The organism is Sporichthya brevicatena, assembly GCF_039525035.1.
In the GTDB taxonomy this organism is placed as follows: Bacteria; Actinomycetota; Actinomycetes; order Sporichthyales; family Sporichthyaceae; genus Sporichthya; species Sporichthya brevicatena.
In genome coordinates this window covers 84,643-136,531 of sequence record NZ_BAAAHE010000008.1, presented here as the reverse complement: position 1 = coordinate 136,531, position 51,889 = coordinate 84,643, and the positions used below count along the sequence as shown (strand labels likewise).

Sequence of the window (51,889 nt, the reverse complement as noted above, 5' to 3'; positions counted from 1 at the left end):
TGAGGGATGACGTCCCGCCGGGGGTGCCTGTCAGCCCCGGTACGGGCTGACACGGCCCCGTGCGGGACGTCATCCCGCAGCTCAGGCGAGGGCCTCCCAGCCGACCAGGCCCTCGGAGAGGTCCCGGACGCCGGCGAGCAGACCCAGGCGGTTGGCCTTGACCGCGGGGTCCGGGGCCATGACGAGCACCGCGTCGAAGAACGCGTGGATCGGGGCGACCAGGCCGGTCCCGACGGCCACGAAGGCCGGCAGATCTGACGGGTTCTCACCCAGCTCGGCCTGCGCCTTCGCGAGAGCGTCGGCGAGGGCGTTCTCCGCCGGGTCCTCGAACTTCGCGGCGTCGTGGCCGGCGGTCACGTCGGCCGGGACGAGGCGCCGGATCCGGAGCACGGCCTCGACCAGCGCGGCGAAGTTCTCGTCGGCCACCAGCGCCGGGAGCGTCGCCAGCGTGGCGTCCGCGCGCGCCGGGGAGTCGGCCAGCGGCAGCACGGCCTGGACGAGCTTGTGCGGGTGCCCGGCGTCGAGCAGGGCCTGCTCGTAGCGGCCGGTGGTGAAGGCCGCGGCCTTCTCCATCGCGTCGGCCGGGACCTCGACCGGCTGCTGCGCCGCGGCGAGCGCGAGCCCGGCCGGGATCGTGATCGACGCCAGGCGCGGGTGCGCCCGCAGGACCGCGAGGGCGCCGAGGGCGGCCCGGCGCAGACCGAACGGGTCCGAGGAACCCTTCGGCTCGGCACCGGTGGCGAACAGACCGGCGAGCAGGTCGAGCCGGTCCGCGAGCGAGAGCAGCGCACCCGGGACGGTCATCGGCAGCGCCGCGCCGGCCGAGCGCGGCATCTCCATCTCGTGCAGCGCCGTCGCGACCTCGGGGGTCTCACCGGCGCGCACCGCGTACTCGCGCGCCATGATCCCGGCGAGCTTCGAGAGCTCGACGACCATCTCGGTCGCGAGGTCGAACTTGGCGAGCTCGCCGGCGCGGGTCAGCGTGGTGAGTTCCTCCGCGGTGAGGTCGACCGACTTCGCGAGCTCCAGCGCGAGCTTCTGGATGCGCGTCGCGCGGTCGTCCATCGAACCGAGCTTGTCCGCGAACGTCAGCTTGTCCAGGCGCGTGCGGAACTCGGCCGGCGGCACCTGCAGGTCCGCGCGCCAGAAGAACGACGCGTCCTCGTAGCGGGCGCGGAGCACGGCCTCGTTGCCCGCGCGCACGACGTCGCGGTCGCACTCGCCGTTCGCGACGGCGACGAAGTGGTTGCGCAGCGCCCCGTCCGCGTTCCGCACCGGCAGGTAGCGCTGGTGCTTGCGCATGACGGTGACGAGGATGTCCGGCGGCAGCTCGAGGTAGCGCTCCTCGAACGAACCGAGGATCGGGTTCGGCGACTCGACCAGGTTCGTCACCTCGTCGACGACGTCGGCCTCACCCTCGATGTCGACGACACCACCCACCGACGCGGCGAGCTCCTGAGCCCCCGTCACGATCTGAGAGCGGCGGGCCGCGGTGTCGAGGACGATGTCGTTGTCGGCGAGCACCTGCGCGAAGTCGGCGGCCGCGCGCACGGCGACGACCGGGGCGTCCGCGTTGCGGTGCACCCACGTCTCGCGGCCGCTCGCCATGTTCGAGACCTGGAACGGCACGACGGCCTCGCCGAGCAGCGCGAGGATCCACCGGATCGGCCGGGTGAACGACAGACCCGGCGCGTTCCAGCGCATGTTCTTCTCGGACCGCAGACCGGTCACGATCTTCGGCAGGATCTCGGCGAGCACCTCGACCGCCGGGCGGCCCGTCACCTCGCTGCTGACGCCGACGTACTCGACGCCGTCGATCGTGAGGCGCTCGAGCTGGTCGGCCTCGACACCCTGGCCCTTGGCGAAGCCCTGCGCGGCCTTGGTGAGGTTGCCGTCGGCGTCGTACGCGGCGGCGACCTTCGGGCCCTTCACGGTCCTGCGCGAGTCCTCCTCGCGCGCGGCGACGTCGGCGACGGTCGCGACCACGCGACGCGGCGTCGCGTCGACGGTGATCTCGCCGTGCGCGAGGCCGGTCCCGGCGAGCGCGGTGGTCAGCGCCTCGCGGACGGCGGCGACGGTGTTGCCGCACTCGTGCGGCGGCATCTCCTCGACGCCGATCTCGAACACCAGCGGGGCGGGGCCGGTCGGCACGGTGCCGGTCTCGGGCAGCGGCGGCGGGGTCGACTCGGTGGGCAGACCCAGGGGGTGCCCGAGCTCGGCCCGCTTCTCGATCCAGAGCTCGGAGACCTCGCGCGCGAGGCGCTGCATCGTGCGGAACGCGGCGGCCCGGTCGGTCGTCGATACCGCCCCGCGGGCGTCCATCACGTTGAAGGCGTGCGAGCACTTGAGGACGTAGATCTGCGCCGGCACCGGCAGCTTCGCCTCGACCATGCGCTTGGCCTCGGCGGCGTAGTCCTCGAACAGGCGACGGTTGGTCGCGACGTCCGCGTCGTCGAGGTAGTACCGGCTCATCTCGTACTCGGCCTGGCCGAAGGCCTCGCCGTAGGAGATGCCCGGCGCGTAGGCGATCTCCTTGAAGTGCCCCACGCCCTGCAGCGCCATGAGGATGCGCTCCATGCCGTAGGTCAGCTCGACGCAGACCGGGTCGAGCGTCTGACCGCCGACGGCCTGGAAGTAGGTGAACTGCGTGATCTCCATGCCGTTCAGCCAGACTTCCCAGCCCAACCCCCAGGCGCCGATGGCCGGCTGCGCCCAGTTGTCCTCGACGAACCGGATGTCGTTGGCCCGGGTGTCGACGCCGAGGGCCTCGAGGCTGCCCAGGTAGAGCTGCTGCGGGTCGCCGGGCTCCGGCTTGAGGATGACCTGGTACTGCGTGTGCATCTGGATGCGGTTCGGGTTCTCCCCGTACCGCGCGTCGTCCGGACGGACCGACGGCTCGACGTAGGCGACCTTCCACGGCTCCGGGCCGAGGACGCGCAGCATCGTCGCGGGGTTCGCGGTACCGGCGCCGACCTCGGTGTTCATCGGCTGCACGATCATCGCGCCGCGCTCGGTCCAGTAGCGGGTGAGCGCCAGCAGCGCGTCCTGCATTGTCAACATGCGAACAGTCCCGTCCCCATAAGCTCTGACCAGCGAGTCCTGGTCAGCCTTGATCGGCTTGGCGAGTCTAGTGAGCCGATGTGCTCCGCTCCGGCGCCCCGAGATGGCAGGCTTCGCCCCGGTATCAGTGATCTTGTCCGCCGACGGAGGCCGCTCGTGACTCTCAAGACCGTTTCCCGTTTCGGCGTGGTCCTGACGACCATGGCCTGCGTGGGTGTCTTCGCGGCCCCCGGCGCCCAGGCCGCCGACGTCGCCTTCACGACCGCCGACGGCGTCGTCGGCGGGAAGATCGCCGTCACCGTGAAGCTCACCTCCGACATCGCGGAGCCCGCGACGGTGCAGATCCACCTGTTCCAGAACGGCACCTGCGCCGGCAGCCCGATGCAGAACAACGGGACCCCGCTCTCCAGCAAGGTCTTCGAGGGCGCGAAGAAGAACTCCGAGTACACGTTCACCGTGAACAACATGAGCCCCGCCGGGACCTACTCCTGGGGCGCGGACGTCGACGAGGCCGGCAAGGACCCGGAGCGCAAGTGCTCGGCGCCCTTCGCGGTGAAGGAGGGCAACACCCCGCCCCCGCCGGTCGCGAAGTACACCTGCGGCGGCAAGCCCGCAACGTTCGTCGGCTCCAGCAAGGCCGAGCGGATCATCGGCTCCCCCGGTGACGACGTGATCGTCGCCCGCGGCGGCAACGACATCATCGAGGGCCGCGGCGGCAACGACATCATCTGCGGCGGCGCGGGCAACGACATCATCGTCGGCGGCGCCGGCAACGACCGCCTCTTCGGCGACAAGGGGGCCGACACCATCGCCGGCGGTTCGGGCAACGACGAGCTCCGCGGCGGCGCCGGCAACGACGACCTCCGGGGCAGCACCGGCAACGACCGTCTCTACGGCGGCGGCGGGAACGACCTCCTCAACGGCGGTGCCGGCACCGACCGCGGCAACGGCGGCGCCGGCCGCAACACCCTGCGGAACATCGAGCTCAAGGCCAGCTGACCCGCGCCTCTCCGACGCGCCGCGACCGCTCCGGTCGCGGCGCGTCGTGCGTTCGGGGTCCGAGAATCGCTCGCGAACCGACCGATTTGCGCCGTCACCGGTGTGACCGTTGGGGAGATATCGAACGGAGTACGCCACTTGGCACTGATGTGCCGTTGGTGAATTCATGGTGGCGCCTTTACTGAATGCGCCCCATGTGGCCTTTGGGACGGACTGGGCGTCGTCCGGCGCGCCAGTTCTCTGCGGCTGCTGCGAGCGCCTTGCTGCCTGGAGATCTCATGCACGTCAAGCGCATCGCCGCACTCGCGGCTCCTCTCCTCGCCGTCCCCGGCGCGGCCCTGCTCTTCTCCCCCGGGGCGGGGGCGGCGCCTGTTCCGCCCGGTTGCAGCGCCGCGGGCACCGCGGTCACCTGTACCTACAACACGGATCAGGACTTCACCGTCCCCACGGGCATCACCTCACTGACGATCGCAGCGCGCGGTCAGGCCGGGGAGTCCACCACCGGCGCGGTGGGCGGCGCACCTGCAGTCGTGACCGCGACCTTCACCGTTGCGGGCGGCGACATCCTCGCCCTCGACATCGGCGGCAACGGCACCGACGCCGCGCCCGGCGGCGATGCCGATGTTCAGGGCACCGGCGGGGACGGCGGCGGCGGCACCGTTGTCACGCGGGCCGGCACAAGGTTGATGGCCGCCGGCGGTGGCGGCGGCGCCGGTGACCCCAACGCGAACGGCGGCAGCGGTGGCACACCGACCGGCGGCGACGGCACGAACAATGCGTACGGGGGTGGGGCTGCCCAAGGAGCAGCGACCAATGCCGGCGAGAACGCGGATCAGCCCAACTCTGGCGGCGGCGGTGGTGGCGCGGTCGACGGCACCAACGTGCGCGGGGGCGGCGACAACGGACGACAGCCCGGAGGAAGCGGGGGCGGTGGCGCGAGCTTCGGCCCGATGGACGCCACCTTCGACCTGGGGCCGGTTGGCGCGGGCGGTCGAGTGGTCATCACCTACACCGACCCCAGCTTGAAGCCCGGCACCCCGACCCCCAGCCCCTGCGACGTGCCCGGTGCGATCCAAGGCGGGTCCGGCGGCGGAGTCATCACCGGCTCCCCCGGCCCCGACGTCATCAACGCCGGCAGCGGGAACAACATCATCTACGGCGGTGGTGGTGACGACATCATCTGCGCGGGGTCCGGGAACGACGTCGTCTACGGCGGCGACGGGGACGACATCATCTACGGCGGGTCCGGCAGCGACACCCTCCACGGTGAGGCCGGGGACGACACCCTCTACGGCGAGTCCGGGAACGACACCCTGAACGGCGGGGCCGGGACCGACACCCTGATCGGCGGATCGGGGAACGACACGGAGAACCAGGACTAGACCCCTCCGACAGCGGCTCCCCCCAGCAGTCGGACTCCACTCCTCCACCCGACTGCACGCCGCGCGACGAGCGCCGCCACCCCCCCGAGGGTGACGGCGCTCCGTCGTTGACCGTTGCGGCCGGCGACGTGAGGGCCGTCGGCCACCGGTCGCCGGACGCAACGAGAGGTCAGTGCTGGGCGCGGCAGCGGCGGGCGCGGCGGGCCGCCTCGGCGAGGAGGGCGCCGAGTCCGCGCTGGGCGGAGACGGCGTCGACCGCGCGATGAGGGAACGGGAGCCGGACGTCGCGGTGACCGGAGAGGCGCTCGACGCGCAGGACGATCCCGTAGCGGTCGAGGGCGAGCGGCAGAACCCGCGTCGCGGACTGCAGGACGTCGGGGTGGACGAGCCGGGTCAACTGGTCGATCGCCTCGGGGTGCGCGTCGGCCAGATGCAGGAGGAGGTCGGCCTCCTGCACCGCCAGCGGGTCGACGTCGGCGCGCACGAGCTCGTCCGGCGTGAGCACCGTCACCCGGCCCCGCTCGGTCAACTGGACGTGATCAAGCTCGAGGAGGAGCTCGGGGGTGCCGTAGCACTCGTCGCGGTGCATTAGGCTTAGCCAGCCGTGTGCCGTCAAACGCGCACGGACCCGGTCTCGGACTGCCGCAGCGGCGACGTCCGTGATCTCGATGCAGGCCTTGGCGTCACCTCCGGTGGCGTCGAGAACCTGCGTCACGCAGGAATGCGCAGGCGCCCAGAGGAGAAGTCGTCCGACGGCGTCGAGGGAGTGCAGCCCGGCGAACTCTTCGCGAGCTTCGCCGGTGGTCACCGTCAGGGAATCGGCGGCGGCGAGTAGGGTCACAACCCGCTCGGCGCTGGTGGGCCCCGGCGGGCCGCCGCTGCACTTGTTCGTCTGCGTCACGACAGGCTCCATTAGGTTAGGCTCACCTAAGTTACTACGCACGGAGTGGTTCTGTGAACTCATCTCGACCGAAGGCCAAGCGTTCGCGGGCGCTGGGCATCCCGCTGACGCCGAAGTGCGTCAAGTACTTCGAGGCACGCCCCTACCCGCCGGGCGTCCACGGCCGCGGCCGCAAGCAGAACTCGGACTACAAGGTCCGTCTGCTGGAGAAGCAGCGCCTGCGCGCGCAGTACGACATCTCCGAGACCCAGCTGCGTCGCGCCTACGAGCAGGCGAACGCGCACCCCGGCAAGACCGGTGAGGTCCTGCTGGCCGACCTGGAGACCCGCCTGGACGCCCTCGTCCTGCGCTCCGGCCTGGCCCGCACGATCTACCAGGCGCGTCAGATGGTCACCCACCAGCACATGCAGGTGAACGGTCAGCGCGTCGACCGTCCGTCGTACCGCGTGCAGCCCGGTGACGTCGTCTCGGTCTCCGACCGCAGCCGCAACAAGAAGAACTTCCAGGTCGCGGCCGCCGGCGCCAACGCGCCCGAGGCGATCCCGCCGTACCTGCAGGTCAACCACGGCGACCTGAAGTTCCGCCTCGAGCGGCCCCCGGTCCGCAGCGAGATCCCCGTCATCTGCGACGAGCAGCTCGTCGTCGAGTACTACTCCCGCTGATCTGCGGCGCCCGGGCGGCCCGCCGCCCGGCTGATCAACGTCCGACCAATGTGGCATGGGTCACGCTTGGTCGGACGTTGTGCGTTAAGCGGGTGAAGTGCGGCCCGGCTCCGTATCAAGATCATCGCGACAAGATCCACTTCGCGGCGGCCTTCGCGGTCGACGTGACAGGAGCCGCGGATGACGCCCAACCCGGACCTCCCCGCAACCCGCGCCGCTGCGGTGCGGGCTCCCCACCTCGTCCTGCCGGGGCTCGCGGTGGACGACCTGTGGCTGGCCGCGGACGGCGCGGTGGTCGCGGTCCTCACGGGGTCCGACTCGACCGGGACGGGGTCGGTGCTGTTCCTCGACACCGCCACCGGCGCGGAGCGCGGAGCGATCCCCGTCGGCCCCGGTGAGGTGGCCGTCGTGTCGGCGGAGTGGACCGCGGTCGCCGGGCAGGAGAACCACGCCGGCGAGGTCGTGGTGCGGCGGACTCTCACCGGCGAGTTCGTCGCGCAGCTGAACCCGCACGGCCCGGGTGGGGTGCACGCCCTCGCGCTCGCCGACCGGGGCGACCTCGGCGCGAGCATCGGCGAGGACGGCGAGGTCGCGCTCTGGCAGCCGGCCAACGGCGCGGTGTTCGCGACGCTGCGGCCCACCGACGAGGTGGACCTGGAGTGCTGCACCCTGACGTTCTCGCCCAACGGGCGGGTGCTGGCGGTCCGCACCGGCCCGGACGCCCTCGAGCTCTGGACCACCTCGCCGCGGCGCTTCCTCGAGGTCCTCCCCGAAACCGGGCTCCCCGTCTTCAGCCCCGACGGCCGTTGGGTGGCGGCCGCCGGGGCGGCGATCCGCCTCTACGACCTCCACGGCCTGCTCGAACCCGAGGCCCTGCTCGGCCGCGGGCCGCTGGCCTTCACGCCCGACGGCGCGCTCATGGTCGCCGTCACCCCGGACGGCAGCACCGAGATCTGGCGGACCGACCCGCCACAGCCGGCCACCCACCTGCGCGGCCGGCACCCGCGGCTGAGCCCGGACGGGCGGGCGATCGCGGTCGTCGCGACCGAGTCCGAGATCCTGCTCGCCGAGCCGGCGACCGGGCGCACCACGGCCCGGCTGACCGGGATCCGCGGCGAGGTGCAGTCGTTGACGGTGGGCCCGGCGGGGTCCGTGGTGGTCGCGGCCTGCTCGGACGCGGCGATTCGGGTCTGGCGCACCGACACCGCCTAAGGTCGGGCCGTGCGGATTCTGCGAATCTCCGAGGTGCTGCGCGGGGATGCCGCGCTCGGTTCGACCGTGACCGTCCAGGGCTGGGTGCGCACCCGCCGGGACTCGAAGGCCGGCATGTCCTTCGTCGCGGTCCACGACGGGTCGTGCTTCGCGACGCTGCAGGTCGTCGCCAAACCCGACCTGGCCAACTACGCCGACGAGGTGGCCCACCTGACCACCGGGTGCTCGGTGTCGGTGACCGGCACCGTGGTCGAGTCCAAGGGCAAGGGCCAGGCGGTCGAACTGCAGGCCACCGAGGTCTCGGTGCTCGGCTGGGTCGAGGACCCGGACACCTACCCGGCCGCGGCCAAGCAGCACACGTTCGAGTACCTGCGCGAGATCGCGCACCTGCGGCCGCGGACCAACACCTTCGGCGCCGTCACGCGCGTACGGCACTGCCTCGCGATGGCGGTGCACCGGTTCTTCGACTCACGTGGCTTCTTCTGGATCCACACGCCGATCATCACCGCCAACGACGCCGAGGGCGCCGGTGCGATGTTCCGCGTCTCGACGCTCGACCTCGCGAACCTGCCCCGCACCCCGGACGGCGCCGTCGACCACAGCCAGGACTTCTTCGGCCGGGAGGCGCACCTGACGGTCTCGGGCCAGCTGAACGTCGAGACCTACTGCATGGCGATGAGCAAGGTCTACACGTTCGGCCCCACCTTCCGCGCCGAGAACTCCAACACCGCACGCCACCTCGCCGAGTTCTGGATGGTCGAGCCCGAGATCGCCTTCGCGGACCTCGCCGCCGACGCCGACCTCGCCGAGGACTTCCTCAAGTACCTGTTCCGCGCCGTCCTCGACGAGCGGGCGGACGACCTCGCGTTCTTCGCCGAGCGCATCGACCCCGGCTGCATCGAGCGCCTGGAGACCTTCGTCGAGTCCAGCTTCGAGCGGATGGACTACACCGACGCGATCGAGGCCCTGCAGCGCTCGGGCAAGTCGTTCGAGTTCCCGGTGAGCTGGGGTGCGGACCTGCAGTCCGAGCACGAGCGCTACCTGACCGAGGAGCTCGTCGGCCGGCCCGTCGTCGTCATGAACTACCCGCGCGAGATCAAGGCGTTCTACATGCGGGCCAACGACGACGGCCGCACGGTCGCCGCGATGGACGTCCTCGCCCCGGGCATCGGCGAGATCATCGGCGGCTCCCAGCGCGAGGAGCGCCTCGACGTCCTCGACGCGCGGCTCGACGAGATGGGCCTGAACAAGGACGACTACTGGTGGTACCGGGACCTGCGCCGCTACGGCACGGTCCCGCACGCCGGGTTCGGCCTGGGCTTCGAGCGGACGATCGTGTACGCGACGGGGATGGCGAACATCCGCGACGTCATCCCGTTCCCCCGCACCCCGCGGAACGCGGATTTCTGAGCAGGCGTCATGCCGCTTCTGCTGGCGATCTTCCCGCTGATCGGCCGGTTGCTGCACAAACTGCTGCGCTCGGTCTTCAACAAGTCGGTCCGCAAGGCGCTGACGAAGGTCTTCGGCCCGATCTGGCGCAAGGTCGGCCAACCGGTCTGGACGCGGACCGGGGAACCGTTATGGCGGCGGCTCTGGCGTGAGGCGCCGCAGAAGCAGAAGATCCGCAAGCAGTTCGACGCGGTCAGCCACTGCCCGAACTGCAACCACTTCGCGGTGACCCACGTGGAGCGACTGAGTTCCCACCGGGTCATCCTCAAGGTCGTGCCCGGCCCCACCGTCGGCGAGAAGCGCCTGCGGGCGGTGTGCTCGGCCTGCGCGCACGTCCGCCCGGTCCGGGACGCCCCCGAGATCGCCCCACTGCTGAACTGACGCTGCTGAACTGACGCTGCTGAACTGACGCTCTGAGCTGATGCGTCGTCAGACCCGTTCGAGCTCGTGGTCGGGGACGTACTCCAGCAGATCGCCGGGCTGGCACTCCAGCACCCGGCACATCGCCTCGAGCGTGGAGAACCGCACCGCCTTCGCCCGGCCGTTCTTCAGGACCGCGACGTTCGCCGGCGTCAGCCCGACGGCCTCGGCGAACTCGCCGACACTCATCTTCCGCTTCGCGAGCTCGACGTCGATGCGGACGACGATCGCCACTCAGATCACCGCCTCGAGGTCGGTCCGCAGCGCGGTGGCCTGCCGCAGCAGCGCGCGCATCACGATCATCAGCAGGCCGACGACGGTGACCCCGACCGTCAGCAGGAACAGCGCCACGGGGGCGCCCGGGTCGTCGGCATGGAAGGCGACGGTGACGTCGATGCCGACCAGTACCACCCAGCCGGCCGCGATCGCGTAGATGATCGCGTCCACCCAGGCGAAGGACTCGGGGCTGAAGATCCGGTCGTGCACGACCCGCGTGAGCAGCTTCCAGATCGCGACGATCACGACCTGGACGCAGGCGATCAGCACGAACACCGCGGCCGTCGCCGGCCACCGCCAGTCCGCGTGCTCGGGGTGCTCGGACGCCATGTGCCGGAACTGACCCGGGAACGAGAGGGTCTGGAGCATCACCAGGAGCGCGAACATCACCACGAGGAACACGCGCAGACCCGTCACCGCACGTCGCTCCATCAACATGCATTGAGAATCGCTCGGTATCTATCGAAAGTCAATCGGTATCGCGGATGTCACGTGCCCGCGCCCGCAATGTCCCCTCCCCCGCGGAACTCGCGGCCCCGCTCACTAGTTTTGTCGCCCGTGGATGCCGACGTTCCTCCCCCGACCCCGCCGCAGATCCCGCCGCCCCCGGTTCGCCCCGCGCGGCCGCGGGCCCTGCACCAGGCCGAACGGGCGATCGAGTTCAGCCTGCTCGCCAGCCGCTGGCTGCTGCTGCCGCTGTACGTGATCCTCATGGCGGTGCTGGCGATCTTCGCCCTCAACGCCGCCGAGGAGCTCTGGCACCTCGCCCAGAACATCGGGCACATCTCCGAGGCCGAGCTCATCCTGTCGGCCCTGTCGCTGATCGACCTCGCGCTGGTGGCGAGTCTGATCGTGATGGTCGCGCTGTCCGGCTACGAGACGTTCGTGTCCCGGTTCGACACCACCGGCGACATGGAACAGCCCGAGTGGCTCGGCAAGCTCGACCTCGGCACGGTGAAGCTCAAGCTCGCCGCGTCCATCGTCGCGATCTCCGGCATCCACCTGCTCAAGAAGTACATGGCCACCGAGCCGCTCCCGAACGAGCGGCTGCTGACCCTCGCGGCGGTGCACCTCGCGTTCGTGGCCTCCGCGCTCCTGCTCGCCTGGGTCGACCGGATGTCCTTCGCCGACCACCGGCACTGACCCACCGGGGGCCGGCTCAGAGATCCTCGGCCCGCGGGACCGGGCCGCCGCCCTCCGGGATCGGACGGCCCGAGTCGCGCCACTTCACGGCCTCCGCGAACCCGTGCTCGGCGGCGAACGCCTGGAACCACCGGCCTTCCGGCGAGTGCCGGGTGATGCCGTCGAAGAGGGTCGCCAGCAGCTGCGTCCCGGCCAGGCCCATGTTGTCGTAGGCCTGATTGATCATCAGTTTCTGCATCGCGAGCTGGTTGGTCGGGACACCGGCGATGCGCTCGGCCAGCGCGTCGACCGCGGCGTCGAGCTCCTCCGCCGGGACGGCCTCCACGACCAGCCCCCACTCCGCGGCCTGCCGTCCGTCGATGGTGTCGCCGGTGAACAGCATCCGCTTCGCGCGCTCGGCACCGAGCCGGTAGACCCACATCGCCGTCGTCGGGCAGCCCCACACCCGCGAGGGCATGTAGCCGATCCGGGCGTCCTCGGCCATGACGACCAGGTCGCACGAGAGCGCGATGTCGCTGCCGCCGGCGACGGCGTAACCGTGGACCTTGGCGATCGTCGGCTTGAGCGAGCGGAACAGCGTGAAGAACTGGTCGGTGTTGCGCTTCATCAACCGAAAGTCGGCGATCGGATCCCAGACGACGTCCTGCGTCTGGTGCCCCGCCTCCGCGTAGTCCTTGAGGTCGTAGCCCGCGCAGAAGGCCCGACCCGCCCCGGCGACGACGATCACGTGCACCGCCGGGTCGTCGTTCGCCTGCTCCACCGCCGCCGCAATCTCGCCCGGCATGTCGTCGTCGATCGCGTTCAGCCGCTCGGGACGGTTGAGCGTCAGGTACGCGACACGATCCCGCGTCGCGTAGGTGATCGACCGGAACTCGGACATCAGCGGGAGCCGGACCGCGCCAGGAACGCCTCGTCGGTGCCGAGGTAGGAACTGATCACGTCCGGGTGGGCGAGGACCTCGGCCGGGGTGCCCGTCGCGATCACGGCGCCGGTCTCCAGCGCGACGAGCTCGTCGCACAGGTTCGACATCAGCGCCATGTCGTGCTCGACGACGACCATCGCGCAGTCGAGGTCGGCCTGGACCCGCTTGAGCACCGGCACGAGGGCCTCGGCCTCGCGCTGGGCGACACCGGCCGACGGCTCGTCGAGCAGAACCACGTCGGGCCGCTGCGCCAGCACGCACGCGAGCTCCACGATGCGGCGCGTACCGGTCGAGAGCTCACCGGTCAGGTGATCGCGGTACCGCGTCAGGCCGAGCGTCTCGAGCAGCTCCTCGACGCGCACCTGCACGGCGTCGTGGACGTCGAAGGCCGCGGGCAGCCACAGTGCGACCGCGAGCGGGTCCCGGCTCGCGAGGTGCCGGTCGAGCGCCACCGCGATCGTCTCCGACACCGTCAGGCCCGGGTACAGCCGCGCGTCCTGGAACGACCGGCCGAGCCCGCCGAGCGCCCGCTGGTACGGCGGCAGCTCGGTCACGTCATGGCCGGACAGGTACACCGTGCCCGCGTCGGGGACGAGGAAGCCGGAGAGCAGGTCGAAGATCGTCGTCTTGCCGGCGCCGTTGTGGCCGATGAGCCCGACGATCTTCCCCTTCGGCACGACCAGGTCGACGCCGTTGATGACCCGCACACCGCCGAAGCTCTTGTAGAGCCCCTTCGCCTCCAGGGCCGGCGTCGCCACCTTCTCCTCCCGGACGTCCGAAGACGTGGTCGTCACAGCAGCCACATCGTCGGACGTCGCGGTGGCTTCCCCGGCGGCGTTGCCGAGGAAGACGGCGCGGAGGATGTCGGGGCGGTCGAGCAGCTCGGCGGTGGGGCCGGCGAAGCGGACCCGGCCCTTCTCGAGGAACACCGCGCGCTCGGCGAGCAGCAGCGCGACGTTGACCGACTGCTCGACGACCACGACGGTGACGCCGCCGGCGTTGATCTCGCGGACCACGTCGACGAGCTCGCCGACGACCACCGGCGAGAGACCGAGCGAGAGCTCGTCGATGCAGAGCACCTTCGGGCGGACGGCCATCGCCATGGCCATCGAGAGCATCTGCTGCTCACCGCCGGAGAGGTCGCCGGCACGGGTGTCGATGCGCCGAGCCAGGGGCGGGAACAGCTCCAGGGCGCGACGGCGGGCGGCGGCGACGGCCTCGGCGTCGCGGCGGACCATCCAGGTCGCGAGGCGCAGGTTCTCCGCGACCGTCAGCGTCGGGAAGATGCCGCGGCCACCGGGCATCATCGCCAGGCCGCGGGCCGCGATCTTCTCCGGCGCGAGCTTGTCGATCGACTCGCCCTCCAGCGCGGCCGTGCCGTGCGTCGGCGGCAGCAGGCCGCACAGAGCACGCAGCACGGTCGACTTGCCGGCGCCGTTCGTGCCGAGCAGGGCGACGACCTCCCCGCGGCTGACGTCGAGGTCGACGCCGAAGAGCACCTGGTTCGGTCCGTAGGACGCCTCGATCCCGCGGCACCCCAGCGCGACGTCCGCGCCGGCGAGGGTGGCGTCCGCCCCGGAGCGGGCGTGCGCACGTTCGGCCGCAGCCTGCTCGGCGGCCGCCTCGGCCTCGGCGACCGCGAGCGCGGCGACCGCGGCGGGGTCGGTCTCGACGTCCACCTCGGGCGCCGCGGCGGCCTTGGTGAACGCGTCGTCCTGGTCCCACTCGACGCCGTGCCGTTTCGCGGCCCACATCGCGTAGCGGTCGCGGATCTTCGTGCCGGCCTGCGCGAGACCGCCCGGCAGGAGCAGCAGGACGACGAGGACGCCGACACCGGTCGCGACCAGTTGCAGCTGCGGGACCCAGTAGATGAGCAGGTGCAGCGCGACCGTGGCCGCGAGCGCACCGCCGATCGAGGCGACGCCACCGATGACCACCGTCGTGAACGCCAGCAGCGACAGCGAGGTGTTGTAGGTGCGGAGGCCGACCGCGCCGAGCGCGGTGGCGTGCACGGCGCCCGCCATGCCGGCGAGGACACCGCAGATGACGAACGCGGTGAGCTTCGAGCGGACGCCGTCGACCCCGGCGGCCGCCGCCGAGCGCGGGTTGTCGCGGGTGGCGACCATCGTGCGCCGCGTCCGCGCGCGGGCGAGGTTGCGGGCGACGACGACGGAGAACAGCACGAGCGACAGGCCGACCAGGTAGAGCGTGCGGTCCTCGCGCATGTCCCACCGCTGGAACAGCACAGGCCGGTCGAAGGCGCCCGGCACCAGCCACGGGAAGTTCGTCGGGTTGAAGAAGAACTGGTCGACGGCGACGGCGAAGGTCAGCGTCGTGACGGCGAGCAGCTGGCCGCTGACCCGCAACGCGGGGATCGCGACCAGCAGCGCCACCGCTGCACCCGCGGCACCACCGGCGATCATCGCGACGAAGAAGTCGACGTTCCACTTCGCCATCAGGTCACCGGCAACGACGCCACCGGTACCGAGGATGGCGATCTGACCCAGACTCACGGTCCCGGCCCAGCCGGTGAGGACCACGAGCGACACCGCGACGACGGCGTAGCAGGACGCGACGGTCGCGATGTTCAGCTGGCTCGGCGAACCGACCCACGCGAGCCCGACCAGCGCCGCGATGCAGGCGATCCCGAGGACGAGCTGCGCGATCCGGATCTCGGGCAGCACCTTGACACGGTGCGGCAGCCCGCGGACGGAGCCGGTGGTGAGCCAGGTGCCCTCGGCCGCAGCAGCCTCGGCGCGGCCCTTGTCGCCGCGCCTCAGCAGCAGCGCCGCACACAGCACGATCAGCAGCACGACCGAGGTGACCGACTGCTTGTCGGAGTTCCACCGGACGAGCTGGTCCAGGATGCCGAGCGCGACGCCGGCGACGAACGCCCGCGGCAGCGACGACAGACCGGCCACGACGGCGGCAGCGAGCGCGGGGAGCATGACCTGCGGACCCGACGAGGCGATCGAGAGGTTCAGGCCCTCCGACGGCGAGCGCAGGGTGACGGTCAGCGCGGCGAGACCGCCGGCGATCGTCCACACCAACAGGGAGAGCCGGTTGGCCGGGATGCCGAGCAGCCGGGCGCGGTCACCGTTCTCCGCGATGCCGCGGATCGCGATGCCGGCGTCGGTGCGCAGCAGGAACCAGGTGAGCGCCGCGAGCACGAACGGGACGACGAAGACCAGCGCGAAGTCGTTGCCGGAGATCAGCAGCGGGTCGACGTCCCAGGTGTACTCCGACAGCGGGGTCTTGAACGACCCGACGAGCACGGGGCCGTCCATCAGCGCCGGGGTCGCCGCCTGACCGGCTGCGAACAGCTGCGCGAGACCGATCGTGGCGACGGTGACGACGAGGCGCGGTGACTTGTCGAGGCTCCGCATCACGACGCGCTCGACCAGGGCACCGCAGAGCAGACCGACGGCGATGCCCGGGATGATCGCGATCGGCCAGGGCACGCCCTTGCCGAGGTGCAGCCCGATCGCGACCGAGGCCCCGAACCCACCGATCCCGGCGAGCGCGAAGTTCACGACCCGATGGCTGCGGTAGGTCAGGACGAGGCCGACCGCGAGCAGGCCGGTGCCGGTGCCGATCAGCGCGCCGAGGAAGACGACGCCGAGCGGGACGGTGTCCGGCGCGACCTGCGTCGCCACGAGCAGCGCCAGCACCGCGCCGACACCGACCGTCGTCGGCCCCTGCGGGAGCCGCGCCCAGACGCCCGACGGGGCGTCAGACTTGTGGGTGCTCACGCGTTCTCACGGATCGCGGCGGGCTCACGCGCGAACGCCTGCAGCTGCGCCGGAGCGGCGGGGCCCTTCGGCCACTTGCCCGGCTTGTAGCGCTTGTTGTCCGAGCGGTAGGCGCCCTTCGCGCCGTTGTACACCGAGACCGCCTCCGGGTCCCACCAGATCTCACGGGCGTCCCGGTACGGGGCCCAGGTGTTCTTCGGGTACGACCAGGTGCCCGCCGGCCCGGTGCCGCCCGGGTACGCGCGCAGACCGTCGGAGAACGTCTGCGGCGTCAGGTTCGGCCCGGCCATCTGCAGGCCCGTCGCCAGCTGGTACAGGAAGTAGTAGAAGATGTCGACGCCGAAGATCGGCTCGTGGTTCGGGTCCACGGACTTCGCGGCGGCGTAGGCGTAGCTCGCCTGCTGCGGCTGCTCCTCGCCGATCATCGAGAGCCCGAACGCGTGCTTCCACTGACTCGAGTCGTAGAGCTGGCCGAGGACCGAGGAGTCCATCAGCCCGACACCGGTGACCACGTACTCCGGGTAGTAGTTCTGCTGACTGAAGCGCGAGATCAGCAGCAGCGGGAGCAGCGGGTCGGAGGCGAGCACGATCGTCGTGATGCCGTCGGCCTTCATCTTGGCCGCGATGTTGTTGGCCTGGTCCGAGAGCGTCGCGAGGTCGAGCGTGTAGTTGTACCGGGTGACCTTGTGGCCGTTGGCCTCGATCTGCTTCTGCCCGGTGTTCGCGCACTGCTGATACTCGGGGTTGTCCGGGGTGATCAGGCCGACCTTGCGCTCCTTGCCCTTGATGCCCTCACCGGCGTGGTCCGCGGGGTAGCCGAAGACGCGCTTGTTCATGTACTCGGCGATGGTCTCCGAGAGCGAGGTGCAGTCCGGGAACGGGCTCCACGCGTACGGCGCGCGCTGGGCGAACCACTCGCGCGACATGTAGAGGGCGCCGATCGAGAGGACCTTCTGCCGCGACAGCGCGTCGGCGTAGGGCTGGGTGAAGGCGCTGATGTCGGCGAAGATGTTGAGCTCCTTGGCCGCGCGGATCGCGTCCGCGTTCGCGGCCTCCTGCCCGGCACCGACGATCTCGTTGAAGACCGAGCCCTTCCCCTGCCACTCCACGAGTTCGATCTTGCGCCCGTAGAACTGGAAGTTCTTCTCGAAGTACTTGACCAGGTTCTCCATCGTGCGACGGAAGTCCTCCTCCGTCGCCTGCGGGATCTGGTTCGCCTTCTCGCCGGCGAGGTCGCCGATCGTGGACTGGAAGTCCTTGATGTCCTCGACCGGGATGCGGAACCCGATGCGGATCTTGTCCTTGGTGACACCGCGGTAGGTCGCGCCGCCGTTGTCCTTGCCGGCCGGCCAGGTCATGCACGGCGGGGAGTACGGATCACCGGAGACCTGCTGCTTGCGGTCCGCACACGCGTCCGCGGCACCGGAGGCGGGCTTGCCGGTGCCCGCGCTCTGGGTCGTCGCCTTGCCGGGCTGCTGCGGCGTGCCGGGCGTCGTGACGCCGGGCACGACCGGCTCGCCGGGGGTGCCAACCGCCTGGCCACCGAGGTCGGAGGACTGGCCCGGCGCAAGCCCGGTGTCGCCGCCGGAGACCACGGTCTCCTCGCGCGCGATCGTCGGCACCAGCGTCACGACGAGCACGAAGGCGATCGCCAGCGCCAGCAGGGGGCCGTAGCCGCCGAGGATGCGGCGCGGCGCTGCCCCCAGCGTGCGAGCGGGGCGGGAGAGCTTCATCGAGAACGTTCCTCCTGGCCGGCGGTGACCGGGACGGGCGGGCGAACGACTGGACTGACGACCCGTCAGACGACGAGCCGTCAGCTCAATCTGGCTCGCAGTCGGTCGGCGGCGGCGAGCAGCACCACCAGCGCGAGGATCAGCCCGGCGGCGAGTCCCCCGCGTTCGGAGACGCAGCTGCCACCGTCGGCGTGGGTGGAGCGGCACGCGATCGAGAGCGGGCTCGCCTCACCGACGGTGGGGACAAGGTTGGCGCCGCCCGCGACCGTCGGCACCGCGCCCGGCGCGAGCGGGCCCGGGAGGGGCGCGGCGCCGAGGTCCGGCGGGACGACCCCGGGCGCGACACCGGTCGGGTCGAGCAGGCCACCGAGGCCGTCGCCGGTGCCGAAGGGGTTGTCGTAGACCGTCGCGTCGGTGCCGGCGCGGGCACCACCGAGGTCGATGTCGATGCCGCCGTTGTCGCCCATGGCGATCAGGGCGAGGTCGGCGACGAGGTAGCCGAAGCCGATCGCCTTGGCGAAGCCGCAGTCCGGCGAGGCCTGCAGCGGCTTGACCAGGTCGAGCAGCTGGGTGCGCAGCGGCTGCACGGCCTCCAGGGCCGGGCCGAGGACCGCGCGCATCTCCGGCGTCGTCGAGATCGTCAGCCGCAGCGGGCTGACGGAGACGAGGGTGTCGGTCTTCGAGACCGCCGGTGCGTTCAGCGAGAGGCCGAGCGGCTGAAGGACCTGGTTCGCGGCGTCGAGCGCCGTCTTCAGCTCGTTCGCGCCCTCGGTCGGGTAGTACTGCCCGGCGACGCGGATCGAGCCGACGCGGAACGACGCGGAGGAGTCACTCTTCGCGCCCGTGAGGTGCGAGGCCGTCCACTCCAGCCCCTGCAGGACGACGGCGCCGTCGGCGAGGCTGAGCCGGCTCAGCCCGCTGCTGGCGGTCGCGGCGCGCTGGACGTTCGGTTTGAGCTCCGAGGTGGCCGTGGAGACGCCACCGGCGGCGGTCAGGATGCCGGTCAGGTCGATCCGGGTGCCCTCGACGGTGGCGTCGGCCTTGGCGTTCGGCTTCGCGGCGCTGTACTGGCTGCCGAGCTCGATCGGGGTGCCGGCGCCGACGGAGGCCGTGCGCAGCTCGGCGGGGCCACCGCCGGAGGACACCGCGACGCCCTCGGGCATCGAACCCTCGGGGAACAGCGTCCCCGGCGCCATGCCGCAGGCGATCGGTGCCTTGGAGAGCGTCCCGAGCATGCCGGTGTCGACGCTCTCGGCCGAGGCGTTGCCCTGCGGGCCGGCGAACCGAGTACGAGTCTGACCGAAGCCCACGCCGACCCCGAGGCCGGACGACCGGATCGTCACCCGGGCCAGGCTCGCGGAGGCGGCGCCGGTGCCGGGCACGAAGGCCTCCTTCGCCGCGACGGGGGCGGCGAAGGCAGCGGACAGCGGAACCACAGCTGCCCCCGACAGGACGACTGCGGAAACGAGGGCCGGCACTGAAAGCGGCTGTCGACGCATCAGGATTCCACCGCCGCCTCTCTGGACTCGGCCGCCGGCGGGGCGGCTGGTCTGATCAGAGCACCCATCATGATGGTTGTCAGCTCAACTGGGTATTTCCCGGTCATATGGGCCAGCAAAGCTTCGAGTTCGGCCAGCATGTTGGCCTCGGGCGCGAGCGCCGCGGCGAATCCCTGCAGGTAGAGCATGTTGCGACTGAACAAGGCGAGTTCCTTGGGCGTCTGGAACCCGATCTTCATCAGGGACCCGATCATCGCCTTCATCTGACGCGTGATCAGCGTCAGATCGAGCTGGCTGAACGACGCGTCGGTGAACTCGGTCATCAGCGACTGGTACTTCTCGACCTCGGCGACCGCGGCCTCGATGTCCGCCCCGTCCGGCAGCGCGCCCATCTCGACCGCCGCCATCACCTGACCGCGCGAGTCCTGCTGCATCGAGGCGACGAGCATCCGCACGAGCAGCGCACGTTCCCGAGAGTCAATGCGACCGCACACTCCGTAGTCGACGAGCGAGATCGTTCCGTTCTCGGTGATGAGGACGTTCCCGGAGTGCAGGTCGCCGTGGAAGACGCCGTAGATCAACGCGTGCTCCAGGACGCCGGCCGCGGCCAGGCGGAGCAGCTTCGCCCCGTCGATCGCGTCGCCGTAGCGCTCGCGGGCCGCGGTGTAGGGCACGCCGTCGACGCGCTCCATGACGAGGACGTCGGAGGTGATCAGGCCGGGGATCGGACGCGGCACCCGGACGAAGCCCGTGCCCGCGGCCTCCCCGGCGGCGGCCACGTGGATCATGTTCAGCGCCTCGAGGCGGAAGTCGAGCTCGCCCAGGACCAGCTCCGCCGACAGCGGCAGGATCTCCTTGGCGTTGGTCATCCGCGCGGACTTGCTGACCTTCGTCGTGACCGCGGCGAGGACGGCCATCACCCGGAAGTCGGCGCCGAAGCGGCGCCGCAGGCCCGGCCGCTGCACCTTGACGACGACCTCGGTGCCGTCGAGCAGCACGGCGTCGTGGACCTGCGCGATCGACGCGGCGGCGCGGGGCTCCGGGCTGAACGAGGCGAACACCTCCCTCAGCGGGCGGCCCAGGCCGGCCTCGACCGCCTTCTCGGCCTCGCCCGCCGGCAACGGCGGGACCTCGTCGCGGCACCAGGCGAAGGCGGCGACCCACTCGTCGGGCAGCAGGCCCTGCGCGGTCGCGATGCCCTGCCCGACCTTCACGTACGCCGGCCCGCCGGCGTGGACGAGCTGCTGCGCCCGGCGGACGCCGGCGGACGGCCGGCCGCTCGGCTGCTCTCCCCTCCCCCCGGTAGGCGTTCGCAGCACCCGGCGGCGGACCACCGAGCCGGCCTCCCCGAGGGCGCCGAGGAGCGCGAACCAGCAGAACCGCACGAAGGTGACGACGACCGCGACCAGCGTCGCCGGCGTCAGGCGGGGGCCGGCCAGTGACCGGGCCTGCGCGCGGACGCGCGGCGCGACGACGTCGGCGTGGCGGCGCAGCAGCGCCAGCTCCTCGACCAGGCCGTCCCGGCCGCGGATCCACTCGGAATCCACGGCCAGGACGTCCAGGTCCGGCAGGGGCGGCGGGCCACCGGCCGCCGGGTTTCCGCGGCTCATGCGTCCCGCCCTTCTCCGCCACCTGCCGGTCGATCGAGGCTCTCCATGACTTCCCGGCCGGCGTCGACCATCGCGGGGATCGCCCCCAGGAGCGTCACCATGTCGATCTTCTCCACACCCGAGGACGCGAGCCCGCCCCAGACGAACTTGGCCAGGTAGTTCACGAAGTCCTGCCGGCTCATCGAGCGGCGGTTCAGCCACCAGTCGGTCGCCGCCAGGGCGAAGCCGACGGTTCCGAAGGCCCAGGGCTCGGCGCCGCCGGAGTCGACGCCGGCCGCGCGCAGCACCGAACCGATCATCTTCGACAGGTGCGCGCCGGCCTCGGTGGCCATCGGCAGCTCGGAGAGCCCGCCCGCGGGCAGGTCCCCGGCCACGCGGATCACCCAGCCGTAGATCTGGGGCTCACGCTCGACGAAGGAGACGAAGACGTCGAAGACCTTCGCCAGCAGTTCCTCGGGCTCGCCGCCGGACATCACGGCGAGCAATGCGTCGGCGGCGACGGTCTCGGTCAGCTTGCCGACGACGGCGGCCGTCAGGCCCAGGCGGTCGGTGAAGTGGTCGTAGAGAACAGGCTTGCTCATGCCGGCACCGGCGGCGAGCTCGGCGAGCGTCGCGTCCGGCCCGATGCGCCGAATCGCGCCGATGATGCCCTCGAGGTACTCCTCGCGGCGGACCGAGCGGCCGGCGGTCGAGCCGACCGGGCGGCCGGGGCGCCGGCGCGGGGGCGCGGCGGGGTCCGGGGTCTGCGTCGAGTTCCCGGTCGCCACGTTCCCTCCGCCCTCGTTTCCACTGTTCGGCGGCGTTCGCTGGACCCGACGCCGCCCGTCGCTGCACAATAACCCGATGCTGAGTAGGTTTATAGCCCTCCCGGGCCAGATTTTGCGGGGACAGTGCCAGCTAGCTGGCCTGTTGGCGATGGTCCCGCTCTGGACGGCCGAGCGCGTAATCCGACTCGCCGTAGCGGACGGCCCGTCCGGGCCGGCCGTCCCGCGCCGTAGACCCGGAGGAGAAATGGGCCACGAGTTCCTTTCCGAGGACTGGATCACCGAGGTCAAGGCCGTTCGCGACGAGTATGCGTCGCAACTGCCGGACGTCGGAGTCCCGGCGCTCAAGGTTAATGTCCTGATCACGGGGGCTCCCGAGACCGTTGCGCCGGACGGGGTCGTCCACGCGCACGCCGACACCGGCGGCCCGACCCTGGCCCTGGACACCGGCTCGCTCGCCGACCCGGACCTCACGGTCACCATCGACTACAACACCGCGTACGACCTGCTCGTCGAGCAGAAACCGAACGCCGCGATCGGCGCCTTCCTCTCCGGCCGCATCCGCCTGACCGGCGACATCGAGCGCCTCGCCTCCCAGACCGGCTTCGACCCGAGCTCGATCCCGGGCCTGCTCGCCAACTTCGGGATCACCGGCAGCTCCACCCTCGCCGACGTCGACCCCCTCGCCGCCGAGATCGGCGGCAAGATCCGGGCGCTCACCGCCTGAGTTCCCGCCGGGCTCTCCGGCCTGTTCCGCCGCCATTCGGGTAGTTCTTCCGACGGGCGGAAGGAGGCCGATTCCCATGGCCGCTCGGACGAGGCGGAAATCAGCCTTTCGGTCGGCATGTCGCTTCCGCCCTGACAAGGGATCCGACCGGGACGTACAAACGTCAGACGGGGGACGGACAGTTCGGGGCTTTTCGGGGGCGACAGATGGACCAGGCGACTGAGCTGCGGCGTGCCTACGCCACGCTCGGCATCAGCGAGAACGCGACGCTGGAGGAGGCCCGCGCGGCCTACTCGACCTGGTCGATGCTGCTCTCCGACCTCGCCGTCGTCGGCGACAGCTCCGGGGAGGCCGACGCCGAGGGCGCCGCGCGCACCTCCGAGCAGAGCGCACAGTCCCACGTCTCGTCCACATTCGCGCGCCACGAGCTCGACCTCGCCTGGTACGCCATCGAGCAGGCCCACATCGACGGGGCCCTGTTCGTCCGCCGCGCGCGGGGTTGCAGCGAGTGCGGCCGCACGCCGGCCGTCCGCATCACGTTGCACACCGTGCAGAGCGCCTGCTTCCGCGCCCGCCGCACCAGCACGTCCAGCCTGGTCTGCCGCGACTGCGGTCTGCAAGCCGTCGCCGACGCCCAGCGCACCAACCGCCGCGACGGCTGGTGGAACACGCTCGGCCCGATCTGGACGATGCAGGCGATCACCCGCAACGCGGGCGAGCGACGCTTCCTCCGTCGGGTCGACGCTCCGCCGCGCCGCCCGGCCCCGGGACCCCGCGTCTCGGAGGAGGACCTCTACGCGCCCCGCCCCCGTCGCCGCAGCGTCCGGATCCTCGGCTGGATCACCGGCCTCGCCGCGATCAGCCTGACCGTCGGCATGGCCGTTCCCGTCGCCACCGGCGACCACGAGCCGCCGCCCCCGGCCACCTCGTCCGCGGACCCCGCGAAGTAGCGGTCGGTCGGTCGGATCAGACCGACTGGATCGAGCCCGCGTAGAACTTGTCGAGGACGTCGGCGTACTTGGACTCGACGGTCTTGCGCCGGACCTTCATGCTCGCGGTCAGTTCCCCGGTCTCGACGGTGAAGTCGGTCGGGAGGATCGCGAAGTCCTTGATCGTCGAGTAGCTCGGCAGCGACGAGTTCACCTCGTCGATCGCCTTGCGCACCTCGGCCCGGACGGTCTCGTTGGTCGCCCACGCAGCCGCGTCGGCACCGAGCCCGTTGGCCTCGGCCCAGGGCTTGGTGACGTCGGGGTCGAGCGTCACCAACGCGACGCAGAAGTTGCGGCGGTCGCCGTGGACGACGACGTTGCCGACGTATGGGCACGTCGCCTTGATCGAGCTCTCGATCGGCGCCGGGGCGACGTACTTGCCGCCCGAGGTCTTGATCAGTTCCTTCTTGCGGTCGGTGATGCGCAGCCGCCCGACCTCGTCGAGCTCGCCGATGTCGCCGGTCGCGAGCCAGCCGCCGTCGAGCAGCGTGGCCGCGGTCTCGTCGGGCAGTCCGTGGTAGCCGCGCATGATGCCGCGGCTGCGGAAGAGCACCTCGCCGTCCTCGGCGATCTTCACCTCGGTGCCGGGCAGCGGCGGGCCGACCGTGCCGAACTTCGCCGCCCCGGGTCGGTTCACGAAGCTCGCGGCCGAGGACTCGGTGAGGCCGTAGCCCTCGAGGATCGTCATGCCGGCGGCGTCGAAGAACTCGGCGATCTCGGCCGACAGCGGCGCGGAGCCGGAGATGAAGTAGCGGATCCGGCCACCGAAGCGACCGCGGATCTTCGAAAGGACCAAGCGGTCCGCGACCTGCAACTGAATCTGCGTCAGAAGTGACGGGGACTTGCCGGCCTGTCGGGCCTTCGTCGCCTCCAGCCCGACCCCGCGGGCCCACCCGAACAGGTGTGCCTTGATCCCGCCCTCGCCGCGGACCGTGGCGACGATCGTGTTGTGGATCTTCTCGAACACCCGCGGCGCCGCGGCGACGACCGTCGGGCGGAGCTCGCCGAGGTTGGCCGCGATCCGGTCCACGCTGCCGTCGACGGCCGTCGGGGCCCCGGCCGCGATCATCATGACCACGAGCGCCTTGCCGAACGAGTGCGACATCGGCAGCCACAGGAAGTGCAGGTCGTCGGGCCGCACGATCGCGACGGCCATCACGGCCTCGGCGACGTAGACCCAGTTGTCGTGGGTCAGCTCGACGCCCTTGGGCCGGCCGGTCGTGCCGGAGGTGTACATCAGCGTCGCGAGGCGGTCGCCGGTGATGGCGGCGACACGCTCGGCGTAGGCCGCCGGGTCCGCCTCGGGGCGCTTCGCGCCGTCCGCCTCCAGATCCGCGAACGAGTGGACCCAGTCGCCGTCCCCGGCACCGTCCATGACGACGACCGCACGCACCGAAGGGATCTGGTCCCGCACCGAGCGCAGCTTGGCCACCTGCTCGTCGTTCTCCGCGATCACGATCCGGGTGTCGGAGTCGCTGATGACGAAGGCGCACTCGCCCGCGGTGTTCGACGGGTAGATCGTCGTCGTCGCGCCGCCGGCGGCGAGGATCGCGAGATCGCCGAGGATCCACTCCACCCGCGTGCTGGACAGGATCGCGACGCGGGTCTCGGACTCGACGCCGAGACCGATCAGCCCGGCGGCGAGCGCGCGGACCCGGTCCTGGGCCTGCGCCCAGGTGAGGTCGGCCCAGCCGCTGCCGCTGCGGAAGCTGAAGGCCGTGGCATTCGGCGTCCGGGTGACGCGGTCGACGAGCAGCCCCGGGATCGAGGCAGCGGTGGCGTGGTCGGCGGTGGAACCGGCGGTGGCGGACAAGGGCGGGCCCTTCACGCGGGGAGTGTTCTGGTGATCACTCTAGGCGTGCTGCCCGGACAGAGGGGTAGGCGCAACTCATGACGCAGATGAGCACCCACCGCCGTTCGGACCCGGCGGACATGTCGATGGGCGAGCTGGTCTCGTCCCTGTCCGAGCAGACGTCCCGCCTGGTTCGGGACGAGATCAAGCTGGCGACCAAGGAGCTGCAGGCCAAGGGCAAGCACGCCGGCCTCGGCGCCGGCATGTTCGGTGGCGCGGGGGTGGTGGCGCTCTACGGCGTCGGCGCCCTGGTGGCCGCCGCCATCGGTGGCCTCGCGCTGGCGATGGACGTGTGGGCGGCGGCGCTGATCGTCGCGGCCGTCCTGTTCGCCGTGGCCGCCGTTCTCGGCCTCACGGGCAAGAAGCAGGTCAAGCAGGCGGTCCCGCCTGCGCCCGAGCAGGCCATGGCCGGCGTGAAGTCCGACATCGAGACCGTGAAGGAGCACGCCCGCCGATGACCACCTCCGAGAACGCCCAGGGCACGGCCGAGGAGTCGGCCGAGCCGCAGACCATCGACGAGATCGAGGCCGAGATCGAGGCGACCCGGGAGGAGCTCGGGGCGACCGTCGACGAGCTCTCACACCGGCTCGACGTGAAGGGCCGCGCGCAGGACAAGGTCTCCGACATCAAGGTCGCCGCCTCCGAGAAGGCCGGCGACGTCAAGACCGTCGTGACGGAGAAGACCTCCGTCCTCGGCGAGCAGGTCAAGCACACCGCGACCGACGTGACCGAGAAGGTCAAGCCCCTGGCCCAGCGCCGCGAGGTGCAGGCCGCCGCGGCCGGCGCGCTGCTGCTCGGCGTCGGCGCCGCCGTCGTCTCGCACCGTCGGAAGTGAGGGACCGTCCATGAAGCTGCTCTACAAGCCCCTGGCGATCGCCCTCGGCATCGCCGCCGGCTCGATCGCCGGCAAGATCGTCACCAAGGTCTGGACGAAGGTGGACGACAACGACGTCCCCCCGGAGCCGGACCTGAAGGAAGCGTCGTGGGCCGTCGTGCTCGCCGGCGCCGCCCTGCAGGGCGTCGTCTACTCCGTCGTGAAGGCGGCGGTGAAGCGCGGCGGCGCCCAGGGCATGGAGAAGGTGACCGGCACCTGGCCCGGCAAGACCGCCGACGACCTCGAGACCGCCGCCGCCTGACCCAGGCCACCTACCCGGCTCAGTTCAATAAAGGGTGACACCCCTTACTGCGCAGTAAGGGGTGTCACCCTTTTTTGACATGCCACGGGCCGGACGACCGCCACAAGGGGTGACACCCTTTCTGGCGCCAGAAAGGGTGTCACCCCTTGTGGGGGGTCAGGCCGGGGTCGGGTCAGGCCGGGGTCATGCCCTGCAGTTCGCCGAAGACGAGGGCGTAGGAGCCGAGGCCGAGGAGCTTGTCCGCGGGGAGTTCGTAGACCTCGGTGAGGACGGCGCGGAGGGCGCCGGTCTCCGGGTCGAAGTCGACGTCGTCGACGACGCCGAGGCCGTTACCGGTCTCCTCGATCGCGGGCTTGCCGATCGGGTCGAGGTCAGGGTCGGCCCGGCGTTCCTCGGCGCTGTCCGCGGGGGTGCGCAGGACGTCGGCGTCGGCGACGGTGACGGCGTCGGGGCCGAAGGACTCGAGGCGGTCCCACGGCAGGACGTTCGCGTCGCCGTCGGTCTCCAACCGGACGCCGACGATCCGCGCCGCCTCGGCCTCGATGAGGAAACCGGCGACGTGGCCGAGTGTGGTGGCGGTGGACGTCGCGACGACGGGGCGAAGCCGGGCCTCAGTGATCCGCATTGCCCCTCCCGGGGACGACGAGGCGCTCGCCGGACACCGCGACGGCGTCGTCGAGCGGGACGGTGACGGTGTGGCCGTCGTCGGACTTCACCTCGTAGCCGACGACCTTCGGCGGCCGGTGCGAGGGATCGAGCAGGACGTCGGTGACCTCACCGAGGTCGGCGCCCTCCTCGGTGAGGACACGGTCGGCGAGGACGTTGTTGCCCCGGCGCTCGGCGGCGTCGACCACGTCGTCCACCGGGACGAGCACGTGCGCCCCGGCGACCACGACGGCGGCGTCTCCGATGCCGTGGACGGCCGCGATAGGCAGCGCGTCGCCGCGGGTCCGGCCGAAGAAGCCGGGGTTGTTGAGCGTGAAGCCCAGCAGCTCCCCGGACGAGCGGTCGAAGACGACGTCCTTGATCTCCGCGAGGCGGTCACCGCCGAGGGAGACCAGCGGCTGACCGGACAGGTCGCCGGCGTGCAGGTAGGCCGTCATCGGGCACCGCCCGGGTTCCGGCCGCGCGAGCGGCCGCCCGAGCGGTCGACCCCGAGCACGCCACCGGCGCGTGAGCGCCGATGGTGGACGGCGAAGGCCGCAGCACCGGCCGCGATCACCAACAGAACGAGGAGAACCAGCGTCAGCGTGGTCACCGTGACACCTCCGGCGAACGGGACTTTGGCTCGCCCCTACCCGCGCGGATCGCGCTCACGCGCCGGTCAGTAGCGGTCTCCCACGGGCGGCGGCAGGTCGTCGAGACGCTTGCGGTCGTCCTCGGAGAGCACGAGCGTCGCGGCGCCCGCGTTCTCCGCCACCCGGGCCGGTCGCCGGGTGCCCGGGATCGGCACGATCGCCGGGGAGACCGTCAGCGTCCACGCGATCGCGACCTGGGCCGGTGTCGCACCGAGACCCTCGGCGACGGCGCGGATGCCGTCGACGATCTGCTGGTTCGCCGCGCGCGCCTCGGCGGTGAACCGGGGGTTCCGGGCACGGAAGTCCTTGGCCTCGAACTGGGTGTTCGCGTCGACGGCGCCGGTCAGATAGCCGCGGCCCAGCGGCGCGAACGGGATGAAGCTCGCGCCGTTCGCCTCGCACCACGGGATCACGTCGGCCAGGCGGTCCCGCGTCCAGAGCGAGAACTCCGACTGCACCGACGCGACGGGGTGGATCGCGTGCGCCCGGGCGCACTCGTCGACGCTCGTCTCGGACAGGCCGAGATGCCGCACGAGACCGCGCTCGACGAGTTCGGCCATCGCACCCCACGTCTCCTCGATCGGGACCTCGGGGTCGACGCGGTGCAGCTGGAACAGGTCGACGTGGTCGACGCCGAGCCGGCGCAGCGAGTCCTCGCACGACGAGCGGACCGAGTCGGGCCGCCCGTCCTTGACGAACTCGTAGGTCTGCGGGTCGACGAGCAGGCCGACCTTGGTCGCGAGGACGGTCTCGTCGCGCCGTCCCGCGATCGCGCGGCCGACCAGTTCCTCGTTGTGGAACGGCCCGTACGCCGGGGCGGTGTCGATGAGGGTGACGCCGGCGTCGAGGGCGGTGGAGATCGCCGCGATCGCGGTGTCGTCGTCCTTCTGGGTCGGGTCGTAGGCCCACGACATGCTCATGCAGCCGAGGCCGACGGCCCCGACGTCGAGGCCGGTGGAGCCGAGCGGTCGGGTGGGAATCTTCGTCATGAGGGGTTCCTGCCCTCGAGGGGGATGTTCCGTAACACCAACAGGAAGACGATCGCGCCCGCGATGCAGAACGCGGTGTCGGCCAGGTTGAACACCGGCCAGTTCTTCAGGTGCAGGAAGTCGACGACGTGACCCCGCATGAAGCCCGGTGAGCGGAACAGTCGGTCCGTCAGATTGCCGAGCGCACCGCCGAGAACGAGCCCGAACACGACCGCCCACCAGGTGCTGCCCAGCCGGCCCGCGGTGCGCAGGACGACACCGACGACCACCAGCGAGAGCAGCGTGAAGACGATCGTCATGCTGACGCCGATGCCGAACGCGGCGCCGGGGTTGCGGGTCAGCTCCAACTGGAACAGGTCGCCGACGATCTTGATCGACTCGTCGGGGTCACCGAGGCGCTTGACTGCCCAGATCTTGGTGAGCAGGTCCGCGGCGTAGACCAGGACGGCCGTCACGCCCACGATGAGCAGGTTGCGTCGCCGGACCTCGAGGGGTGGGCGGTAGATCTCCGACATCCGCGCGGTCAGGCCCGCCCGGACTCGAGGTCGACGAGAGCCTGCAACAGCCCCGGCGGCGTCGGCTGCCCGAGCGAGCCCAGCGCCTTCGCGTACAGCTGGCGCTTGAGCGCAGACACCGCCTCCCGGCCGTTCCCGGCGTGGGCCCCGGCGAGCGCGACCGCGCGGGCGACGACCTCGTCCTCGGCCACCGCCTCGTCGACGATGCCCGCGGCGACGGCGTCCGGGCCGCCGAACCGCTGGCCGAGCACGATCGCCCGGTGCGCGACCGATGGGTTCAACCGCGCGGTGAGCAGGTCGTTCATACCGGGGGTGAACACCGCCCCGAAGGTGACCTCGGGGAGGCACACGAAGCCGCGGTCGGCGCGCATCACGCGCAGGTCGTGCGCGAGGGCGTAGAGCAGCCCCGCCGCGAAGCAGTGCCCGCCGATGGCGGCGACCGTCGGGACCGGGAAGGTGAGCATGCGGGCGAGCAGGCGCTCCCCGGCGATCACGGTCTCGGGAGCCAGATCACGATTGGCCGCGATCCAGGGGGTATCGAAACCGTTGGACCAGATCTTGCCCTCGGCGGTGGTGACCAGGGCGGTGAAGGAACCCTGCTCGACCTCGGTGAGCAGGGCGTCGAGAGCCCGGACGGAGTCGAGGTTGAAGCGGTTCTCCCCCGCGCCGAGCGAGAGAACGGCGACGGAGCCGTCCTTGTCCAGCCGGGGCGTCGCCGCCAGGCTCTCCGTCATCGTGCGCCCCTTTCGCCCGGCCGCCGTCCGCGGCATTGTGACCCAATCTATGGGGGTCAGTCGGAGGACGGTGCTGGGCTGGGGGCTCGCGGTTGCCGCGAGCGCCACCGGCTGCGGCAACGACCCCGCGCCCGGGGCCGCGCCGGAGCCCGCTCTGGAGATCCCCGGGGGCTACCTGGAGACCGGCTCGTTCCTGTCCGAGGCGATGGGGGCGGGCGACGTCCGCTACGCGATCTCCTACCCGCCGGGGTTCGAGCCGGGTGCGCAGCTGCCGATGGTCCTGGAGCTGTTCGGCCGTGGCGGGAACGAGCTGATCCCGTTCTCCCGGACGAACCTGGCGCTCGGGCGCATCCAGGCGATGGTGATCAAGCGGGGGATGCCGCCGTTCGCGGTGGCGACCGTCAACGGGGGCCCGACCTCGTACTGGCACCGGCGGGCGACCGGCGTCGACCCGCAGGCGATGATCCTCGACGAGTACCTGCCGCTGCTCGCGTCCAAGGGCCTGCTCGTGGACCGGATCGCCCTCCTGGGTGAATCGATGGGCGGCTACGGCGCCCTGCTGCTCGCGCAGCGGCTCGGGGCCGAGCGGGTGGCGGCGGTCGCGGTCTACGCCCCGGCCATCTACCGGACCTCCGGCATCACGGCGCCGGGCGCGTTCGACGGCCCGGAGGACTTCGCGGCCCACGACGTCATGTCGGGGGCGGCCCGGCTGCGCGGCATTCCGATGCGCATCGTGTGCGGGACGTTCGACCCCTTCTACGCGATGACGCAGACCTTCGCCCGGCTCCCGCACGAGCCCCCGGTGCAGGCCACGTACGCCGAGGAGGGGCACTCCGCCACCTACTGGCGGCGCGAGACCCCGGCCCAGCTTCGGTTCCTGGCGGAGCGCCTCGGGCCGGTGAGCGCCTCCGTCAGGAGCTGATCGGGTCCTCGGTCGGCCGGGGCAGGCGAGCAGCGGAGGCCGGCGCGTTCGCGGGGAGCGGGTTGCCGGCCGGCGTAGCGGCCGGAGCCGTGAACGCGTCCGGAGACGAGCCGTTCGAGCCGGTGAGCGCGGCCTTCGCGTCCTCCTCGGCCTCCAGGCTCCCGCGCGGGGCGACCCAGAGCTGCGGCTGGCCGGTGATCGAGGCGATCAGCTCGAACGCCGGGTGGTAGTGCAGCAGCGCGGCGTCGTGGTGCTCGGCGACGGCGGCCGTGAGCAGGTCGAGGATCCCGACCGAGCGGTGCTGCATCTTCTCCGCGAGCTGGACCTGCACCTCGCGCGCCCGCTCCGCGACGTCCTCGGTGATCTCGAGGTTGAGGTAGCGGTCCCGGCGACGTGCGTCGATCGCGGCGAGGTCGGCGGCCGTCCGGCCGGAGTAGCCGGCGGCGAGGTCGACGGTGATGCACGTGGCCGCGACGCGGTCCGTGATCAGCGTCTGCAGCGTGTACCGCACCTGCGCGAGGTGCGCCTTCGACAGCGCCGAGGTGTCGATCAGGTAGAGACGTCCCGCCATGCTCACTGAAGTTCCCCCTTGCGCAAGTGCTCGCTCGGGGAACTCAGTTCTGTGTCGATGGTTCGCTCGCTGCGCTCGCTCACAGTCGGCTGCCCCGCATCACGTACTCGTCACTGATGTCCGGGCCCGTGCCGAGCGCGAACGGGTCGTCGAACATGGCCTCGATGCGGGCCCGTCGGCCGGCCACCAGGGCCAGTGCCGCATTCACGGTTTCCTCGTTGGTCGAGGTGCCCAGTTCCTCGGCGGCCTGCGCCAGGTTCTCCTCGTTGAGGTCGACCATGATCACCATGGGCACACCGTAAGGGATCGACGGCGACGGTAGGTCGCGGTTCGCGCAATGCCCTGCTCACGTGGTCGCCAAGCACGCTGGGAAGATGTGCCCGGACCACGGGAGGACGCCACGATGACCAGCCGGACGACGCAGTTCGAGACCCTGACCGTCGAGCGGATCGAGCGCGTCGAGCGCATCACCCTGAACCGGCCGGAGGACGCCCACGGCGTCAACCTGACGCTGGCTCGGGAGCTGGCCGTGGTCGCCCGGGAGTGCGACCAGGACCCCGAGGTCCGCGCCGTCCTGCTCACCGCCACGGGCCGGTTCTTCTGCGCCGGCGGGGACCTGAAGGAGATGGCCGCGCACGCGGACCGCCCGGGGCCGTTCGTCAAGGAGCTCGCGGACACCCTGCACCGGGCGAGCTCCTCGTTCGCCCGGATGGCCGCACCGCTGGTCGTCGCGGTGAACGGCGTCGCGGCCGGGGCCGGCTTCAGCCTCGCGATCAGCGGTGACCTCGTGCTCGCCGCCGAGTCGGCGAAGTTCACCGCCGCGTACACGAGGGCCGGTCTGAGCCCCGACGGCGGGCTCACCTACGCGCTCCCCCGCCTGGTCGGGCTGCGCCGCGCTCAGGAGCTGATCCTCACCAACCGCCTCCTGACGGCACCGGAGGCCGAGGCGTGGGGCCTGGTCACCCGCGTCGTGCCGGACGCCGAGCTGGCCGAGGTCGCCCTCGCCGCGGCGAGCGACCTCGCCGCCGGCGCGGCCGGCTCGAACGCAGCGGTGAAGTCCCTGCTGCTGAGCTCGTACGGCAACGACTTCGAGGCGCAGATCGAGCTCGAGGCGCGGACGATCGCGGCGTGCGCCGCCTCCCCCGACGGCGCCGAGGGCCGCGAGGCCTTCATCGCCAAACGGGCGCCGAAGTTCGCCTGACCCGCTCGGGCCGGTAGGGGCCCGCGGGGGCCGTGCACTCCCGGCCCCGGGGTGGCGTGACCTGACCGAAATGTCCGGCTCGTACGCTCTGCGGCCCACCCACACCCCCGGACGTGCGCCGTGCTGACTCTGGCGTCCTGGGCTGTTGCCCTCGCGCTCACCGCGCCGACGACCGGAATCTCCGCTGCGGAGACCGTCGCCTTCGAGAGGTGTCCCGGGCACGAGGTGATGATCGAGGACGGCACCGCGGAGGGGCGCCACGTCGGCATCGTCAAGGCGCGGTCGGCCAAGAAGACGATCACCTACCGCGTCACCGAGGCCCCCGGCACGCTGATCCGGTACTTCTGCCACATCAACAACCACGACACCCTCGGACAGACAGCGATCCTGCGCGTCGTGTGACGCGCAGGACCGCTGTGCTGCTGGGCTGACGTCGCGTCAGCTGAGGATGGCGTCCAGCGCCTTCTTCAGGGCGCTCGGCTGGGAGGGACGACGCGGAGCGGTCGGGCGCATCTCGAGCATCCTCTGCCCGATCTCCTGGAGCGGCTTGCGGCCGAGGGCCTCACGGACCTTCGGGAACCACTCGTCCTCCTCCTCCTCGATGTGGTGCCGCACGTTCTCCATCAGCACCATCATCTTCGGCACGAAGCGCTCGTCCTCGGGCGACATCGCGGCGAGCTCCATGCAGAGCACGTCGGCGACGTGGTGCTCCTCGTAGGACTCGAGGATGTCGTCCTCGATGTCCGGGACGAGCTCACGGACGCGCGGGTACATGCACTCGTTCTCGAGGTACGTGTGCACCGTCAGATTGGCGATGATCTCGTCCGCCAGCTTCTGCTTGGTCGCCAGGGCGTTCTTGCCCGCGTTCTCGAACTCGGTGAACAGGCGCTTGATGTCCTGGTGATCCTGCTTGAGCAGGACGAGGGCGTCGGTCGACACGATGATCTCCTCGGGCGGTGGGTCGATGTCCTGCTGAGGAGCTGCCCGGCCCACCCCGGGCGATGCCGCGAACCTCGTCACAGCAGGGGGAGGACCTCCTCGGCCAGGAAGCGGATCCCGCCGGCCTGGTTGTCGCCCATCTGTGCGATGTAGATCTCGTCGAAGCCCGCGTCCACGTACTCGCGGATGCGCTCGACCGCGATCTGCGGGTCGGGGCCGCACGCGACCTTCTCCGCGAGCCGATCCGGGGTGTTGTTCTCCCCGATGGACTCGAAGGTGTGCCACATCGGCACGTCCTGCGAGGCCTGACCGCCCATGCCGGAATGGCTCCAGAGCCGGAACGCCGTCTCCTTGGCCTCCTCCTCGGTCGGGGCCCAGCAGATCTTGAGTCCGGCCTGGGTGACGCCGTTGTTCTTGCTCTTGAACTGCGCGTGCCCGTCGGCGTCCGGAGAGGTCGACATCCAGCCGTCGCCGATGCGGGCGGCGAGGTCGGTGGCCTCGGGCCCGAAACCGGAGATCAGGACCGGGATGTCCTCCTCGGGCAGGCTGAAGATCTTCGCGTTGTGCACGGTGTAGTACCGACCCTGGTGGGTGACGATCTCACCCGACCAGAGTTGCCGCATGACGTCGACCGCCTCCTCGAGGCGTTCGAGCCGGATCGACACCGGCGGCCAGGCCTCCCCGAGGATGTGCTCGTTGAGCGCCTCCCCGGAGCCCACGCCGAACCGGAACCGGCCGGGCGCGAGGGCGGCGGTGGTCGCGGCGGCCTGGGCCAGGATCGCCGGGTGGATCCGGAACGTCGGGCACGTGACGGCCGTGGTCATCGTCAGCTGCGTCGTCGTCGCCAGCCCGCCGAGCACGGACCAGACGAACGAACTCTGGCCCTGACTCTCCTGCCACGGGTGGTAGTGGTCGGACAGCCAGGCGTGGGTGAATCCGGCCTGCTCGGCGAGCTGACCGGCCTCCACCATCGCGCGAGGGTTGAGCTCTTCACCGGAGAGGAAGATTCCGAAGGTCGTCATGCCGCGGACCTACCCGGGAAGAGCCTGGCCATGAGTGCATCCCCAACTGCCGACCAGTCCCCCACCGAGAACGCCCCGGACCCGCTGTCCGACCCCGCCGCCGAGGCGGCCGGCAAGCTCGGCGAGGCGCTGGAGTACGTGGAGCGGGCCCGCGGCCAGCTCTACGAGTTCCACCACCACATCGGCCACGCCGACCTGATGCTCGACGAGGTCCTCGAGGGCCTGGAGAAGGGCGGCCACACCGACCTGGTCGCGCTGATCCGCGAACGGGTCTACGGCCGCGACGTCCTCCAGGGCCGCTGGACCTACCAGGTCGTCGACGAGTTCGACGACAACTACTACGCGGCCTGGAAGGACGTGACGGCCACGGTGCGGGACAAGGTCCCGGGCGGCGGCCGCCACGAGCACGAGGCCGCGCTCAAACGGCGCCGTTCTCCGTTATCGGACCCGGCGTTGTCGGCTCCGCCGTCGGAGAGCCGGACGACGTAGCCGACCCCCGACGTCGCGCCGGCGCCCGCCCCTTCGGCTGCGTCGGCGCCGGCAGCTGGCGACGCACCGGCAGCTGCTTGGTGACCGAGGACTTCGGCTCGAGAGTGAACGCCTCGCCGTGGTGCGCCAGCTCCAACGCCGAGTCGCCGGACTCCAGCGTGTAGGTCGCCTCGTGCTCGTCGATCTCCACGCGCAGTCGTGACCCGCGGAAGAGCAGGGCGAACCGCAGCCCGGTGAGCCCGCGCGGCAGTTGCGGGGCGAAGCACAGGCAGCGGTTGACGTCCCGCAACCCGCCGAACCCGGCGACGAGCGCGCTCCACGTCCCCGCCAGCGCCGCGAGGTGCAGTCCGTGGGAGGTGTTCGACGCGAGGTCGCGCAGGTCGACCAACGCGGTCTCCGCCGTGTAGTCGAGCGCCAGATCGAGGTGGCCGACCTCGGCGGCGAGCACCGCCTGGGTCGCGGCGGACAGCGACGAGTCCCGGACGGTGACCTGCTCGTAGTACTCGAAGTTGCGGCGCTTCTGCTCCGGCGTGAACTCGTCGCCGCACAGGTGCATCGCGAGCACGAGATCGGCCTGCTTCACGACCTGCTTCCGGTACAGCTGCACGTACGGGACCGACATCATCAGCGGGTACGCCTCGGGAGGCAGCGACTCGAAGTCGAGGACCGCGTGCCGGGTGAACCCCTCGGCCTGGGGGTGGACGCCGAGGCGATCGTCGAACGGCACAGTCATGGAGTCGGCGGCGGCGCGCCAGGCGGCGAGTTCCGCGTCGGCCACGCTGAGCCGCTCCGCCTGCTCCGGCCACTGCTCGCACACCCGCACCGCGGCCCGCAGATTCTGGCGTGCCATCAGATTGGTGAAGACGTTGTTGTCGGCGACGGCGCTGTACTCGTCGGGGCCGGTGACGCCGTCGATCCGGAACGCGCCGTCGGTGTCGTGGTGGCCGAGGCTGATCCAGAGCCGCGCGGTCTCGACGAGCAACGGCAGCGCGATCTCGCACTCGAACTTCTCGTCCCCGCTGACCCAGGCGTGCCGGTCCGCGGCCATCGCGATGTCGGCGTTGATGTGGAAGGCCGCGGTGCCGGCCGGCCAGTACCCGGAGCACTCGGCGCCGGTGATGGTCCGCCAGGGGAACGCGGCCCCGTGGAGGCCGAGGACCTGCGCGCGCTCCTGCGCGATCGGGAGGATGTCGAGCCGCCAGCGCAGCGCGTCCGCGGCCGCGTGGGGAGCCGTGTACGACAGCAGCGGCAGGACGAAGACCTCGGTGTCCCAGAAGGTGTGGCCGTCGTAACCGGTGCCGGTCAGGCCCTTGGCCGGGATGGGCCGGTGCTCGGCGCGGGCCGAGGCCTGCAGCACCTGGAACAACCCGAAGCGGACGGCCTGCTGCAGTTCGTCGTCACCGTCGACCTCGACGTCGGCGCCGGCCCAGAACTCGTCGAGGATCGCGCGCTGCTGCGCGCAGATCCCGTCCCACCCGTGCTGGCGCGCGGCGGCGAGGGCCGCGGCGACCTGGTCGCGCACGGCCGGGACCGTCCGGCGGGACGACCAGCCGTACGCCAGGTACTTCGTCAGGCAGACCGACTCCCCGGGCTCCAGCGGCGCCGAGACGGTGAACCGGGCGAGGTCGTCGAAAGCCTCGACCTCGGTGTGGAGCTTCGGCGGGCCCGACACCTCGTGGTCGATCCCACTGCCGACCCGCAGACCGCTGCGTTTCGTGCTGTGCACGAGCGTGACCGCCGAGCCGGACCGCAGAACGTCCTCGGCGACGAACGGCGCCTCGAGGTCCGCCGCCACCCGCGGGTCGTCGGAGGCCGGCGGCATCTGCTCGTTGACGACGAGTTCGGACTGCAGGACCAGTTGCACCGCGGCGTCGATCGGTTCGACCGTCATCCGGAACGCCGCGATCGCGCGCTGGTGCAGCGAGACCAGCCGTTCGGTGCGCAGCCGGATCGCCGCGCCGCTCGGAGAACGCCACTCCGCCTCGCGGGTCAGGATCCCGGTGCGGAGGTCGAGCGTGCGGGTGTGCGAATGCAGGTCGCCGTAGCGGATGTCGAACGGTTCGTCGTCGACGAGGACGCGGATCAGCTTGCCGTTCGGCACGTTGACGACCGTCTGCCCGGCCTCGGGGTAGCCGTACCCGGCCTCGGCGTAGGGCAGCGGGCGCACCTCGTGGACCGAGTTCAGGTACGTCCCGGGCAGGCCGTGCGGCTCGCCCTCGTCGAGGTTGCCGCGCAGGCCGATGTGGCCGTTCGAGAGCGCGAAGAGCGACTCGGAGGCGCCCAGCTGGTCGAGGTCCAGCCGGGTCTCGCGCAGCCGCCAGGGGTCGACGGGGTAGTCCTCGGCGCGGATCACGGGAGCAGCTCCGCGAGGTCGGTGACGACGACGTCGGCGCCGTGCGCGCGCAACTCGTCGGCCTGACCGACGCGGTCGACTCCGACGACGAGGCTGAAGCCACCCGCGCGCCCGGCCGCGACGCCGGCGAGGGCGTCCTCGAAGACCACGGAGTCGGCGGCAGTCGCGCCGACCGCCTCGGCGCCGGCGAGGAAGGTGTCCGGCGCCGGTTTTCCTTTCAGATGTCTCTCGCGGGCGACGACGCCGTCGATGCGGGCGTCGAACAGGTCGGTGAGGCCGGTCACCTCGAGGACCTGAACGGCGTTGGCGCTGGAGGTCACGACCGCCGTGCGCAGTCCGGCGGCGCGGACCGCCCGGACGTAGTCGACGGAACCGGGGTAGACCTCGACGCCCTGAGTGCGGATCAGTTCCTGGATGAGGTCGTTCTTCCGGTTGCTCAGGCCCCACAGCGTCGCCGCGTCCGGCGGGTCGGCCTCGTCACCGGTGGGGAGGACGATTCCCCGGGCCGCGAGGAAGTCGTGCGTGCCGTCCAGGCGCGGTTTGCCGTCGACGAACCGCTCGTAGTCACGGCGGTCGAACTTCGGCTGGTTCGGCGCCGCGACGGTGAGGAACTCGTCGAACATCTCCTTCCACGCTTGCGCGTGCAGGACTGCAGTGCTGGTCAGCACCCCGTCGAGGTCGAACAGGCACGCGCGGGTGCCGGCGGGCAGGCCGAGGGGATTCGCGGGAGCGGTCACGTCCTCGGCCTACCCCCGCGGGGGCGTGGACGCACCTGGAGCGGGGTAGGCGGTGGACACGTACTACGAAGGAGAACCCCATGGCCGACGACACGTCTCGCCCCGCCGAGCTCCAGGACAGCCAGGTCGACGAGGCCCTCGCCGCGTTGCCCGGCTGGGAGCGCTCCGGCGTCATGCTCGTACGCCACATCCCCGTGCCCCGGGACAGCCGGGACGCACTGGAGGAGGGCATCCGCAACGTCGTCAACGACGAGTCCCGCATCCAGATGCAGGTCGTCGACGACGAGGTGTTCACGATCAGCCTCGGCAACGGCCCGAACCGGCTCAAGCCGGAGGACCTGGAGACCGCGGCGCGGATCGACACGGTCCTCAGTGGCTCGGGGACGGACCGCGGGACCACCTGAGGCCTCCGGGGCCGCGAGGTGGACAGCGACTCGACGCTCGCTGACGTCCATCCCCCCGAACTTCGACGACGAGCCCGCGCGGGGCGCCGCGCGGTGCTCGTCGTCCTTGCGCTGGTCGTGCTGGCCGGCGCCACGACGCTGCTGGGGGTCCGGACCGGCACGGCGTCCACGACCGACGGCACCTGGTCGCTGCAGGGGCGCTACCCCCAGATCGCGCGATCCGGCCTCGACGTGGTCTGGCAGGTCCGGGTCACGCACCCGGGCGGCTTCCGCGAACCGATCCGGATCGCGGTCAACGGCAGCTTCTTCGACATCTTCGAGACGCAGGGTTTCCACCCCGAGCCGTCGAAGACCACCCGCGACGACCGGTGGCTGTACCTCGAGTTCGACCCACCGCCGGGCGACGAGTTCCTCGTCGACTACGACGCCTACATCCAGGGCTCCTCGCAGCTCGGCCGCCGCGGCGAGGTCCGGCTGATGGACGGCGAGCGGCCACGGCTGTCCGTCACGTACCGCACGTGGCTCGCGCCCTGAGGAGGGCCGATGGAGATCGTCATCCGCGCGCTGTGCGCGTTCGTGTTCCTCTGGCTGATCACCCGGGCGGTGGGGCGCTCGACCCTCGGCGAGCTGAGCGCCTTCGAGCTGCTGCTGTTCGTCACGATGGGTGATTTGATCCAGGGTGGTGTGACCCAGCAGGACTTCAGCTTCACCGGCGCGGTGCTGGCCGTCGGTACCTTCGCGTTGCTGACCGTCGCGTTCTCCTACGCGAACTGGCGGTGGCGTCCGGTCCGGCCGGTGGTCCACGGCGTCCCGGTCGTCGTGGTCGCCGACGGCGAACCGAAGATCGACGCGATGCGGGGCGAACGCCTCTCGATGGACGACCTCATGGCCGCCTGCCGGGAGAACGGGATCGAGCGGTTCAGCGACATCCGCCTCGCCGTCCTCGAGACCGACGGCCGGATCAGCTTCTTCACCCACGACCCTGCCAAGAGCGGAGCCGACCAGGGCGCTCAGATCAGCTGACGCCCCGTCACGCCTTGACGACCTTGGCGACGTGGTCGGCGTCGTAGGTCGCCTCGTCGCTGTAGAGCAACGGCATGACCCGCTGCCACATGAGGTCCGCGGCGCGATGGGTGAGGCGGTCGACGCGCTTCGAGCGGACGCGAACCGCTTCGTAGGGCCGGATCGCCAGCCCCACCAGCGGGAGCGCGTGGCGGAGCGGGCTGTCCGGGATCCCGGTGGCGTCGCAGAGCTCCGGGCCGAAGATGCGGCGGCCGTAAGCGTTGTAGAGATGGCGAATCGCTGTCCGGGCGACCGGAGGCAGGCCCTCCACCTCGATGCGCGTCAGCGGCGGCATGAGCGTGGCGATCGCGTCGCGGTCGGCGGTGCCGCGGGCGGTGCGCAGGAAGATGTAGAAGGCGCGCAACTGCTCCTCGTGCGTGCGGGGGATGAGGTCCACGGGGACCCCCTGGCGGTAGGCGAAGAGCCCGACGAGGTGCGCGGTGCCCTCCAGTTCCTCGTCGCTGAAGCGGTAGCCGGCGCGCCGCGCCGCCTGGACGATGGCGCAGCCGACGAGCGATGCCCCGAGGTTGTCGCTCGCACTGATGGGCGTGCCGTAGAAGCCGTGGTCCCAGTCCGGCCGGTTGTTCAGGTAGCGGCGTACGGAGGCGTGCAGGATCCGCAGTCGGGTGGACGAGATCGTCCCGGCGCCGAAGCGGCCGCGCCCGTTCGGGTCGTTGAGGTCCAGCGCGATCCGACCGGTCTCGGCCAGACGGCGCCCGGCGTTCTCGACCGCGCGGGCGTTCGTCGACATCGCCTTGGACGAGTTCGGCAGGATCGCGGCCAATTGGAAGCCCATCGCGAATCCGGCGCCGGCGGACGTGAGCCCGTCGATCCGGCGCTGGGTCCGGACCCCGAGTGCGACCTTCTCCTCCTCGATCCAGTCGGGGACGGTGTCGACCGTGGCGAAGAAGTCGCGGATCACCGGCGCCGCCGCCGCGAGCGTCTCGACGCCGCCGGTGAGCGCCTGCTCGAACTGCTGACGCAGCGCCTTGTCGACGCGCATGGCGGCCACGAGCGCGTCGGCGGTGTCGTCCCCGCGGGAGTAGCCGGCAAGAAGCCGGTCGAGCTCCTCCGGCGGTGCGCCGTCGACGCAGTCCCGGCGCAGGTCGGGGAGGAGGAACTCGATCGCCGCGGAGAACGCCTCCGAGGCGAGGCTGATCCGGCCCGGCAGCGACGCGGTCACGCCGGTCGGACGGGCGGCGGTGGCAGCTGCGGCCGGCATGAGCGGCCTCCCGTCACTGGGACGATGGGACTGTTCTCGTACCATAGTCCCATCCCTAGACTTCGACAATGCCCCGCCGGAGAGCCGCCGACGTCGAGGTTCTCGACGCCCCCGTCGAGGCCGACGACACCGTCACGCGCGTGCTCGACGCGGCCACCGAACTCTTCGGCCGCCACGGTGTGGGGCGGACGAGCATCGACGACGTCGCTCGCCGGGCCCGGGTCGGGCGCAACACGGTGTTCCGCCGGGTCGGGACGAAGGACGAACTCGTCCGCGCCGTCCTCAGCCGTGAACTGGAGCGACTGCTCGACGACCTGAACGACGCGGTCGGCGCGGCGCGGGACCCCCTCGAGCGGATGGCGGCGGTGTTCGCGATCACCGTCCGGACGATCCGCGCGCACCCGATGCTCGGCGACTCGGTCCTGGCCCGTCTCGAGGACCTCAACGCCTACGGGATGCGGGAGGTACCCGACCTCATGGCGCGATCGGCCGAGTACGTCGAGGTGCTCCTCGCCGCCGATCGGGCCGCCGGACAGCTCGGCGACGACGTCGACATCACGGTCGCGGCGGAGGTGATGGTCCGTCTCGTCCATTCGGTGATCCTGGCCCCCGCCCTGGTCCGGCCGTTGGAGACCGAGGCCGAGCTCCGCGCCTTCGCCACCGCGATCTTCGCCCCGCTGCTACGGGTCTGACGCTCTTTCAGATCGTCACGGGGCGACGAGGATCTTCGCCTGCTCGTCCGCCTTGCCGAGGGTGTCGAACGCGCCGGGGACGCCGTCGAGGTCGACGGTGGACGTGACCAGCGGAGTCGGGTCGACCTTGCCGTCGGCGAGCAGTTGCAGCGTGTCGTAGAACTCGCCGGGGTCGTAGGCGAAGACGAACTGGAGCGCGATCTCCTTGGTGAGCGCGGTGATCGGGACGATCGCGTCGCGCTCCATGCAGACGCCCACCACGACGACGCGGGTGTAGAGCGGCGCGGAGGCGAGGATGTGGTCGAGAATGCCGGGCACGCCGACGCACTCGAAGACGACCGGGCCCGTCGGGGTCTTGCCGGTCGCCTCGGCCGCGCGCAGCGCCTTCGACCAGGGCAGGAACGGGACCGTCCGCAGCTTCTCGATCGAGCCGAGCGCGAAGTGCAGCAGCTTGCCGGCATCGGTGAAGTACTTGCTGTCGGCGAACGACGTCCACGGCGAGTCCGCGGCCGGGTCGACGACCACGTGCGCCCCGCAGCGGACGGCGAGACCGCGCCGGACGGCGGAGTAGTCGCTCGCGATGATGTGCCGCACCCCGCGGGCCCGAAGCATGAGGATGACGGCGAGCCCGATCGGCCCGCAGCCGATGACGACCGCGGTCTCGTTCCTGCCGATCTTCGCCTTGCGCACCGCGTGATACGCGACCGCGAGGGGCTCGGTCAGCGCGGCGGTCTCCGGGGAGAGTCCGTTCGGCACGGGGAACGTGAGCGCCTCGTCGACCAGGACGCGCTCGGCGTACGCGCCGGGGGCGTCCTTCGACAGGCCGAGGAACTCCGGGCGTCCGTCGATCCGCACGATCGGCAGCGCGACGACCGCGGCGCCCTCGTCGATGCGGCGCTTCGTCCCCGGCCCGAACTCCCGCACGCGACCGCTGAACTCATGGCCCATCACGACCGCCTGCGAGAGCCGCATCATGTTCGTGAAGCCGATGTTCGCCGCCGCGTCCGCCACCGGATCGGCGTGGAACCGGGCGTGCAGGTCCGACCCGCAGATCCCGGCCCGGACCACGTCGAGGACGAGGTGCCCCTTCGCCGGCTTCGGGTCCGGTATCTCCTCGACCCGGAGCTCGGAATTCTGGCAGACGACAGCGCGCATGAACCGACGCTACTGCCGCCGTCCAGAGGTCCTACCCGTTGCGCTTCTGGATGTTGGCCCACTCGTCGCGGAGCCCGACGGTGCGGTGGAACGTTCCCGGGGTGTCGACGTCGGCGGCGAAGTAGCCGAGCCGCTCGAACTGCACGACCTCGCCGGGCTTGGTGTCGGCGAGGACGGGCTCGGCCTTGGCCCCCGTCAGCGTGCGGCGCGAGGCCGGGTTGACGACCGGGTCGTTGCCGTCGCTGCCGGGCCGGGTCTCCGCGTAGAGCCGGTCGTAGAGATGCACGGTGATGTCGACGGCGTGCGCGGCGCTGACCCAGTGCATCGTGGCCTTGACCTTGCGGCCGTCCGGCGCATTCCCGCCCTTCGTCTCCGGGTCGTAAGTGCAGTGCACCTCGGTGACGTTGCCGTCGGCGTTGGTGACGACGTCGGTGGCCGTGACGAAGTAGCCGCCGCGCAGCCGGACCTCGCGCCCCGGCGAGAGGCGGAAGTACTTCGGCGGCGGCTCGAGCTTGAAGTCGTCCTGCTCGATCCAGAGCTCGCCGGTGAACGGGACGGTCCGGACGCCGGCCGCCGGGTCCTCCGGGTTCTCGACCAGCTCGACGTGTTCGACCTGACCCTCCGGCCAGTTGGTGATGACGAGCTTGAGCGGTTCGAGCACGGCCATGCGACGCAGCGCGTGCGTGTTGTGGTGGGTGCGGACGAACGACTCGAGGTACTCGATCTCGGTGACCGTGTTGGTCTTCGCGGCCCCGAGCGTCGAGACGAACTCGCGGATCGCCGCGGCCGGGTACCCACGGCGGCGCATGCCGCGCAGCGTGGGCATGCGGGCGTCGTCCCAGCCGTCGACGGTGCCGTTCTCGACGAGCGCGCGCAGCAGCCGCTTCGACATGACGGTGTGCGTCAGCGCGAGGCGGGCGAACTCGATCTGGACGGGCCGCTCGCGCGGCAGGTCGAGGTGGTCGAGGCACCAGTCGTAGAGCGGCCGGTGGTCGGCGAACTCGAGCGTGCAGATCGAGTGGGTGACGCCCTCGATCGCGTCCGACTGGCCGTGGGCCCAGTCGTAGGTCGGGTAGATGATCCAGTCCGTCCCGGTGCGGACGTGCGGGACGCGGCGGATCCGGTAGAGCACCGGGTCACGCAGGGTCATGACGGACGCCTGCATGTCGATCTTCGCGCGCAGGACCTTCGAGCCGTCGGGAAACTCCCCGTCCCGCATGCCACGCAGCAGGGCGAGGTTCTCCTCGGGGGTCCGGTTGCGGAACGGCGACTCGATGCCGGGCTTGCCGAACCCGCCCCGCTGCGCGCGGATCGTGTCCCCGTCCTGGTCGTCGACGTACGCGAGGCCCTTGGTCACCAGCACCTCGGCCCAGTCGTAGATCTGGCCGAAGTAGTCGGAGGCGTAGAACACGTTGGCGGGGGTGAACCCGAGCCACTCGATGTCTTCCAGGATCGCCTCGACGTACTCGTGGTCCTCCGCCTCGGGGTTCGTGTCGTCGAAGCGCAGGTTGCAGGTCCCGCCGAACTCCACCGCCAACCCGAAGTTCAGGCAGATGCTCTTCGCATGCCCGATGTGCAGGTAGCCGTTCGGCTCCGGGGGGAACCGCGTCTGGACCCGGTCGCCGTACTTCCCCGACGCCAGGTCGGCCCGGATGATGTCGCGGATGAAGTCGCTCGGCGTAGGGCCGGCCTCGGCGGGTTCGGTCGTCACCCGACCATGTTTTCAGGTCGGGCGGACCGGCTCCCAGCCGAGGTTCTCGGGATCGGGTGGGCCGTCGGGGGATCGAACCCCGAACCCGCGGATTAAAAGTGGACCAGCGAGTACCTGCTCCAGTCGCTACAGGCCCCTGGGTTGCTGTGATCCCTTGCGCCGGGCCCCCAGAACTGCTCCAGACCGCCGCAGTTCATTGACACCGCCATTGACACGGACCCCTCACGGCGCTGAGTTCCTCTGTCCGCGGGCGTAATCCAGGCGACGAACCTCGGAAGGACGCAATGTGGCGCCAGCATCTATCGCGGCCTCATAGGCAGCGATCACGTCCAGCCAACTCTTGCCCCGCCAGGCCTCCTCGGCGCGGGTCAGGAAAGGGCGAGAGACAACCTCGACGGTGTAGGCCTCGCTGCGCCGTCGAGCGAGCTCGGCGACCTGGGTCCACGCGCGGCTGCCCGGCACCAGGAGTGCATCTGCATGCGTGGCGAGGAATCCCGCCAGCTCGGTGACGTGCAAGCGAGCGTCAGCATCGGACATGGCGTGCCAACCGTGCCTCGGCCAGGCGGGAGCATCGAGGACCTCGGCGGCTTGTTCGAGCGAGAAGTAGTCCGTCCACGCCCGATCGGTACCTCGGCGGAAGCCGACCTCGGTCAGACCGTCCCGCCAGTCGTGCGCAACGATGACGAACCGATCCTCGCATCGCCATCGGACAACGCCAGACCACGTGGAGTCGAACTCGAATCCGTGCTCCCCGAGGAAGTCGAACTGCGCCCGGATGAAGGCCGTGAGGTCGTCAGGGTCGATATTCCCGACCATGCGCAGTCCCCTTCTCACCCAACACGTGAACGATCAAACGGACACCGCCGTCAGTCGCGACCTCGCCCAAGAGCGCCCGAACACGTGGCCACTCCAGTCCGCCGAGGCCCGCCCCGATCCGCGGGAGTCCAATGGCCTGTATGCCACGAGAACGGGCGTCGCGCACCATCAGCTGGGCAGCCGTCCCGATTGCTTCGATGGTCGCCTTCGTGCGCCAGGTGCGTTGCGTGCCGAAGTTGTAGATCACCAGACCCGCGACCGGCCAGATGAATACATCGCCGGGCGAGAAACTTCCGGCGTTGCATCGATGCTTGTACTCCTCATACATCTGCGGCCACCGCCGACGGAACTCCACCGCGATACCTGCACCCATCGCGCCGGCGCAGTTGCAACCATGAGCAAGCGCTCCAAAGCCACGAGCGTCGAATAGATCACCGACGCGTTCTTGGATGCTCATCCTGGCGCACGGCTTTCCGCCAGACCGCTTACGAAGTCGTCCGCCGAGATCACGTCCTCATCGCACAGGTCCAGTTCCGACAAGGGCTGATCGATCAGGCCAGGCCCGAGAATCGTGTGCTCGGCCCGACGCGAGTCGAACCACCGATCTCCGTAGATCTCAACCTGCCGGATGGCCCAGTCCCCGTCGAACTCGAAGAAGACGAGACCTTCGCCTACCGAAGACTCCGCGGCGCGACGGAAGTAACGCTTCACGTGCGGCTTCCTCCGTTCGTCACCGTCCGGCCAGCGCCTTCCCGGCAGGACAAAGAAAACGACTGATCGCACTGCCAGGCACGAATCTAGATCACCGGTACGACGACGCGGGCTGGACTTTCTAGCCCACGAGCTGACCCAGAAACGCCGCGCCGCGGAGTTTCGGCGACTGCGAGTGTCGGGCTACTCGGGGTCGCCGGCGCGCTTGAAGTCCTCGGGATGCGCTCGCTTCCAAGACCCCTTACACCGGACCATCGAACGGACCCGCTCATCAGCGTCCTGCCGCAAGACCTCGAGAACCTCCAACGGCACCGTCTTGTTGTTCGCCACCCAGAAGCGCATCTCCGGGTAGCGCTCGATGACTTGGAGCCACGTCAGGACTGTCGCCTCCTCGTGTGCGGCACGGAAGTACTCGTCCGGATCGTCGCTGGTTCGGAGCCGGACGAACTCCTCGGCGTTCTCGATCACATGGCCATGTTCGCAGTCACGGGCTCTGGCCATGTAGGTCGCACTCAACCCGCTACCTAAGAGGCGCACGCGGCGCCCGGCGAGGCCAGGAACCGAAAGGATTACGGCAGCACCCGGAGCACAAAGTCCGCCAACCACCGCCCAAGCCGTCGGCGGCGCGACGCGGTAGTCAGCCACACCAGTTCGCGGTCCAGCGAAGCCCGTGCAACACCGGCCTCGCCGGTGCCCGCCACCCAGGCGCCGTCGAGGTGCCCCACGGTGTCGAGCGCGCGCACTCGCACTCGCCAAGGGCGGATGCCGAGCTTCTGAGCGGCGTCAGCGAAGCTGATCCATTCCTCCGGCGGTAGGCCCCCGCGAACTGGAGGAGGGACGTACTCACGCCGGGAGCTCGGTAGGAACGAGTCGGAATCGCTCACGCCCGTAATCTTGCCAAGGCGGGCGTGTTGACCGCGACGGATCGGCGCTGGACGCATCCGCGCCACGAGACGACGACAGCCGGCAAGGGTTGTCGCGGCACCGCGGTGGATCGCGCCAGGCGGCAACGAAAGCTGGCCGCCAATCGGGGGCGCCGGGGGTCGGGGGGTGCACCACAACCGAGAGGCTTAGGACCTGCAGCCCACTAGCAGCGCTCGCACCGAGTCGCTACGCAGCGCCCGCAAATCCGATGACCGGAGAGGAGCGCTTCGCGCTCAAGTGCCGTACACACCCGTGCATCACGATCCGACAGAGCCGTGCACGACTAGCGTTCATGACGTTCAGGTGATCGCTAGCGCCTTCCCGATTCGGCGTACGCGCAGGAGCGGAACCGTCCGCGGTGCGAGCGCGAACGATTCCATCCCTTCTCAATCCTCAACCGGGACGTAGTAGAACCCGGGCCCGCGGCGGGTGGCGCGAGAGGGCTTCAGATCACCTTGCCTTTCGAGGGATTTCAGGACCCCGCCCACGTTGGTCGGACTGGCCCCGACGATGCCCGCAAGCTCAGTCGTGCTAACGCGCCCTCTCGCGCGCGAATACGACTTTGCGATCCGCTCCCGAGACGGAGCGGGCCTGTCGGTGCCGAACGTGCGATCAAGACGCTGAAGGGCGTCGCGCGCCGCAGGCGCGAGGGACCATGCGAACGGAGCATCGTCTGGAACGCCCGGCACCAAGTTGATCAGCGGGCCGTTGCGAAGGGTTGCGATGTTCAGTCGCTGAATGGCCCCTTGAGTTTCCGCTTGATTGAGTTGTAGTAAGGGCGCGGCCGTCACGACGTCGAACCAGCCCTGATCGACCACCTGGCGCAGAAGGAGCAAGGCGTTGAGGTCTTCCCGCGTTTCGGGGGGATCGATCGAAGCTAGCCATCCGATCCAGGCTTCATCAGTTGCATCACCGACCAGCGATGCCCTGACGAAGGGACCGTCAATCTCCGAAATGTCAGGCGCGCGGTGACCAACGCGAATCATCTCGCGAACCATCCTGTCGACGCCGACTCCTTCGCGCTCCGCCACGCGAAGCGCTGCCAGCAGTTCAGTCAGCGCTCGGTTTCGCGACTGCGAGGGATGCGTGATGATGTTCTGACTGTTAACCCCGCCGAAGAAGCCTCCGGGACTTGTGACTCGCAGTGTCTTCCCTATGTGCTCGATCGTCGTAGGCGCAGCGAGACCCCACTCGCGATGAGCGAGACCATTGACGACGGCCTCGCGCACGGCCTGCTCCGGCAGGTCGCGGACCTGTCCCACAACCGCCCCCGTGCGAATATGCTTGATCGAGTTGTACGCATTGATGTTTGTGAAGACATCAGCGATCTCCTCTAGCAATCCACGGGCACCCTTATGCACTCTCTGGCGGCTGTCGCCGCCGGGCACATCGCGACGGATGTAGTCCAGCGCGGGATCACCCCTGCCCACGAATGCAAGAACCCCCGCATTCGTGAGGTAGCCGTCCCCCGTCACGACATTGAGGCGACGGAGAAGCTCAGGTGTCGGTTGCCGGGCAAGGTCGACCGCGTTTGTCTCGCCGCTGTCGCGCAAGAATTGCCGAGCAGCTTCAACGGCCGAAGCACGCACCTGGTCGGCCGGCACGTGAGACGGCTGTGCCGACCAATCAAAGTGCGTGCGGATCATCCGCTTGGCATGCCAAGTGGCCAGGTCAACCTCGACGCAGTTGTCATCTAGCCGCCACTTGATGCGGTTCCTCACTCGGATCGGTTCGATCGCTTCGGGCGCGGTGATGATCAGCAGCCGCACCCCGCCAAGGTGAATCTCACGGACCTCGATCGTGAGCGCCCGATCAGTTATCTCGTAGACACGGTGCCGGAGCCAGTCCACCCCAAGAGAGGTGCCGATCAGCGTTCCGTCGTCGGCAACGCCGAGCACGAGGGCACCGCCGCCGGGGGTGTTAGACATGCAGGCGGATTCTTCAGCGACCTGCTCCGCGGCTACGTCACTCTCCGGCCGGGCAGGGAGGAGCGTGCCACGGTGATCTCGCCGACCGGCCTCTTCCTTGAGGTCGACGAGGGCCGACTCGTCGCCTGCAGACCAGGTGCCAGCCTGCAGAATCCCCAGCACGCGGTCCAGCTCAACCGTGACAGGGTCAGTGCCAAATTTTATGGTCATGTCCTCGACATCCGCCTGCTCATAATTTAGCTCTGGCGTAAATTATGGCACGTCGCTGGGCCGAACTCTTCGCATAACTTCGCGGGGCGCCAGACTTCAGGGCTGCCAGGTGGTCACTCAGCGTGACCGAGGTTGGGGGTGGGCTGCCCGCTGAGCCTGCTTGTGCCGTCCGACAGATCGTGATGCCTAGGTGTGTATCGATCTTTGGCTCTTCGAGCCCAGAGCGCGGGCAGCGCGCTCGTAGCGGAGTGTGAGCGGCGACGAGTTTCACGGGGACGTCTCCTGGACTAACTCACAGTTGGTTTGACCACCCACCCCTGTGGCGGCGCTTGCGCGCCGTAACCTGCGGGAGTGGAGTTCCCAATCGAGCTGCCGGTGCCGGACAGCTCCGACCGGATCGTCCTGGACGACTACATGACCTCGGTGTCGACTGGGGGCAACCTCGCCCGACTCGATGCGTCCGGAGCCGAGCTCTGGCGTGCGTTGCCGGTCGGCGACATCCAAGACGCCTGGGTGAACGTAGCGATCGAAGGCCCGAGGCTACGTGCCGCCACGTGGGCGGGCTGGAGCGTCGTCCTGGACATCGCAACGGGAGCCGAAATTTCGCGGCTCTTCGCCAAGTAGCGCCCCGAAAACTGTGAGCGTGTTCGACTTCGGCGTCCGGGGCTATCAGCCCGAGTGGCTGCGCGGTCCCGATGAGGTCATCACTGCGCACGCCGAGCGGTTGCGCGGCTTGCTGGGGCGGAGGCTAACCGGGGCGCATCTGATGTGGGACCTGCGCCGCGACTGCTGGTGGGCGGACGGCCCGGTCGTGTTCGACTTCGAGGGCCGCCAGGTCGAGATCAATCACATGCAGATGGACCTGGTCTCAATCACGTGGGACGCGATCCACGTCGGAACTCGAGTCGATTGGCTAGGCGGGCACCGCTCGCGCCGATGGATACCCACCTTCGGGGGGCCCAAGATCGGTTGGCGCAGCAACGCTCACCGTGACCTGGCGACCCTTGCTGGACGTGTGCTGACGGGCGTCCAAGTACTGGTCCATCGGTCCGAGCGACCCGGCGACTTCGCCAATGGCACTGTTTCGATCGGGTTCAGCTTCAACGACCGCCGGGTCGAGGTGTTCAATGCCTTGGACGAGAACGGGTTGAGCTTCGACCCGCTCGGATTGGAACACGTTGTGGTTTGGGAAGCGAGCGTGTAGCGCTGCGTCAGGTCTCACCAAGGTCGCTCGGCCGTCCCAGTCGACTCGCCAGCAAATCGGCGGCGCGACGGTCTGACTCTGGCACCCAGGCCGCGTAGACACGCAGGGTCGTGGTTCCCCCGCCGCCGTGGCCGAGCCGACCGGCGACCGTCCGGACGTCGACGCCGGCACTGATCAGCTCGGTCGCGGAGTAGTGCCGCAACGCGTGGAGGTGGGTGTCGACCCCGAGCTCCTTGCACATCCGGACGTAGCGGTGGCTCACCGAGTCCGGGTGGCACGGCGCGCTGTTGTCGGGCGAGAACGAGAACACGAAGGCGTCGTCGCTCGGCGCGATGCCGAGACTCTCGACCCGATTCTGGAAGCGCAGACGGTGCGCGGCCAGGAGATCGACCGTGTCGGCGTCCAACGCGATGCGGCGCATCTGGTGAGTCTTGGTCTCCTTCTCGATCCCGACGCCGGCACGGTGGGTGTACGCGCGCCGGACCTCCAGGACGCCAACGTCCAACTGGACGTCCGTCCAACGGAGCGCGCAGAGCTCCCCGCGGCGCATCCCGGTCACCATCAGCAGCCACACCAGCGTGCCCCAGGCGGCGTCAACCTCCCAGGCCGCCGTGAGTATCCGCGCGGCTTGCGCAGCGGTCGGCGGACGCGGTTGAGGCTTTGGCTGCTTCGGCTTCTTCGCGGTGGACGCCGGGTTGGACGGGATCCAATCCCACCGCGTCGCTGTACTCAACGTGCCACTGATGACCGAATGAATCTGACGGACCGTCGCCGCACTCAGCGGCTTGCACTCGTGCGCCTTGCACTCGACCACCCGGCATCCAACGGCCGCGCAGTCGTGCTCCCGCTTGCGGCGGTGGATCACCTCACGGCAGGCGTGCTCACCCTCGACCCGGTACTCGAGGAACGGCTTGCCGTTGCACCGCGTCCGGCAGCGCCGCAACTGGGCGTAGAGCTGCTCCAGCATGCGCGGGCTGATCTTCGCGATGGCGGTCTCGCCCAGCGCCGGCCGAATCACGCGGGCCGCGTAGCCGCGGTACGTGTCGAGGGTCGTGGCCTCGCCCTCGTGCACGTCGAACCAGGCGTCGAGCGCGTGGTTCAGCGTGACGCGGGAAGCCGGCGTGCGCTGCCGGTCCACCTGCGCGAGCAATCGCGTCCGAATCTTCTCGGCCTCGGCGCGGTCGGTCGTCGAGCCGGTCAGGTACACGTCCTTGCCCGTGACCGGGTCGGTCCCGGAGAACACCAGGACCTGGAACGACTTCCCCCGTTGCCGGATGAAGCCGCGTTGGCGGCGCTGGCCGCTGCTCCCCCGAGCTGCCATGCCGCGGAACCTAGCATTGACAGCGCCATTGACACAGCGGATCGGCGAATCTTCTTCGAAGACGTTTATCCAGGTCAGCGGGGTGGGCCGTCGGGGGATCGAACCCCGAACCCGCGGATTAAAAGTCCGCTGCTCTGCCAGTTGAGCTAACGGCCCGGTTGCGCGTGAGCGCCCTGGCAGCGTACTGGCCCGCGGCCGCGGCCCGGGTGCCGTCTTCACCGGCTGAGCTCAGCTTCACTGGCGCGGCCGGGCTGGTGGAGCGGCGGCGCAG

At 70.4% G+C, this 51,889-nt stretch carries 54 protein-coding genes and 1 tRNA gene; 22 read left to right on the top strand and 33 right to left on the bottom strand.

What is annotated here, in order from left to right:
- Positions 1–81: 81 nt before the first annotated feature.
- The gene (locus ABD401_RS05850) at positions 82–3,060 is read right to left on the bottom strand and encodes a glycine--tRNA ligase (RefSeq protein WP_344602578.1); all 2,979 of its coding nucleotides are present in this window, start codon (positions 3,058–3,060) and stop codon (positions 82–84) included.
- A gap of 156 nt (positions 3,061–3,216) precedes the next feature.
- On the opposite strand from ABD401_RS05850, the gene ABD401_RS05845 reads away from it, so the two are divergent.
- Positions 3,217–4,059, top strand: a complete 843-nt coding sequence (locus ABD401_RS05845) for a calcium-binding protein (RefSeq protein WP_344602576.1) — start codon at positions 3,217–3,219, stop codon at positions 4,057–4,059.
- Between the two features lie 278 nt (positions 4,060–4,337).
- A complete protein-coding gene (locus ABD401_RS05840; RefSeq protein WP_344602574.1) occupies positions 4,338–5,441 on the top strand; it encodes a calcium-binding protein in 1,104 nt (367 codons plus the stop codon).
- Between the two features lie 169 nt (positions 5,442–5,610).
- On the opposite strand, the gene ABD401_RS05835 is transcribed toward ABD401_RS05840, so the two are convergent.
- The gene (locus tag ABD401_RS05835) at positions 5,611–6,030 is read right to left on the bottom strand and encodes a DUF2470 domain-containing protein (RefSeq protein WP_344602572.1); all 420 of its coding nucleotides are present in this window, start codon (positions 6,028–6,030) and stop codon (positions 5,611–5,613) included.
- A gap of 365 nt (positions 6,031–6,395) precedes the next feature.
- Here ABD401_RS05835 and rpsD point away from each other — a divergent pair, with 365 nt between their 5' ends.
- The 4 genes from rpsD (at position 6,396) to ABD401_RS05815 (ending at position 10,046) form a co-directional block, all read left to right on the top strand.
- Complete coding sequence (gene rpsD, locus ABD401_RS05830) at positions 6,396–7,004, top strand: 30S ribosomal protein S4 (protein WP_344602570.1); 609 nt, start codon at positions 6,396–6,398, stop codon at positions 7,002–7,004.
- 180 nt (positions 7,005–7,184) lie between these two features.
- Positions 7,185–8,216 carry a WD40 repeat domain-containing protein gene (locus tag ABD401_RS05825; RefSeq protein ID WP_344602568.1) on the top strand — a complete coding sequence of 344 codons (1,032 nt, stop codon included), beginning with the start codon at positions 7,185–7,187 and terminating at the stop codon, positions 8,214–8,216.
- Between the two features lie 9 nt (positions 8,217–8,225).
- Positions 8,226–9,626 carry an asparagine--tRNA ligase gene (gene asnS, locus ABD401_RS05820; protein WP_344602566.1) on the top strand — a complete coding sequence of 467 codons (1,401 nt, stop codon included), beginning with the start codon at positions 8,226–8,228 and terminating at the stop codon, positions 9,624–9,626.
- 9 nt (positions 9,627–9,635) lie between these two features.
- On the top strand, positions 9,636–10,046 hold the full coding sequence (locus ABD401_RS05815) for a hypothetical protein (protein ID WP_344602564.1): 411 nt from the start codon (positions 9,636–9,638) through the stop codon (positions 10,044–10,046).
- 48 nt (positions 10,047–10,094) lie between these two features.
- On the opposite strand, the gene ABD401_RS05810 is transcribed toward ABD401_RS05815, so the two are convergent.
- Entirely contained in the window at positions 10,095–10,319 is a 225-nt protein-coding gene (locus tag ABD401_RS05810) for a helix-turn-helix domain-containing protein (RefSeq protein WP_344602562.1), read from the bottom strand.
- Complete coding sequence (locus tag ABD401_RS05805; protein ID WP_344602560.1) at positions 10,320–10,799, bottom strand: DUF2975 domain-containing protein; 480 nt, start codon at positions 10,797–10,799, stop codon at positions 10,320–10,322. It abuts the gene before it with no gap.
- Between the two features lie 120 nt (positions 10,800–10,919).
- On the opposite strand from ABD401_RS05805, the gene ABD401_RS05800 reads away from it, so the two are divergent.
- The gene (locus ABD401_RS05800; protein ID WP_344602558.1) at positions 10,920–11,504 is read left to right on the top strand and encodes a TIGR00645 family protein; all 585 of its coding nucleotides are present in this window, start codon (positions 10,920–10,922) and stop codon (positions 11,502–11,504) included.
- Positions 11,505–11,520: 16 nt separating this feature from the next.
- Here the strand turns inward: ABD401_RS05800 and ABD401_RS05795 are convergent, their stop codons facing one another.
- From ABD401_RS05795 to ABD401_RS05770, 6 genes are all read right to left on the bottom strand, one after another.
- Positions 11,521–12,384 (bottom strand): crotonase/enoyl-CoA hydratase family protein, encoded by an 864-nt coding sequence (locus ABD401_RS05795; protein WP_344602556.1) that lies wholly within the window; start codon positions 12,382–12,384, stop codon positions 11,521–11,523.
- Positions 12,384–16,178: an ATP-binding cassette domain-containing protein gene (locus tag ABD401_RS05790; protein ID WP_344602554.1), complete on the bottom strand. Its 3,795-nt coding sequence runs from the start codon at positions 16,176–16,178 to the stop codon at positions 12,384–12,386. The genes ABD401_RS05795 and ABD401_RS05790 overlap by 1 nt, the downstream gene beginning before the upstream one ends.
- The gene (locus ABD401_RS05785) at positions 16,175–17,911 is read right to left on the bottom strand and encodes a type 1 periplasmic-binding domain-containing protein (protein ID WP_019874712.1); all 1,737 of its coding nucleotides are present in this window, start codon (positions 17,909–17,911) and stop codon (positions 16,175–16,177) included. Before ABD401_RS05785 ends, ABD401_RS05790 begins: the two co-directional genes overlap by 4 nt.
- An 80-nt stretch (positions 17,912–17,991) precedes the next feature.
- The gene (locus ABD401_RS05780; RefSeq protein ID WP_344602551.1) at positions 17,992–19,347 is read right to left on the bottom strand and encodes a hypothetical protein; all 1,356 of its coding nucleotides are present in this window, start codon (positions 19,345–19,347) and stop codon (positions 17,992–17,994) included.
- Positions 19,348–19,409: 62 nt separating this feature from the next.
- Positions 19,410–21,020 carry an ABC1 kinase family protein gene (locus ABD401_RS05775; RefSeq protein WP_344602549.1) on the bottom strand — a complete coding sequence of 537 codons (1,611 nt, stop codon included), beginning with the start codon at positions 21,018–21,020 and terminating at the stop codon, positions 19,410–19,412.
- Entirely contained in the window at positions 21,017–21,787 is a 771-nt protein-coding gene (locus tag ABD401_RS05770; RefSeq protein ID WP_344602547.1) for a TetR family transcriptional regulator, read from the bottom strand. Before ABD401_RS05770 ends, ABD401_RS05775 begins: the two co-directional genes overlap by 4 nt.
- A 244-nt stretch (positions 21,788–22,031) precedes the next feature.
- On the opposite strand from ABD401_RS05770, the gene ABD401_RS05765 reads away from it, so the two are divergent.
- Together ABD401_RS05765 and ABD401_RS05760 are read left to right on the top strand one after the other, a co-directional pair.
- Positions 22,032–22,511 carry a hypothetical protein gene (locus ABD401_RS05765; protein ID WP_344602545.1) on the top strand — a complete coding sequence of 160 codons (480 nt, stop codon included), beginning with the start codon at positions 22,032–22,034 and terminating at the stop codon, positions 22,509–22,511.
- A 206-nt stretch (positions 22,512–22,717) separates the two neighbouring features.
- Positions 22,718–23,461 carry a hypothetical protein gene (locus ABD401_RS05760; protein WP_344602543.1) on the top strand — a complete coding sequence of 248 codons (744 nt, stop codon included), beginning with the start codon at positions 22,718–22,720 and terminating at the stop codon, positions 23,459–23,461.
- Positions 23,462–23,477: 16 nt separating this feature from the next.
- Here ABD401_RS05760 and ABD401_RS05755 read toward each other — a convergent pair whose 3' ends face one another.
- Entirely contained in the window at positions 23,478–25,328 is a 1,851-nt protein-coding gene (locus ABD401_RS05755; protein WP_344602541.1) for an AMP-dependent synthetase/ligase, read from the bottom strand.
- Positions 25,329–25,390: 62 nt separating this feature from the next.
- On the opposite strand from ABD401_RS05755, the gene ABD401_RS05750 reads away from it, so the two are divergent.
- From ABD401_RS05750 to ABD401_RS05740, 3 genes are read left to right on the top strand one after another with little or no spacing between them, the layout of a single operon-like run.
- A complete protein-coding gene (locus tag ABD401_RS05750) occupies positions 25,391–25,810 on the top strand; it encodes a phage holin family protein (protein WP_344602539.1) in 420 nt (139 codons plus the stop codon).
- Positions 25,807–26,187 (top strand): DUF3618 domain-containing protein, encoded by a 381-nt coding sequence (locus ABD401_RS05745; protein WP_344602537.1) that lies wholly within the window; start codon positions 25,807–25,809, stop codon positions 26,185–26,187. The genes ABD401_RS05750 and ABD401_RS05745 overlap by 4 nt, the downstream gene beginning before the upstream one ends.
- A 10-nt stretch (positions 26,188–26,197) precedes the next feature.
- Positions 26,198–26,488, top strand: a complete 291-nt coding sequence (locus tag ABD401_RS05740) for a DUF4235 domain-containing protein (protein WP_344602535.1) — start codon at positions 26,198–26,200, stop codon at positions 26,486–26,488.
- Positions 26,489–26,660: 172 nt separating this feature from the next.
- Here ABD401_RS05740 and ABD401_RS05735 read toward each other — a convergent pair whose 3' ends face one another.
- From ABD401_RS05735 to ABD401_RS05710, 6 genes are all read right to left on the bottom strand, one after another.
- The gene (locus ABD401_RS05735; protein WP_344602533.1) at positions 26,661–27,113 is read right to left on the bottom strand and encodes a PRC-barrel domain-containing protein; all 453 of its coding nucleotides are present in this window, start codon (positions 27,111–27,113) and stop codon (positions 26,661–26,663) included.
- Positions 27,100–27,591 (bottom strand): PRC-barrel domain-containing protein, encoded by a 492-nt coding sequence (locus ABD401_RS05730; protein ID WP_344602531.1) that lies wholly within the window; start codon positions 27,589–27,591, stop codon positions 27,100–27,102. Before ABD401_RS05730 ends, ABD401_RS05735 begins: the two co-directional genes overlap by 14 nt.
- Positions 27,588–27,746, bottom strand: coding sequence for a hypothetical protein (locus tag ABD401_RS05725; protein ID WP_344602529.1), 159 nt, complete (start codon positions 27,744–27,746; stop codon positions 27,588–27,590). Before ABD401_RS05725 ends, ABD401_RS05730 begins: the two co-directional genes overlap by 4 nt.
- A 66-nt stretch (positions 27,747–27,812) precedes the next feature.
- Positions 27,813–28,775 carry an aldo/keto reductase gene (locus ABD401_RS05720; protein WP_344602528.1) on the bottom strand — a complete coding sequence of 321 codons (963 nt, stop codon included), beginning with the start codon at positions 28,773–28,775 and terminating at the stop codon, positions 27,813–27,815.
- The gene (gene lspA / locus ABD401_RS05715; RefSeq protein ID WP_344602527.1) at positions 28,772–29,290 is read right to left on the bottom strand and encodes a signal peptidase II; all 519 of its coding nucleotides are present in this window, start codon (positions 29,288–29,290) and stop codon (positions 28,772–28,774) included. Before lspA ends, ABD401_RS05720 begins: the two co-directional genes overlap by 4 nt.
- Before the next feature lie 8 nt (positions 29,291–29,298).
- Complete coding sequence (locus tag ABD401_RS05710) at positions 29,299–30,024, bottom strand: enoyl-CoA hydratase/isomerase family protein (protein WP_344602525.1); 726 nt, start codon at positions 30,022–30,024, stop codon at positions 29,299–29,301.
- A 70-nt stretch (positions 30,025–30,094) separates the two neighbouring features.
- Between ABD401_RS05710 and ABD401_RS05705 the strand changes: the two genes are divergently transcribed.
- A complete protein-coding gene (locus ABD401_RS05705) occupies positions 30,095–30,946 on the top strand; it encodes an alpha/beta hydrolase-fold protein (protein WP_344602523.1) in 852 nt (283 codons plus the stop codon).
- On the opposite strand, the gene ABD401_RS05700 is transcribed toward ABD401_RS05705, so the two are convergent.
- Together ABD401_RS05700 and ABD401_RS05695 are read right to left on the bottom strand one after the other, a co-directional pair.
- On the bottom strand, positions 30,936–31,517 hold the full coding sequence (locus ABD401_RS05700; RefSeq protein WP_344602521.1) for a PIN domain-containing protein: 582 nt from the start codon (positions 31,515–31,517) through the stop codon (positions 30,936–30,938). The genes ABD401_RS05705 and ABD401_RS05700 overlap by 11 nt on opposite strands.
- Positions 31,518–31,596: 79 nt before the next feature.
- On the bottom strand, positions 31,597–31,806 hold the full coding sequence (locus ABD401_RS05695; RefSeq protein WP_019874694.1) for a DUF2191 domain-containing protein: 210 nt from the start codon (positions 31,804–31,806) through the stop codon (positions 31,597–31,599).
- Positions 31,807–31,920: 114 nt separating this feature from the next.
- Between ABD401_RS05695 and ABD401_RS05690 the strand changes: the two genes are divergently transcribed.
- Together ABD401_RS05690 and ABD401_RS05685 are read left to right on the top strand one after the other, a co-directional pair.
- A complete protein-coding gene (locus ABD401_RS05690; protein WP_344602518.1) occupies positions 31,921–32,718 on the top strand; it encodes an enoyl-CoA hydratase/isomerase family protein in 798 nt (265 codons plus the stop codon).
- 120 nt (positions 32,719–32,838) lie between these two features.
- Positions 32,839–33,120, top strand: coding sequence for a hypothetical protein (locus ABD401_RS05685; RefSeq protein WP_344602516.1), 282 nt, complete (start codon positions 32,839–32,841; stop codon positions 33,118–33,120).
- 36 nt (positions 33,121–33,156) lie between these two features.
- Here the strand turns inward: ABD401_RS05685 and ABD401_RS05680 are convergent, their stop codons facing one another.
- Positions 33,157–33,657 carry a hemerythrin domain-containing protein gene (locus ABD401_RS05680; RefSeq protein WP_344602514.1) on the bottom strand — a complete coding sequence of 167 codons (501 nt, stop codon included), beginning with the start codon at positions 33,655–33,657 and terminating at the stop codon, positions 33,157–33,159.
- A 77-nt stretch (positions 33,658–33,734) separates the two neighbouring features.
- Complete coding sequence (locus tag ABD401_RS05675) at positions 33,735–34,679, bottom strand: TIGR03557 family F420-dependent LLM class oxidoreductase (protein WP_344602512.1); 945 nt, start codon at positions 34,677–34,679, stop codon at positions 33,735–33,737.
- Positions 34,680–34,709: 30 nt separating this feature from the next.
- Between ABD401_RS05675 and ABD401_RS05670 the strand changes: the two genes are divergently transcribed.
- Positions 34,710–35,168 carry a hypothetical protein gene (locus tag ABD401_RS05670; RefSeq protein WP_344602510.1) on the top strand — a complete coding sequence of 153 codons (459 nt, stop codon included), beginning with the start codon at positions 34,710–34,712 and terminating at the stop codon, positions 35,166–35,168.
- Here ABD401_RS05670 and ABD401_RS05665 read toward each other — a convergent pair.
- Both ABD401_RS05665 and ABD401_RS05660 read right to left on the bottom strand, forming a co-directional pair.
- Positions 35,098–37,521, bottom strand: coding sequence for a glycoside hydrolase family 65 protein (locus ABD401_RS05665; protein WP_344602508.1), 2,424 nt, complete (start codon positions 37,519–37,521; stop codon positions 35,098–35,100). The genes ABD401_RS05670 and ABD401_RS05665 overlap by 71 nt on opposite strands.
- Entirely contained in the window at positions 37,518–38,258 is a 741-nt protein-coding gene (locus ABD401_RS05660; RefSeq protein WP_344602506.1) for a beta-phosphoglucomutase family hydrolase, read from the bottom strand. Before ABD401_RS05660 ends, ABD401_RS05665 begins: the two co-directional genes overlap by 4 nt.
- A gap of 80 nt (positions 38,259–38,338) precedes the next feature.
- On the opposite strand from ABD401_RS05660, the gene ABD401_RS05655 reads away from it, so the two are divergent.
- From ABD401_RS05655 to ABD401_RS05645, 3 genes are read left to right on the top strand one after another with little or no spacing between them, the layout of a single operon-like run.
- The gene (locus tag ABD401_RS05655; RefSeq protein ID WP_344602505.1) at positions 38,339–38,662 is read left to right on the top strand and encodes a hypothetical protein; all 324 of its coding nucleotides are present in this window, start codon (positions 38,339–38,341) and stop codon (positions 38,660–38,662) included.
- An 18-nt stretch (positions 38,663–38,680) separates the two neighbouring features.
- Positions 38,681–39,196, top strand: a complete 516-nt coding sequence (locus tag ABD401_RS05650; RefSeq protein ID WP_344602503.1) for a hypothetical protein — start codon at positions 38,681–38,683, stop codon at positions 39,194–39,196.
- Positions 39,197–39,205: 9 nt separating this feature from the next.
- Positions 39,206–39,685, top strand: coding sequence for a DUF421 domain-containing protein (locus tag ABD401_RS05645; RefSeq protein WP_344602501.1), 480 nt, complete (start codon positions 39,206–39,208; stop codon positions 39,683–39,685).
- 7 nt (positions 39,686–39,692) lie between these two features.
- On the opposite strand, the gene ABD401_RS05640 is transcribed toward ABD401_RS05645, so the two are convergent.
- Positions 39,693–40,946 (bottom strand): oxygenase MpaB family protein, encoded by a 1,254-nt coding sequence (locus ABD401_RS05640; protein WP_344602499.1) that lies wholly within the window; start codon positions 40,944–40,946, stop codon positions 39,693–39,695.
- Between the two features lie 68 nt (positions 40,947–41,014).
- Between ABD401_RS05640 and ABD401_RS05635 the strand changes: the two genes are divergently transcribed.
- The gene (locus ABD401_RS05635; protein ID WP_344602497.1) at positions 41,015–41,638 is read left to right on the top strand and encodes a TetR/AcrR family transcriptional regulator; all 624 of its coding nucleotides are present in this window, start codon (positions 41,015–41,017) and stop codon (positions 41,636–41,638) included.
- A 15-nt stretch (positions 41,639–41,653) separates the two neighbouring features.
- On the opposite strand, the gene ABD401_RS05630 is transcribed toward ABD401_RS05635, so the two are convergent.
- The 7 genes from ABD401_RS05630 to ABD401_RS05600 all read right to left on the bottom strand — a co-directional run bounded on the left by ABD401_RS05630 (position 41,654) and on the right by ABD401_RS05600 (position 49,045).
- A complete protein-coding gene (locus tag ABD401_RS05630; protein WP_344602495.1) occupies positions 41,654–42,793 on the bottom strand; it encodes a zinc-binding dehydrogenase in 1,140 nt (379 codons plus the stop codon).
- A 31-nt stretch (positions 42,794–42,824) separates the two neighbouring features.
- On the bottom strand, positions 42,825–44,504 hold the full coding sequence (locus ABD401_RS05625; RefSeq protein WP_344602493.1) for a glutamine--tRNA ligase/YqeY domain fusion protein: 1,680 nt from the start codon (positions 44,502–44,504) through the stop codon (positions 42,825–42,827).
- 222 nt (positions 44,505–44,726) lie between these two features.
- Entirely contained in the window at positions 44,727–45,320 is a 594-nt protein-coding gene (locus ABD401_RS05620) for a hypothetical protein (protein ID WP_344602491.1), read from the bottom strand.
- A complete protein-coding gene (locus tag ABD401_RS05615) occupies positions 45,298–45,777 on the bottom strand; it encodes a macro domain-containing protein (protein ID WP_344602490.1) in 480 nt (159 codons plus the stop codon). Before ABD401_RS05615 ends, ABD401_RS05620 begins: the two co-directional genes overlap by 23 nt.
- Complete coding sequence (locus ABD401_RS05610; RefSeq protein WP_344602489.1) at positions 45,774–46,031, bottom strand: hypothetical protein; 258 nt, start codon at positions 46,029–46,031, stop codon at positions 45,774–45,776. The genes ABD401_RS05615 and ABD401_RS05610 overlap by 4 nt, the downstream gene beginning before the upstream one ends.
- 183 nt (positions 46,032–46,214) lie before the next feature.
- Positions 46,215–46,499: a hypothetical protein gene (locus tag ABD401_RS05605; RefSeq protein ID WP_344602487.1), complete on the bottom strand. Its 285-nt coding sequence runs from the start codon at positions 46,497–46,499 to the stop codon at positions 46,215–46,217.
- 842 nt (positions 46,500–47,341) lie between these two features.
- On the bottom strand, positions 47,342–49,045 hold the full coding sequence (locus tag ABD401_RS05600; protein ID WP_344602485.1) for an ATP-binding protein: 1,704 nt from the start codon (positions 49,043–49,045) through the stop codon (positions 47,342–47,344).
- A gap of 399 nt (positions 49,046–49,444) precedes the next feature.
- Between ABD401_RS05600 and ABD401_RS05595 the strand changes: the two genes are divergently transcribed.
- Together ABD401_RS05595 and ABD401_RS05590 are read left to right on the top strand one after the other, a co-directional pair.
- A complete protein-coding gene (locus ABD401_RS05595; protein ID WP_344602483.1) occupies positions 49,445–49,717 on the top strand; it encodes a DUF7957 family protein in 273 nt (90 codons plus the stop codon).
- A gap of 19 nt (positions 49,718–49,736) precedes the next feature.
- Entirely contained in the window at positions 49,737–50,297 is a 561-nt protein-coding gene (locus ABD401_RS05590; protein ID WP_344602482.1) for a hypothetical protein, read from the top strand.
- A 7-nt stretch (positions 50,298–50,304) separates the two neighbouring features.
- Here ABD401_RS05590 and ABD401_RS05585 read toward each other — a convergent pair whose 3' ends face one another.
- Both ABD401_RS05585 and ABD401_RS05580 read right to left on the bottom strand, forming a co-directional pair.
- On the bottom strand, positions 50,305–51,618 hold the full coding sequence (locus tag ABD401_RS05585; RefSeq protein WP_344602480.1) for a tyrosine-type recombinase/integrase: 1,314 nt from the start codon (positions 51,616–51,618) through the stop codon (positions 50,305–50,307).
- A gap of 83 nt (positions 51,619–51,701) precedes the next feature.
- A tRNA-Lys gene (locus tag ABD401_RS05580) sits at positions 51,702–51,774 on the bottom strand.
- Between the last annotated feature and the right edge of the window lie 115 nt (positions 51,775–51,889).

What these genes read in the sequence shown, in the direction of transcription:
- ABD401_RS05850 (WP_344602578.1), bottom strand. Translation starts at nt 3,060, where the DNA reads ATGTTGACAATGCAGGACGCGCTGCTGGCGCTCACCCGCTACTGGACC.
- ABD401_RS05840 (WP_344602574.1), top strand. Translation starts at nt 4,338, where the DNA reads ATGCACGTCAAGCGCATCGCCGCACTCGCGGCTCCTCTCCTCGCCGTC.
- ABD401_RS05835 (WP_344602572.1), bottom strand. Translation starts at nt 6,030, where the DNA reads ATGCACCGCGACGAGTGCTACGGCACCCCCGAGCTCCTCCTCGAGCTT.
- ABD401_RS05825 (WP_344602568.1), top strand. Translation starts at nt 7,185, where the DNA reads ATGACGCCCAACCCGGACCTCCCCGCAACCCGCGCCGCTGCGGTGCGG.
- ABD401_RS05815 (WP_344602564.1), top strand. Translation starts at nt 9,636, where the DNA reads ATGCCGCTTCTGCTGGCGATCTTCCCGCTGATCGGCCGGTTGCTGCAC.
- ABD401_RS05805 (WP_344602560.1), bottom strand. Translation starts at nt 10,799, where the DNA reads ATGTTGATGGAGCGACGTGCGGTGACGGGTCTGCGCGTGTTCCTCGTG.
- ABD401_RS05795 (WP_344602556.1), bottom strand. Translation starts at nt 12,384, where the DNA reads ATGTCCGAGTTCCGGTCGATCACCTACGCGACGCGGGATCGTGTCGCG.
- ABD401_RS05785 (WP_019874712.1), bottom strand. Translation starts at nt 17,911, where the DNA reads ATGAAGCTCTCCCGCCCCGCTCGCACGCTGGGGGCAGCGCCGCGCCGC.
- ABD401_RS05775 (WP_344602549.1), bottom strand. Translation starts at nt 21,020, where the DNA reads ATGAGCCGCGGAAACCCGGCGGCCGGTGGCCCGCCGCCCCTGCCGGAC.
- ABD401_RS05765 (WP_344602545.1), top strand. Translation starts at nt 22,032, where the DNA reads ATGGGCCACGAGTTCCTTTCCGAGGACTGGATCACCGAGGTCAAGGCC.
- ABD401_RS05760 (WP_344602543.1), top strand. Translation starts at nt 22,718, where the DNA reads ATGGACCAGGCGACTGAGCTGCGGCGTGCCTACGCCACGCTCGGCATC.
- ABD401_RS05750 (WP_344602539.1), top strand. Translation starts at nt 25,391, where the DNA reads ATGACGCAGATGAGCACCCACCGCCGTTCGGACCCGGCGGACATGTCG.
- ABD401_RS05745 (WP_344602537.1), top strand. Translation starts at nt 25,807, where the DNA reads ATGACCACCTCCGAGAACGCCCAGGGCACGGCCGAGGAGTCGGCCGAG.
- ABD401_RS05740 (WP_344602535.1), top strand. Translation starts at nt 26,198, where the DNA reads ATGAAGCTGCTCTACAAGCCCCTGGCGATCGCCCTCGGCATCGCCGCC.
- ABD401_RS05735 (WP_344602533.1), bottom strand. Translation starts at nt 27,113, where the DNA reads ATGCGGATCACTGAGGCCCGGCTTCGCCCCGTCGTCGCGACGTCCACC.
- ABD401_RS05730 (WP_344602531.1), bottom strand. Translation starts at nt 27,591, where the DNA reads ATGACGGCCTACCTGCACGCCGGCGACCTGTCCGGTCAGCCGCTGGTC.
- ABD401_RS05720 (WP_344602528.1), bottom strand. Translation starts at nt 28,775, where the DNA reads ATGACGAAGATTCCCACCCGACCGCTCGGCTCCACCGGCCTCGACGTC.
- lspA (WP_344602527.1), bottom strand. Translation starts at nt 29,290, where the DNA reads ATGTCGGAGATCTACCGCCCACCCCTCGAGGTCCGGCGACGCAACCTG.
- ABD401_RS05710 (WP_344602525.1), bottom strand. Translation starts at nt 30,024, where the DNA reads ATGACGGAGAGCCTGGCGGCGACGCCCCGGCTGGACAAGGACGGCTCC.
- ABD401_RS05700 (WP_344602521.1), bottom strand. Translation starts at nt 31,517, where the DNA reads ATGGCGGGACGTCTCTACCTGATCGACACCTCGGCGCTGTCGAAGGCG.
- ABD401_RS05695 (WP_019874694.1), bottom strand. Translation starts at nt 31,806, where the DNA reads ATGGTGATCATGGTCGACCTCAACGAGGAGAACCTGGCGCAGGCCGCC.
- ABD401_RS05690 (WP_344602518.1), top strand. Translation starts at nt 31,921, where the DNA reads ATGACCAGCCGGACGACGCAGTTCGAGACCCTGACCGTCGAGCGGATC.
- ABD401_RS05675 (WP_344602512.1), bottom strand. Translation starts at nt 34,679, where the DNA reads ATGACGACCTTCGGAATCTTCCTCTCCGGTGAAGAGCTCAACCCTCGC.
- ABD401_RS05670 (WP_344602510.1), top strand. Translation starts at nt 34,710, where the DNA reads ATGAGTGCATCCCCAACTGCCGACCAGTCCCCCACCGAGAACGCCCCG.
- ABD401_RS05655 (WP_344602505.1), top strand. Translation starts at nt 38,339, where the DNA reads ATGGCCGACGACACGTCTCGCCCCGCCGAGCTCCAGGACAGCCAGGTC.
- ABD401_RS05645 (WP_344602501.1), top strand. Translation starts at nt 39,206, where the DNA reads ATGGAGATCGTCATCCGCGCGCTGTGCGCGTTCGTGTTCCTCTGGCTG.
- ABD401_RS05640 (WP_344602499.1), bottom strand. Translation starts at nt 40,946, where the DNA reads ATGCCGGCCGCAGCTGCCACCGCCGCCCGTCCGACCGGCGTGACCGCG.
- ABD401_RS05635 (WP_344602497.1), top strand. Translation starts at nt 41,015, where the DNA reads ATGCCCCGCCGGAGAGCCGCCGACGTCGAGGTTCTCGACGCCCCCGTC.
- ABD401_RS05630 (WP_344602495.1), bottom strand. Translation starts at nt 42,793, where the DNA reads ATGCGCGCTGTCGTCTGCCAGAATTCCGAGCTCCGGGTCGAGGAGATA.
- ABD401_RS05620 (WP_344602491.1), bottom strand. Translation starts at nt 45,320, where the DNA reads ATGGTCGGGAATATCGACCCTGACGACCTCACGGCCTTCATCCGGGCG.
- ABD401_RS05615 (WP_344602490.1), bottom strand. Translation starts at nt 45,777, where the DNA reads ATGAGCATCCAAGAACGCGTCGGTGATCTATTCGACGCTCGTGGCTTT.
- ABD401_RS05585 (WP_344602480.1), bottom strand. Translation starts at nt 51,618, where the DNA reads ATGGCAGCTCGGGGGAGCAGCGGCCAGCGCCGCCAACGCGGCTTCATC.